Genomic DNA, 54,579 nt, shown 5'->3' with positions numbered 1-54,579 from the left:
ACTTGCGCTTCGTTCGACTTGGCGTCTCACGTCAGCGGGAGGCGAATTCTACAGCGTTACAACCTGCTGTCAACCACCTTTTTCACCGCTGCCGACTCAGTGACCTGAACCGAAGCACTTCCTCGCTATCTTTAACGTCTAACTCATTGATTATCAAGGAGTTTTCAGTTCCGACTGCGCCGGAAGTGGGGCGAATTATAGAGAGATTCGAGGGGGCGTCAAGCACTTATTTAAAGTTTTGTTACAGCTACTGTTTTCCTGGCTTTGCGGCGAGGGATTCGCCCAGCAATTGCTGGAATCCTGAGCGCCAGAAGAAAGCACCCTACCCCTGCATAGATAGCCCACTCTTTAAGGTCGGCCCGCACAATCCACAACATATGTAGCAAACCAAGCCCAAGAACCACGTAGATCAACTTGTGCAACTTCCTCCAACGCGTACCCAAGCGACGCTGACTGTAACGATTCGACGTCACCGCCATTGCAAGAAGACAGAGAAAACCAAGGCTGCCCACAATGATGTAAGGGCGCTTGACCAGTTCGACACCCAATTGCGCCCAGTCAAACCCCAGAATGAAGAAGCCATAGGCGAGCATGTGCACCACCACGCTGGCAAAGCACCATAGCCCCAACTGCCTGCGAACGGCGATCCACCCTGCCCAACCGGTCACCCGCTGAAACGGCGTCATCGCCAGGGTGACCAGTAAAAGCACCAGCGTGCCCAAGCCGAATCGGTCGACCAGCGTCTTGCCAGGGTCCGGCCCCAGATCGAGAATCCACGCCTGATGCAGCCAGGCCACCGGCACGGCACAGATCGCCAGGAAAACCGCCAGGCGCCACCACAGATATCGCATCAATAGTTTTTCCGCAGATCCATACCCGTATAGAGAGCCGCCACCTGCTCCCCATACCCATTGAACATTTCAGTCTGGCGGATGTTCGGGCTGAACAAGCCGCTGGGCAAGCGCCGCTCATGAGCCTGGGTCCAGCGCGGGTGATCCACCGTCGGGTTCACGTTGGCATAAAAGCCATACTCGTTCGCCGCGATGCTCTGCCAGGTCGTTTTGGGTTGCTCACTGACCAGGCTGATCCGCACGATGGACTTTACGCTCTTGAAGCCGTACTTCCACGGCACCACCAGGCGTAGCGGCGCGCCATTCTGATTCGGCAACGCTCGCCCGTACATGCCCACCGCCAGGATGGCCAGAGGATTCATCGCCTCGTCCAGCCGCAGCCCCTCGACATAGGGCCAGTCAATCAATGCAAAGCCGGAACGCTGTCCCGGCATGACCTTGGGATCCTGCAGGGTTTCGAAACGAATGTATTTCGCTTTGGAAGTCGGCTCGACCTGCTTGAGCAGTTCGGAAATCGGGAAGCCCATCCAGGGAATGACCATCGACCACGCCTCTACGCAGCGCAAACGGTAGATCCGCTCCTCCAGCTGATAAGGCTTCATGAAGTCTTCCAGCGCGTAGCGGCCGGGCTTGGCCACTTCGCCATCGATCACCACACTCCAGGGCTCGGTCTTCAAGGAGCCTGCATTCTGCGCAGGGTCGCCCTTGTCAGTGCCGAACTCATAGAAGTTGTTGTAGTGCGTGGCGTCCTTGAACGGCGTGACGGACTCGTTCTGGACCGTCACCGCCTGCCACTTGGTCGAAGGCAGCTTGTCCTTGAACCAGGCAGGTGCCTCTGCGGCTTCGACGCCGTCATATTGCGAAGCATCGCCAGCCTGCGCCCAGGAAGGCAAGGCGCTGACAGCCAGGCCGGCCAATGAGGCGCCCAGCACCGCACGGCGTGAGAGGTAGATGGATTCGGGCGTGACATCCGACTCGTTGCAAGCGGATGCGCAAGGGATCTTGATGAGCATGGCGCCTCCGCAGCCAAGGTGTATGAATCAACCTTATAGGCTGCGCAGCGCCATGTGAAATGAATCTGTATGGCTATTTACGACGACGCGGGCCCAACAGGTACTGAATCGGGCCCGAGGCTGCGTAACCGAGGAAGATCAGCAGCAGGACACGCGGCGGATCGCTGAATACCACGGCGAAGACCAGCACCACGGCCAGGATTGCCACAAAAGGCACGCGCCCCTTGAGGTCCAGTTCCTTGAAGCTGTTGTACTTGATGTTGCTGACCATCAGCATGCCAGCGGCGGCCACCAGCAACGCGACCAGGAAGGCCCAACCCGAGCCGTCGATGCCGTGGTCACTGAATGCCCACACCGTGCCGGCGATCACACCCGCCGCGGCAGGACTTGCCAGACCGATGAAGTAGCGTTTGTCAGCGGTGCCCACCTGGGTATTGAAGCGGGCCAGGCGCAGTGCAGCCCCTGCCACATAGATGAAGGCGACCATCCAGCCCACCTTGCCCAGACCACCCAAGGCCCAGCCAAAGGCCAGCAACGCAGGTGCCACACCAAAGGCGACCATGTCGGACAGGGAATCGTACTCGGCGCCGAACGCGCTTTGCGTATTGGTCATGCGGGCCACGCGCCCGTCCAGGCCGTCGAGCACCATGGCGATGAAAATGGCGGCTGCGGCAAACCCGAAGTATTTGCTGGCACCCACCAGGTCACCGGCACTCATCGCACTTTGCGCGCTCATGGAGCTGATGATCGAGTAGAAACCGGCAAACAGGTTGGCGGTGGTGAAGAGGTTCGGCAGCAGATAGATGCCGCGATGACGGACCTTGCGCCCTTCGGCGTCGTGGCCCTCTTCTATATGTTCGTCGATCGGTAGCAGGCTTTCGGCGTCAGAGGCCTTGTTCGGCTCGTCGGGACGTTCGCTCATGGACAATACCTTGCAGCTGGGAATTTTCGATAATGCTCGCGGCGGCTTCGCGCCGGCAAACGATGCAGCTTTATACCAGATGAGCCCCCCAGAACGAAAAAACGCGACCCGAGGGCCGCGTTTTTCGTAAACCTGAACGCGCTTTAGAAAAGTTTAGTTCTTGGTTTGGTCAACGATTTTGTTCTTGGCGATCCAAGGCATCATCGAGCGCAGTTGCTCGCCGATGATTTCGATGCCGTGAGCCTTGTTGTTGCGGCGCTTGGCGGTCATCGATGGGTAGTTGCTCGCGCCTTCGGCGATGAACATCTTCGCGTATTCGCCGTCCTGGATGCGCTTCAGAGCGTTGCGCATGGCCTGACGGGATTCGGCGTTGATGACTTCAGGACCAGTCACGTACTCACCGTATTCGGCGTTGTTGGAGATCGAGTAGTTCATGTTGGCGATACCGCCTTCGTACATGAGGTCAACGATCAGCTTCAGTTCGTGCAGGCACTCGAAGTAGGCCATTTCTGGCGCGTAGCCAGCTTCGACCAGAGTTTCGAAACCGGCTTTGACCAGCTCGACGGTACCGCCGCACAGAACGGCCTGCTCGCCGAACAGGTCGGTTTCAGTCTCGTCCTTGAAGGTGGTTTCGATGATGCCGGTACGGCCGCCGCCAACGCCCGAAGCGTAGGACAGTGCGACGTTCTTGGCGTTGCCCGAAGCGTCCTGGTAGACAGCGATCAGGTCAGGGATACCGCCGCCTTTGACGAATTCGGTACGTACGGTGTGACCTGGCGCTTTTGGCGCGATCATGATCACGTCCAGGTCAGCGCGTGGCACGACCTGGTTGTAGTGAATCGCGAAGCCGTGGGAGAAGGCCAGGGTGGCGCCTTTCTTGATGTTCGGCTCGATTTCGTTCTTGTACAGCTGGGACTGGAACTCGTCCGGGGTCAGGATCATGACCAGGTCGGCAGCGGCAACGGCGGAAGCGACGTCAGTCACTTTCAGGCCATGGGCTTCAGCCTTGGCGACAGTAGCCGAACCTTTACGCAGGCCAACGGTGACATCAACGCCGGAGTCTTTCAGGTTGCACGCTTGAGCGTGGCCTTGGGAACCGTAACCGATGATGGCAACTTTCTTGCCCTGGATGATGGAAAGGTCGCAGTCTTTGTCGTAATAAACTTTCATGAAATTCCCCTGTTATCTCGGCCGCAAGGCCATTCGCTAAATGTGTAAGGTTAGATGCTCAGCACTTTGTCGCCGCGGGCAATGCCCGTGACGCCGCTGCGTACGGTTTCCAGGATGGCGGTGGTGCCGATGGCCTGGATAAAGCTATCCAGTTTGTCGCTCGTCCCTGTCAGCTGCACGGTGTAGACACTGCTGGAAACATCAACGATCTGGCCGCGGAAAATGTCCGTGGTACGCTTGATTTCGGCGCGCTGGGCGCCAGTGGCCTTGACCTTGATCAGCATCAGTTCGCGCTCGATGTGAGCACTTTCCGACAGATCGACCAGCTTGACCACTTCAACCAGCTTGTTGAGGTTCTTGGTGATCTGCTCGATCACCTCATCATGACCGACGGTGGTCAACGTCAGACGCGACAGGGTCGGGTCTTCGGTCGGCGCCACGGTCAGGCTTTCGATGTTGTAGTTACGCTGCGAGAACAGACCGACGACGCGAGAAAGAGCACCTGGTTCGTTTTCCAGCAACAAGGAAATGATGTGCCGCATATTAGGTACGCTCCGTCTTGCTCAGCCACATGTCGCGCATCGCGCCGTCTTTGATCTGCATCGGGTAGACGTGCTCGCTGGCGTCGACCTGAATGTCGATCAGCACCAGGCGGTCCTTCATGGCGAAGGCCTGCTCCATCATCGGTTTCAGATCTTTGAGGTCAGTGATGCGCATGCCGACGTGACCATAGGCTTCGGCCAGCTTGACGAAGTCAGGCAGCGATTCCATGTACGAATGGGCATGACGCGAGCCATAGCTCATGTCCTGCCACTGACGGACCATGCCCAGTACGCCGTTGTTGAGCAGAACGATCTTCACCGGCAGGTTGTGCTGCAGGCAGGTCGACAGCTCCTGAATGTTCATCTGGATGCTGCCTTCGCCCGTCACGCAGGCAACGTCCGCATCCGGGAAGCTCAGCTTGACGCCCATGGCCGCCGGGAAACCGAAGCCCATGGTGCCCAGGCCACCGGAGTTGATCCAGCGGTTGGGTTTGTCGAAACGGTAGTACTGCGCCGCGAACATCTGGTGCTGACCGACGTCGGAGGCGACATAGGCATCGCCCTTGGTGACTTCGCTCAGGGTCTCGATCACGGTCTGAGGCTTGATGACGCTGCCATCGCCTTCGTTGTACGGGTACATCTTGCGATCGCCGCGCCACTCTTCGATCTGCTTCCACCAGGTAGCGACCGCCGCCTTGTCAGGCGTCTGGCCGATTTCCTTGAAGGTCGCGACCATTTCGGTCAGCACGCTTTCCACAGGCCCGACGATTGGCACGTCGGCCTTGATGGTCTTGGAAATGGACGCAGGGTCGATGTCGACGTGAATGATCTTGGCGCCAGGGCAGAAACGCGAAGCGCCGTTGATCACGCGGTCGTCGAAACGGGCACCGACGCACAGGATCACGTCCGAATGGTGCATGGTCATGTTGGCGGTGTAGGCGCCGTGCATGCCCAGCATGCCGACGAACTGACGATCAGTGCCAGGGTAGGCACCCAGGCCCATCAGCGTGTTGGTCACCGGAGCGTTGAGCAAGCGGGCCAGTTCAGTCAGTTGCGCCGAACCGTGACCCAGGATGACGCCACCACCGGCGTAGATGACCGGACGCTTGGCCGCCAGCAGCATTTCCACGGCCTTGCGGATCTGGCCGGAGTGGCCACGGACCGCCGGGCTGTAGGAACGCAGCTTGGCTTTTTTCGGATAGATGTATTCGAACTTTTCGGCCGGGTTGGTCATATCTTTCGGGATATCGACGACAACCGGACCAGGACGGCCGGACTCTGCCAGGTAGAAGGCCTTTTTCAGGACTTCAGGGATTTCCGATGCGTGCTTGACCATGAAGCTGTGCTTCACGATCGGACGCGAGATCCCGATCATGTCGGTTTCCTGGAACGCATCGGTACCGACCATGAAGCTCGGGACCTGGGCGGTCAGGATGACCATCGGAATGGAGTCCATGTACGCGGTAGCGATACCGGTAATGACGTTGGTCGCGCCGGGACCCGAAGTCACCAGTACGACACCGGCCTTGCCGGTCGCACGCGCATAGCCGTCGGCCATGTGGGTGGCAGCCTGCTCATGACGGACAAGAATATGTTGAACAGTCGTTTCTTTGAAAAGCGCGTCGTAGATATGCAGTGCGGCACCACCTGGGTACCCATAGATATACTTGACGCCTTCGTCGCGCAAAAAGCGGACGATCATTTCCCCGCCAGATAAAAGCTCCACGTTGTCCACCTCTAAAACGCCAGAAAACCGTCCGCTCCAAGCGGGACGGGTCTAATAGGTTTACTGCCAAGCAGAGCATGAGCGACGGTGGTCGCCGACTACGTCAGCACTGACTGAGCAAGTATTGGGAGTCTCCCCATTAATGTTTCGGGGTCTTCCCACCCAGCGCGAGGTAACGCGTTGCGGGTGTAACAGGTCGGCGCGGGTGTGCGCCTCATGATCTGCCGAGACGGTCTGCTTCTGGCAGTCCCTCTACAGCGGACTTTGGATTGTTCTGATTCAACCCTCTCAAGTCAAGTCATCGATGCGCTTTCTTCACCCATCCCGGACGAAAAAGCACCGAATGAGGTCGTGACTGCATGCTTGTGATAGGTTGCACCTGTACAGCAAACGAAGTTAAGGAAGCAGTATGCGCTGGATGATGCTTGCCGCCACGCTGACGCTGGCTACAGGTTCGGTCGCCACCCAGGCCGCCCAGATCTACAAGTGGGTTGACGCTCAGGGGATCACTCACTTCGATGCCCAGCCGCCTGCCGGGCAATCGGCGCAGGAAATCGACGTGCAAAAGCCGGTTGCGCCGCCTGCGCCCGCGCCCGCCAAACCCTCAGAGGATTCGGCACAGCAGGCCGTTGACGCGAAAGTGAAACGGCAAGTGGCGGCGCAGGAGGCCAAGCGCAAGGAGTACTGCGAGACTCAGCGCACCAATCTTGCGCAGTTGCAGAACAACCCGCGGGTTCGGGAAGAGGTGAACGGAGAGTTCAGGCGCTTCACTGAAGAGGAGCGCCAGGCGCGTATCGCCGAGGTCAAGAAGTCCATCGACGACACGTGCAACTGACTTTCAGACCGACTCGGTGATCAGCCGGTCGAATTGCGCCAGCAGTTCCTGCAAGCGACGAGTTTGCACGGCGCGGTCGACATAGACCATCTGCGCCATTTCCAGAATGCCCGATGCGTTGGGCAACTCCAGATCCTGCTCCAGGATGGTTTTCATCCGGGGCAGGAATATCCATTGCAGCCACTGATCGAAATCCAGCGTATCGACGCAGAAAGGTTCACGGCTGGCCAGGTCGTCATCGCTGGGTGGCACAGCCTTCCACCAGCCCAAGGTGCGCAGTTCACGCTCGATCAGCAGCAGTTGATCGGCGATCTGTGGAAAACGCTTATCCATTGGCCTTCTGCCGGGCCAGCGCCGCACCGGCCGCATCACCCTGCTTTTCCCGTGCCTGGGCGATCAGCCCCCACAGGCTTGCCTGAAGGCTGGCACGACCGTTGGCGTAGGTCAGGCCGCGACGGGCCAGTTGCTCGGCCTGTGGCGCATCGCCCTGGGCCAGACGCACCTGGGCCAGTTTGTACAGCACCTGAGGTTCGCGAGGAGCCACACGCTGTGCGCGTTCCAGGCTCGACGATGCGCCGTTGAGGTCACCGCTGCTCTGCTGTTGCTGAGCGGTGGTCAGCAGCGCCAGCACAGGGCCATCGAGCTGCTCATCGGCCGACAGACCGCCGCTGGAGGCCGACGGGATGCCGGTCGGCGCCGATGACGGCATGTTGTAGGTGCTACCGGTTGCCGCGGGCGGCGTGTAGGTGTTGTTGATCGGCGCCTGATTGACCGGCGCGGTGCTGATCGGTGCCTGCGAGGTACTGATCGGCGGGGTAAAGGTCGAAATAGGCGCGGCGCTGGCGTTGGCCCCGCCCGGCACCATGACCGTCACGCCGGAGTCTTCCTGAATCGACTGAGCCTGGGCAGGCGTCTGGGCCTGCACCGGCGCCCGGTAGGTGTTGCTGCGATTGGCCGACACCCGCTCGCCGTTGGAGACGCGAGAACCTGAATCCACCACCGGAATGTTGCCACGCGTCTGTGTCGCGCAGCCATTGAGCAAAGCCAGAGCCGCTAAAGCCGGAATCAACCACTTGTTCACTTCACACCCTCTTCGCTTAATTCAACCAGCCCTTGACCCAATCCATGACCGACTCGGCAGGCGCTGTCGGCCCACCGCACGTTGGCCCTGGTTGTGGCTCACTGCCGCGAATATACGGCATCTGCACGGCATTCGGGCAGTTGGCATCGGAGCCCTGCCCTGTTGACGCATTGACCCACGCCTGCACGACATTGTCAGGCATGGCCATGTCCAGCGGCAGCGGGTCGGCCTTTTTCATGAAACTGGTCCAGATCTGCAGCGAACCGGTCGCGCCAGTGAATGGCGTCTTGCCGTTGTCGTCGCGGCCCATCCAGACAACCGCCAGCAGGTCCTGGCTGAAACCGGCGAACCAGCTGTCACGGGAATCGTTGGTGGTGCCCGATTTACCCGCCAGATTCAGGGAGCTTGGCAATACGTTGTACACCGATTTGCCCGTACCTTCGCGCATCACGCGCTGCATGGCGTTCTGCAGCAGATAGATGGAGCCTGGATCGAAGCGCTGCTGGATCTGGAACGGATAACGCTTGAGCGGTTCGCCCTCGGCGGTCAGCACGCTGCGGATCCCGCGCAGTGGCGTGTTGAACCCGCCACTGGCAATGGTCTGGTACATGGTGGCCACTTCAATCGGGGTCAGTGCGCCAGCACCCAGCAACATCGACGGAAACGCTGGCCAGTCACGGGTCACGCCCAGCTTGGTCAGGGTCTTGAAGACATTCGGCACGCCCAGGTCCAGCCCCAGCTTGGCGCTGGAAAGGTTGTAGGAATGCGCCAGGCCTTGATACAGGAAAATGTTGCCGTGGGCCTTGTGATCGAAGTTCTGTGGCTTCCAGATCTGGCCATCGGCGCCTTTGACCTGGAACGGCTCGTCCGGCACCCAACTGGTCAGCGTATATTGCTGCGGACGCTCCAGGGCAGTCAGGTAGATGGCCGGCTTGACCAGCGAGCCGATCGGCCGCACGGCATCCAGCGCGCGGTTGAAGCCGGCGAAACCGGCCTGACGACTGCCGATCAGCGCCTGCACTTCACCGGTCTCCGGGTTGGTCACGACCATCGCCGTTTCCATCTCGTCTGAGCCCTTGCGACCGGCCATCTTGGCAAAGCTTTCACGCACCGCTGCTTCGGACTTCATCTGCAGGATCGGGTCGAAACTGGTGAAGATGCGCAGGCCTTCTTCGGTCAAGTCTTCGTCGCGGTAGTCCTGACGCAGCTGGCGTTTGACCAGGTCCAGGAAGTCGGGGAAGGAGCTGTCGGCCAGCGAACCCATTTTGGTAACGCCCAGTGGCATTTTCTTCGCCGCGGCCACCGCTTCCGCCGAAGCCACGCCCTGCTGTTCCAGCAGATCGAGCACCAGGTTGCGACGCTCAAGGGCACGCTCCGGGTTGCGACGCGGGTTGTAATAGGACGGCCCCTTGACCAGCCCCACCAGCAACGCCACTTGATGCAGCTTCAATTCCGACAGCGGCTGGCTGAAGAAATACTGACTGGCCAGGCCAAAACCGTGCACCGCACGCTGACCGTCCTGACCGACGAACACTTCGTTGAGGTACGCCTCGAGGATTTCCTGCTTGCTGTAGTGGATCTCCAGCAGGATCGCCATCATGGCTTCGGTCAGTTTGCGCGACAGGCTGCGCTCGTTGGTCAGGTAGAAGTTCTTGACCAGCTGTTGCGTCAGCGTCGAACCGCCCTGGCGCATCTGGCCCGCCGAAGCGTTGACCCAGAAGGCGCGGGCAATCGACTTGGGCGATACGCCGAAGTGATGGTAGAAGTCGCGGTCTTCAACGGTGACCAAGGTGTCGAGCAGGTACGGCGGCGCCTGATCGAGCTTGATCAGGATGCGGTCTTCGAGGTTCTTCGGATACAGGCCGCCGATCATCAGCGGTTCAAGCCGCGCCACGGCCAGCTTGGAGCCGTTGGCGGCGGTCAGGTCGGCCACGTAGTCGCCGGAGAAACGCACATGGATCTGCTGCGCAGGGTCCGCGCCTTCATAAAACTGAAAACCGCGTGTATTCAGATCGACGTTATTGCCGTTCACCGAAGCTGCGCCGGGGCCGTTGGCCACGCTTTCGCGGCGGTAGCCCAGGGCGTCGAGCTCGATCAGAAAGTCATCGCGCGAAAGCTTCTGGCCGACGAACAGCTCCAGCGGCCGCGCATACACCTTGGCCGGAATGGTCCAGCGCTTGCCGGAAAATTTTTCCTGGACGATGGAGTCCAGGTAAACGGCGAAGCAGGCCAGGATCACCAGCCCCACGAGACTGAGCTTCAGGGCCCAGCCCAACAGGCTGCGAAGGCGGCTATTGGCGGGTTTGGGGGATTTTTTCGAGGTACGGGATCGAGTCATGGCGGCGGATTATACGCACTTTCAAGGTCATCGGCAGACCACCCTCACAGCGGTTTGCAGCGCGGCGCCGAGCGGCCATAATGGCCACCTTTAGACACTCAAAATATCGACTTGTCACTTTCAAGGACCGTCCGTGAGCCAGACACTGATTGCAGCTCTGCAAAACCCTGCCCTGTTTCCCCATCCCGTGGAGCAGTTCCAGGTCATCGAGACCCATATTTCCTGGGTTTTGCTCACTGGCCCCTATGTGTACAAGATCAAGAAACCGATGAACTTCGGCTTCCTGGATTTCACCACGCTCGAGTCCCGCGCGCACTTCTGCCAGCAGGAACTGATCCTCAATCAGCGCCTGACCGAGAATTTATATCTTGAAGTGTTGCCTGTCACCGGCACCGCCGAAGCACCTCAATTGGGCGGCACCGGCGAGGCCATCGAATACGTGCTGAAAATGCGTCAGTTCCCACAGGACGGCCTGCTCAGCGCCCTGCAGGCGAAGGGCGAACTGACCACCGCGCACATCGACGACATGGCCCGGCAAATCGCCGAGTTTCACCTGAGCGCGCCCCGGGTCCTGGCCGAGAACGTGCTGGGCTCGCCAGAAAGCGTGATGGCGCCGGTGACGCAGAACTTCGAACAGATTCTGCCATTCCTCAGCGAAAAGTCTGACCTGATCCAGCTCCAGGCGCTGGAAGCCTGGGCCAACGCCAGCTTCGAACGCCTCAAGCCCCTGCTGGCACAGCGCAAGGCCGACGGTTTCATCCGCGAATGCCACGGCGACATCCACCTGGGCAACATCACCCTGATCGACGGCAAGGTGGTGATCTTCGACTGCATCGAGTTCAACGAACCGTTCCGCATGACCGACGTCTACGCCGACCTCGGCTTCCTGGCCATGGACCTTGAAGACCGCGGCCTCAAGAGCCTGTCGCGACGCCTGGTCAGCCAGTATCTGGAGCGCACCGGTGATTACGCAGGCCTGGAACTGCTGAATTTCTACAAGGCCTACCGCGCCCTGGTACGTGCCAAGGTCGCACTGTTCAGCCTGCAACCGGACACCGACAACATCCAGCGCGCCGCCACCCTGCGTCAGTACCGCAACTACGCCAACCTGGCCGAAAGCTACAGCGCCATCCCTTCCAGCTTCCTGGCCATCACCCATGGCGTATCCGCCGTTGGCAAAAGCCACGTCGCGATGCGCCTGGTCGAGGCGCTCGGCGCCGTTCGCCTGCGCTCGGACGTCGAACGCAAGCGTCTGTTCGGTGACAGCAAAGACCTCTACGCGGCCGATGTCAGCGCGGCGACCTACAAGCGCCTGAACGAACTGGCGGCAGTGGTCCTGCATGCAGGCCTGCCGGTGGTCATCGATGCCACCTACCTCAAGCACGAGCAGCGCCTTGCGACGGCGCAGGTGGCCGAGGCGACCGGCGCGCCGTTCCTGATTCTCGACTGCGCAGCGCCCAAGGCAGTCATCCAGGGCTGGCTGGCCCAGCGCCAGGCCACCAACGAAGACCCCTCCGACGCCACGATGGAAGTGATCGAAGCCCAACTGGCCAACCGCGAGCCGCTGACCGCAGACGAAACACTGCGCAGCCGCCGCGTGGAAACCAATATCAGCGGCGATCTGGACAAGCTGGTCACTGACATCCGCCAGTGCCTGCCAGGCCTGTAAACAGCTTCGGCGAACCAATCATCGAGACGTGAAGCGTGCCCCTTCACGGCTCGATGGTAGTGGCATTATAATGGCGTCAGAATTCCAACAAGGTGACGCCAAGATGACCCAGCCCAAGCAGCTCGACTCGCCGCTCTTCGCCTTGCTGCGAAAAGATGACGTCAACGCGTTCAATCTCCAGCGCCCGAGAACCGGCCCTATCGACCTCGCCGGCGGAGATTTCCGTGGTCTGGACCTGCGGGAGCTGAACGCTGAGGATATCGACTTCACCGACGCCTACTTCCGCTCCGCCGATCTGCGCGGCGTGGACTTCCGCACGGCCTCCCTGGAAGGCGCGAGCATTGCCCATGCGCAGATCTCGGGCGCCTACTTCCCGCCTGAGCTGAGCGCCGACGAGATCCTGATGTCGGTCAATTTCGGCACCCGCCTGCGTTACCGCACCCGATAACAGGTTCAAAGCCCCGTACCCTAGGAGCGCGCTTGCCCGCGATGGCGCTGGGTCAGGCGGAAAATCGCCCCGGCCAGATCGCAATCGCGGGCAAGCGCGCTCCTACAGGGAACGTGTTCAATCCATACCAAGGGTTTCAATCTGCCCACAGCGCCGCCGCCCTGCATGCACGGACAGGCCGCGGCCGCGTCGTCTGTCGGCTTTTCCTTGCGCGAACTACCGTCCGGCGCCTGCCCACCTCCGCTTGCCCAACCCCTCCTCGCAGCCAACTACACTCACTCCATGGCTTGCGCCCGCAGTTTGTCCAAGTCCAGGGAGGTCACTACATACGGAGCAACATGCTGCAAGGAGGCGTCATCATGGAAGACGAACTGCTGTCGATGAGAAATCTGGGCAAGACATCCGCCCAATGGCTACATGCTTCCGGCATCCACAATGCCGCCGACCTGCGCCGCATCGGCGCCATCCACGCCTATCGCGCAGTCAAGACCCGCGGCTTTCGCACATCCAAGGTGCTGCTCTACGCCATCGAAGGCGCCTTGCTCGACCAGCACTGGTATGACTTGTCCACGGAGCTCAAGGATTCGCTGAATCGACAGCTCATCAAGCTCGATGTGGAGGCACTGGAGTGCAGCAAAACCGGGTCAGGAAAATAGTTTGAAATTGCCTGTTGACTTACAAATGAGAATCACTATGATTATCACATCCAGTCGCGAGACTGGCTGGTAACCTGAAAGGCTCCTTGGTTCGGACTCTCAGATTATCTCCTCATCAGGCTAATCACGGTTTTTGACCCGGCTTTTTGCCGGGTCTTTTTTTGCCCGCGATTTTTCACTGCGATCAGGGGCACACACCCAGGCGCATCAAGGCGTCGTCCAGCAGGCTTGAAGTGCCCAGGCGCATCCTTCCAGGCTCGATCCATTGCGGCCCGAAACGGTTACACGCCATGTCTATGTAGGTTTTGGCCTGCTCCAGGGTCCGAACATTCCCCGGTGCCTTGATACCCACCAGGTAACTGCGCTCGGAAATGGCCTCGAGCAGGATGCGTACGGCCTGTGCGGTCGCGCCTTCGACCTGCCTTCCCGTGCCAGGCTTGAGAAACGACGCCCCTTCGGCAATCGCGGTCCGGCAGACGCTATGAATGATCTGCGGATCAGCCAGCACCCCGGTTTCCAGGGAAACCGTCAACTGCCCGCGGCTGCCGCACTTGGCCTTGCACGCCGCGATCATCCTGGCACCCATCAGCCTGTCGCCCATCAGATGGGCATTGAAGGGATAGACCAGATCGATTTCATCAGCCCCCATCAGCATCGCGGCGTGGGTCTCTGACTCCACGGTGGAAATCGGCGCGCGTCCGTTGGGAAAATTCACCGCGGCGACGACTTTCACCTCCCGTGCCTGCAAGGTATCGAGCGTGCGCCGCGCAATTCCCGCGAACCTGGGCAGCACGCAGACCGCAGCGACATTGCCAAGGGGCGTCAGTGCCCGGTGACACAGCGCGACGATGCGCTCTGCGGTGTCATCGGTGTTGAGTGAGGTCAACTCCATCAGCCTGATTGCCGTCTGCGCCACTGCTTCTTCGAAGTCATCCTGCTGTTTCATTTCGCTCTCCTGCGTTTGGGGGGAGCGACGATAATCCAGCGGGAGGGTCAGTGGATGGCCGTGGGAACGCTAAAGAACGCGCCTACGCAACTATCAGAAAGGTCTTAAGGACATTGCCTTCAAAAAAACGTAACTGCTCAGCGCGAAGGCGGCCGCATCTGGGCGCAGTAATCCTGATCGGGCAGCGCAGCGGTGAACCAGACGTAGTCCGCGCTCGTCGGCTGAACCTCACTGCCGACCTGGGCAAGCATGAGCACCACCGGGTGTTCGTCACTGCCCAGATCAGCCATGTGCAACGGGATGCCGAGGTCCTTGCGCACGTGGTAGCCGCCAGCGAACAACAACGCCGGAGCGGGGGCGTCCATCAGGCGCTGCGCCATGCGCCTGTCGCGCTGCTGTTGAACGGCGAGCATGGCGGGCAAGGCGTCTTCCGGCAACATGCCGCAATGGGATTCGCGCACCTGGGCAAGCAAAGTATTGCGCACGCCCTTGGTGGTGGAATGAACGCCGCTCAACACAGGGCGTTGATGGTAGATCGCGCCGACCTCCACCGCAGAAAGGTTGGCTGAAAGGATTGGATACGGCTGCATCAGGGCGAAGCGCATCACAGGGCCGTAAAGGGTCCAGTCCCAGCCTTTCTGCCAGCCCAGTGCCGCAGGCAAATCTGCAGGGGGCTTGCCCTGGCGAAGGTCACGCTGCGCGAAGTCCACACGGCCTTGCTGGTCCGGGGTGAGCATTTCCAGCAACAGGCTGCCTTGCGGGCGCTGGTCGCCAAGGGCTTGCAGCAGCCACAGTTGCAGCGCGTGATGATCGGGGTTGTCGTGCTGCTCACCGACCAGCACCCGCGTGGCGCCGGCCAGTCGATGGACCAGTTGCTGCGGCGTCAGTACCTGCCCGTTGTTCAGATCCTTTATCACACCCAGCTCCGCATGCTCGCGCCCCTCGGGGCTCTGCCAGGAAGGTAGGGGTGGCAACGTTGGCGACGACTGGCATGCGCTCGCCAAGGACAGCACCAGCAGCAACAGGTAACGACGCACAGGACCTCCTTGTTCCACGCACCTTGCGCGCCAATCAGCGCGCGATGATCAACGGATGGCCCCGCTCCGGATGAGGCTGCACCAGAACCTCCAGCCCGAAGACACTCTTGAGTGCATCGGGCACCAGCACCGCCTCGGGCGTGCCCAGCGCATACGGGCGACCCGCCTGGAGCAGCATCAGGCGGTCACAATAACGCGCCGCCAGGTTGAGGTCGTGGAGGATCACCAGCACCGCGCCACCACGACTGGCAAATTCACGCACGGCCTGCAACGTCGTGTGTTGATGCAGCGGGTCAAGCATCGACGTTGGCTCGTCCAGCAGCAAAGTCTGTCCGCCCTCGCCCGGCCACAACTGCGCCAGCACCCTGGCCAGATGCACCCGCTGGCGCTCGCCGCCCGACAGCGCGAGGTAACTGCGATCCTGCAGATGTGCAGCATCGGCGGCCTTGAGCGCCTGCTCGATGATTTCGCCATCGCGCTGCTGGCCGCTGTCGTGAGGCAGGCGCCCCATCGCCACCACATCACGCACGCTGAAGGCGAAGCTCAATGTGGAGGTCTGCGGCAACACCGCCAGGCGCCGGGCCCGTTGTTGCCCCGTCCAGTGCGCCAGCGGCTGCTCATCGAGCCAGACCTCCCCGCCGGTGGTTTTCAACTCCCCACACAATGCGCCCAGCAGCGTGCTCTTGCCAGCACCATTTGGCCCCAACACCCCGAGCATCTGGCCGGGGTGCAGGGTCAGGTCGACATCGGCGAGCACCGGCTTGCCATCGCGATGAACCGACAGGTTCTGGACCTTCAACATCACGTACGCCCCCGCACCAGCATGAACAGGAAAACCGGCGCACCGATAAACGCAGTGACAATACCGATGGGAAGCTCGGCAGGCGCAAGCACCAGGCGCGCGAAAACGTCGGCAAACAGCAACAGGCTCGCGCCCGCCAGTGCCGAGGCCGGCAACAGCACGCGATGGTCGGGGCCGACGATCAGGCGAACCAGGTGCGGCACGATCAGGCCGACGAAGCCGATCAGTCCCGCCGCCGCCACTGCCGCGCCGACGCCCAGGGCGATACACACCACCAGTTCGCGCTTGAGCCGCTCGACTTCGATCCCCAGGTGACGGGCTTCGGATTCCCCCAGCAGCAAGGCATTCAGCGCCTTGGCCCGCCTCGGCAGCCAGACGATCACCGCCGCGCACACCAGCAGCAGCGGCCAGAGCCTTGCGTAACTGGCGCCGTTGAGCGTGCCCAGGTTCCAGAAGGTCAGGGTCCGCAATGCCGCGTCGTCAGCCAGATAGGAGAACAAACCGATGATCGAACCGGCCAGCGCAGTCATCGCCACCCCGGCCAGCAGCATGATGCCGACGCTGGTCTGCCCTTCCCGACGCCCCAGGCGATAAACGATGCCGGTCACCGTCAAGCCTCCGGCAAAGGCAAAAATCGATAACACATAAGGAGCGAATGCTTCGGAAAGGCCACCCAGTGACGCACCCGTGACAATCGCAATCGCAGCACCCAGCGCCGCGCCGCTGGACACGCCGACCAGCCCCGGATCGGCCAGCGGATTACGAAACAGGCCCTGCATCGCCACACCGGACAGCGCCAGTACGGCACCCACCGCAAGGCCAAGCAAGGTCCGAGGCACACGGATCTGCCCGAGAATCAGTTCGGCCTGTTGCAGATCATCCCCGGACACCGGCACGCCCAGCAGGCGCAAGCCGGCGCGCAGGGTGTCCATCAACGGCAGGCTGACCGGGCCAAGGGCCAGCGACAACCAGACTGCCAGCAGGCAGGCCAGGGCCAGCAATACGAACAAGGTGCGTGGCTTGAGCATGAGCCTCATTGAGCTGGCGTTACCTTGGCGTTGAGCGATGAGTCAGCCGGGTAGAAGGCCCTGGACAGCGCCTGCATGGCCTCGGGCAGCCGCGGGCCCAGGCCGCCGACCAGCAGCGTCGGGTCGACTTCCAGCACGCGCTTGTTGCGCACTGCCTGGGTCGCGGCGAGCAACGGGTTTTCGCGCATCAAGGCATCGCGTGACGAGGCGCCGTTCTGTGCGCGATCGGTGAACACCAGCACCTCAGGATTGAGCCCTGCCATCGCCTCGGCAGAAAAAATCTTGTAACCATTATGGGTCGCCAGATTGCGGCCACCGGCCTGTTTGATCAGCCAGTCCCCCACCGTCCCGGCACCGGCGACCATCGGCGCCGCACCCGCATGGCTGACCAGCAACAGAACGCCCGGCGCCGTCTGGTGCTGTTGTGCGCGGGCTACCCAGTCATGCTGGCTGTCCAGTTGGCGCACGTATTGATCGGCAACCTGACGCGCCTGACCCTCGTCACCCAGCAATTTACCGAGCTTTTGCAGATTGTCCTGCAGCGCGCTCAGCTCGGCGGCTGCAGAAAACACTTCGACCTTCACACCGGCAGCGCGCAGTTGTTCGAGCACAGGCGGCGGCCCCATTTCTTCGGTGCCAATCAGAACATTCGGACGTAGGCTCAGGATGCCTTCCGACGACAACTGCCGCTGATAGCCGATGTTGGGCAAGGATTTGATGGATTCCGGATGCTGGCTGGTGGTGTCGATGCCCACCAGATGCGATTGCCCGCCGAGGGTCACGACCCACTCGGTCAGCGCCCCGCCGGCACTGACCCAGCGCTGGGGCTGCTGCGAATCGGCCAGTCCCAGATGAGTGATGAGAAACCCGGTCAGAATGGCAGTCAGCCTGGCAACGAAGCGCATGGGGGAAAGTCCTTTGAAGGGAGGGAACACGGCAGTTCACGTCGTGACAGGGCAGGCCCGAAGACCGACGGAATCGACGCGCCGTTTGCAGAGCTGTCAGACTAGGCGGCTCCCGACAGCCGGGCAATTTGATAATTATTTGCATTTGCGCGTCAAGCGCGAAGGAGTTTCAGCTGAAGTACATGTGTAACAGCGTTGATCTGGCCGAGGGTAAAAGCCGGGGCTTCGACATCGACGGCGTCAGGCTGCTTGCAGTCCGCCGTGGCGGGCAGGTTTACGTGTACGAAAACCAGTGCCCGCATCGCCGCGTTCCTCTGGAATGGCAGCCGGATCAGTTCCTCGACGACAGCGCCAGCCTGATCCAGTGCGCAACCCACGGCGCGCTGTTCCTCATCGAAAACGGTGAATGCATCGCCGGGCCATGCGAGGGCAAGCACCTGAACGTGATCGCGGCGAACGAAGACGCCCAGGGCATCTGGATCAATCTGCCAGCGCAGGCTTGAACTGATGCAGATGGACGTCCAGTCGACGATCCACCCGCACCTCTTCGGGCGTCAGTTGCACACCATAGGCCAAGACCTGCACGCCTGCGGCAACCGCCTCCCTTAGCGCCGCGGCGTAGGCGGGGTCTATTTCCTCGGCCGGTCGCACCCCTTCGATACCGGTGAGGTTCACGCAATACAACAGCACGGCGCGCACACCTTCGCGAGCCAGGGCGGCCAGTTCGCGCAGGTGTTTGGCGCCGCGCTGGGTGACGGCATCCGGAAAGGCCGCCACGGCACTGTCGTCAAAGCCCAGGGTGACGCTCTTGACCTCAAGAAACAGCGAGCCGTCGGGGTAATCCAGGCGGAAATCCACCCGGCTGTTTTCCTGCCCATAGGCCACTTCGCGCTTCAGCCCCGTGAAGCCGTTCAGTTCGGTGATGACACCCGCCAGCAGCGCCTCTTCAACGAGTTTATTGGCCCGCCCGGTGTTGACGCAGGCAAAGCGCCCCTGCGGGGTTTCGCTGATTTCCCAGGTGCCGGGCAGCTTGCGCTTGGGGTCGTTGGAGCGGCTGAACCAGACCTTGCCGCCCGGCATCATGCAATTGAACATGGAGCCGGTGTTGGGGCAGTGGATGGTCAAACGCTCGCCACTGGCCGTTTCGACGTCTGCCAGAAAGCGTTTGTAGCGTTGCAGCAGGCGTGCTTCTTCGAGTTCGGGAAAAAAACGCATCAGCCTTGCCAACTCCGCAGCCCGCGCCCGATCCGCTCGACTGCTTCTTGCAGGCGCGGCAGGCTCTGGGTATAGGCGAACCGCACGTGATGGCCCGCCTGATGGCGACCGAAGTCCAGGCCCGGGGTGAAGGCGACGTGTTCGGTTTCCAGGAAATGCCGACAGAACGCGAAGGCATCGCCGCCGAATGCGCTGATATCTGCATAAAGATAGAAGGCGCCTTCGGGCTTCACCGCAATGTTGAAACCCAGTTCACGCAATGCAGGCAGCAGAAAGTCTCGACGCTTGCCGAACTCGGCCCGGCGTTGTTCGAGAATTTCCAGGGTCTGCGGCTCGAAGCAGGCCAGCGCCGCGCTCTGCGCCATGCTCGGCGCGCTGATGTAGAGGTTCTGCGCCAGTTTTTCCAGATCGCCGACCGCAGCCTGGGGTGCAACCAGCCAGCCAAGACGCCAGCCGGTCATGCCGAAATACTTTGAAAAGCTATTTAATACGAACGCATCGTTATCCACTTCCAGCACGCTGGCCGCATCCATGCCGTAGGTCAGCCCGTGGTAGATCTCGTCCACCACCAGATGCCCGTGGCGCTGCTTGAGTGAAGCGGACAACGCGGCCAGTTCGTCGCGGTGCAGCAGAGTGCCCGTCGGATTGGCAGGGGACGCGACCAGCGCGCCGACGCTGTCTTGGTCCCAATGCCGGGCCACCAGATCCGGCGTCAGTTGATAGCGTACATCGGGCCCCACTGGCACCAATTGCGCCGCGCCTTCCACCAGACGCAGGAAATGCCGGTTGCAAGGGTAGCCAGGATCGGCCAGCAACCAGTGCTTGCCGGGATCGACCAGGAGACTGGCCGCCAGCAGCAAGGCCCCCGAGCCACCGGGGGTGATCAGGATCCGCTCGGGATCGATGTCCACGCCATAGCGCTGGGCGTAGAACCCGGAAATCGCCTGGCGCAGTTCAGGCAGGCCGCGCGCTGCGGTGTACCGGGTTTTCCCCGCGGCCAGTGCGGCCTGGCCGGCCTTGATGATGGGTTCGGCGGTGGTGAAGTCCGGCTCGCCGATCTCCAGGTGGATGACATCGTGCCCCGCTGCCTGCAATTCATTGGCACGGGCCAGCAGCGCCATGACATGAAAGGGTTCGATGGCGCGGCTGCGCGCACTGTAGGGCTGGGGCATGGTCCTTCCTTTTACTGGCAGGTGTCGAAAACTGTCGCCTGATTCTACCCAACCGCTTGCGCCGCTACAGGATTATCGGAGAAGACTCGCCTCATGCGCTGCCGATGATCCGCAAAAACCGGTGTAGTTGCACAAGGGGGCTAGACTGATGGCACTGCAAAATAATATAAAACCGGGCGCTTTGGCCGTGGTCATAGTTCACGGGCGCGTTGTAGAGCCATGCTCGACAACCGGGAGTAGCGCGCTCCGATTCGATCTGGTAAGTTCGCCCGCTTGCAGCCGCAGGGCCGGCAGGCGTCGGCGATGGATCTTTACCCTGCGCAATGGCTTAGAAGAGTGAGAGGCTGTCCGTTCATGCCCACCGAAGAAAAGCAAAAAAGCAACCAAACGATTAGCGGTTTCGAGCCTTACGTCACGACGAAGGACGAGGAATACATGGGCAAGCCCATGCGCGCTCACTTCACCAAGATCCTGAACAAGTGGAAACAGGACTTGATGCAGGAAGTTGATCGCACCGTTGATCATATGAAGGACGAAGCGGCCAACTTTCCTGACCCGGCAGACCGTGCAAGTCAGGAAGAGGAATTCGCCCTTGAACTGCGTGCTCGTGATCGTGAGCGCAAGTTGATCAAGAAGATCGACAAGACGCTGCAATTGATCGAAGACGAAGAGTACGGCTGGTGTGAATCCTGCGGCATCGAGATCGGCCTGCGCCGCCTGGAAGCCCGTCCGACCGCCGACCTGTGCATCGACTGCAAGACCCTGGCTGAAATCAAGGAAAAACAGATCGGTAAATGATCGTGTTTTCTTTCAGGACAAAAGACGCTTCGGCGTCTTTTGTTGTTTCTGGAGCAAAGTGATTTCCTCGTAGCAGTCCGGCTTGCCGGCGATGGCGCCCGCAAGATCGCTGTCGCGGGCAAGCGCGCTCCTACAGCCTTCGGCCAGAAGCCAGATCTTCGTCGCACATCGGCCCCGTAGCAGTCCGGCTTGCCGGCGTCGGTGCCCGCAAGATCGCTGTCGCGGGCAAGCGCGCTCCTACAGGGTCTGATGATTCGTCCGGTTCTTCGGCCATCCGATTTCCAGTACCATCTGCGTCCATGAAATCCCTTCCTTATATAGGGCGCTTTGCGCCAACCCCCAGCGGTTATCTGCACTTCGGCTCACTGGTCGCGGCGCTTGCTTCCTATCTGGATGCGCGCGCTGTTGGCGGCAAGTGGCTGATGCGCATGGAAGACCTCGATCCGCCCCGGGAAGAACCCGGCGCGCAAGCGGCCATCCTCGGTGCCCTGGAAACCTACGGCTTCGAGTGGGACGGCGAACTGGTCAGACAAAGCGACCGTCACGACGCCTACCAGGACATCATCAACCGCTGGTTCAGCCATGGCCTGGCCTACGCCTGCACCTGTTCGCGCAAGCAACTGGAAGACTTCCAGGGTATTTACCCAGGCTTCTGCCGCAACGCAGGGCATTCGCCTGACAACGCCGCGATCCGCAGTCGCGTGCCGGAACTGCAATACCGCTTCGAAGACCGGGTACAGGGCTCATTCGCCCAGCACTTGGGCCGCGACGTCGGCGATTTTGTGATCCGCCGCCGTGACGGTTTCTACGCCTACCAACTGGCGGTGGTGCTCGACGATGGCTGGCAAGGGGTCACCGACATCGTGCGCGGCGCCGACCTGCTGGACTCCACGCCGCGCCAGCTTTACCTGCAGGAACTACTGGGCCTGCCGCACCCGCGCTACCTGCATGTGCCGCTGATTACCCAGCCCAACGGCAACAAGCTGGGCAAGACCTACCGTTCCCCGCCCCTGCCGGCCGATCAGGCGACCCCGCTACTGATGCGGGCCCTGCGTGCGCTCGGGCAGCCCGCGCCAGCGGACCTGTCGTTCGCCACCCCGCGCGAGGTGCTGGACTGGGGAATCGCACACTGGAATGCCGATTTGATTCCGCGGGTCGCCACGATCGAAGAAGCTCGAATAGACTGAACTAGAGCGGTTGCTCCAAACTGCCGTAGAAAGGTGGCCGAAACGTCGCTTGCGGCCTGATAGCCATCCGTTACCATGCCGCTCCTCATCTGTCGGTCAGTCAACTTGGGAGGCCAAATGTACATCTACCGATTGGTCCTGCTCCTGGTGGTAGGCATTTATCTATTTTCCCCGGCCATCATGGATTGGTGGATCGACGCGACGGGGGCCTGGTACCGGCCCTACATGCTGTGGCTGATCCTGATCGTGGTGACTTTCATTCTGCAGAGCCAACGAGATGCCGATGAGCTTTAGCCTGACCCAGATGATTCTGGTCAGTGCCGCCTACCTGCTGGCGCTGTTCAGCGTTGCCTGGATCAGTGAGCGCGGCCTGATTCCGCGCTGGATCATTCGCCACCCGCTGACCTACACCCTGTCGCTGGGGGTTTACGCCAGCGCCTGGGCGTTCTATGGCACGGTGGGGCTGGCCTACGAGTACGGCTATGGCTTCCTGTCCAGCTACCTCGGGGTGTCGGGCGCGTTTCTGCTGGCGCCGGTGCTGCTTTACCCGATCCTCAAGATCACCCGCACTTACCAGCTGTCGTCGCTGGCCGACCTGTTCGCCTTCCGCTTTCGCAGCACCTGGGCAGGGGCACTGACGACGATCTTCATGCTGATCGGCGTGCTACCGCTGCTGGCCCTGCAGATTCAGGCGGTGGCCGACTCCATCGGCATTCTGACCCGCGAGCCGGTGCGCAACTACGTCGCCCTGGCGTTCTGCGTGCTGATCACCCTGTTCACCATCTTCTTTGGCTCGCGCCACATCGCCACCCGGGAAAAACACGAAGGGCTGGTGTTTGCCATCGCCTTTGAATCGGTCATCAAGCTGGTGGCCATCGGCGGCGTGGGCTTGTATGCGCTGTACGGTGTCTTCGACGGCCCGCAAAGCCTCGAACAGTGGCTGCTGCAAAACCAGAGCGCCCTCGCCGCCCTGCATACCCCGTTACAGGAAGGTCCGTGGCGCACATTGCTGCTGGTATTCTTCGCCTCGGCCATCGTGATGCCGCACATGTATCACATGACCTTCACCGAAAACCTCAACCCCCGCGCGCTGGTCAGTGCCAGCTGGGGCTTGCCGCTGTTCCTGCTGTTGATGAGCCTGGCAGTGCCGCTGGTGCTGTGGGCCGGGCTGAAACTGGGCGCCACCACCAGCCCGGAATACTTCACGCTGGGCATCGGTATCGCTGCCCATAACCCGGCCCTGGCCCTGCTCGCCTATGTCGGAGGGCTGTCGGCGGCCAGCGGGCTGATTATCGTGACCACCCTGGCGTTGTCCGGCATGGCGCTGAACCATCTGGTGCTGCCGCTCTATCAACCGCCTGCCGAAGGCAATATCTACCGCTGGCTGAAGTGGACCCGCCGCGGGCTGATCGTGGCCATCATCATGGCGGGCTACGGCTTCTACCTGCTGCTGGGCGCCAAGCAGGACCTGGCCAACCTGGGCATCGTCGCCTTCGTCGCCACCCTGCAATTCCTGCCGGGCGTGCTGTCGGTGCTGTACTGGCCCGCCGCCAACCGTCGAGGTTTCATGGCCGGGCTGATCGCCGGCATCGTGGTGTGGCTGGTCAGCATGCTGTTGCCGTTGATCGGCAACTTCCAGGGTTTCTACATCCCGCTGCTGAACATGATCTACGTGCTCGACGACACCAGTTGGCACATGGCGGCCATCGCCTCGCTCGCGGCCAACGTGCTGGTGTTCACCCTGATCTCCCTGTTCAGCAACCCCAGCGCCGAGGAAGCCAGCGCCGCCGAGGCCTGCGCGGTGGACAACGTGCGCCGCCCGCAGCGTCGGGAACTGCACGCCGTATCGCCCCAGGAATTTGCCACGCAACTGGCCAAGCCGCTGGGCGCCAAGGCCGCGCAGAAAGAAGTCGAACAGGCGCTACGCGATCTCTACCTGCCCTTCGACGAGCGCAGGCCCTATGCCCTGCGCCGCCTGCGGGACCGGATCGAGGCCAACCTGTCCGGCCTGATGGGCCCCAGTGTCGCCCAGGATATGGTGGAAACCTTCCTGCCGTACAAATCCGGCAGCGAAAACTACGTCACCGAAGACATCCATTTCATCGAAAGCCGCCTCGAGGATTACCACTCGCGCCTCACAGGGCTTGCCGCCGAACTCGACGCCCTGCGCCGCTACCACCGCCAGACCTTGCAGGAGCTGCCGATGGGCGTCTGTTCCCTGGCCAAGGATCAGGAAATCCTGATGTGGAACAAGGCCATGGAAGAACTCACCGGCATCGGTGCACAGCGGGTGGTCGGCTCTCGGCTGGAAACCATCGCCGATCCGTGGCGCCAGTTGCTGCTGGGGTTCATCAACGTCCCGGACGAGCACTTGCACAAGCAGCGCCTGGGGCTGGACGGGCAGACCCGCTGGCTCAACCTGCACAAGGCCGCCATCGACGAGCCCCTGGCGCCGGGTAACAGCGGCCTGGTGATCCTGGTGGAAGACCTGACCGACACCCAGATGCTCGAAGACAAACTGGTGCACTCCGAGCGCCTGGCCAGCATTGGCCGGCTGGCGGCGGGCGTGGCCCACGAGATCGGCAACCCGATCACCGGCATCGCCTGCCTTGCGCAAAACCTGCGCGAAGAGCGTGAAGAAGACGGCGAACTGACCGAAATCAGCAGCCAGATCATCGAGCAGACCAAACGTGTTTCGCGCATCGTGCAGTCGCTGATGAGCTTCGCCCATGCCGGTGGCCATCAACAATCCGACGAAGCGGTGTGCCTGGCCGAAGTGGCGCAGGATGCCATTGGTCTGCTGGCCCTGAACCGGCGCAATTTCGAAGTGCAGTTCTACAACCTGTGCAACCCGAACCACTGGGTCGACGGCGACCCGCAACGCCTGGCGCAGGTGCTGATCAACCTGCTCTCCAACGCCCGTGACGCCTCGCCTGCCGGCAGCGCGATCCGGGTCAAGAGCGAGGCGTCTGAACATACGGTGGATCTGATCGTCGAAGACGAAGGCACCGGTATTCCAAAAGCGATCATGGACCGCTTGTTCGAGCCGTTCTTCACCACCAAGGATCCGGGTGAAGGGACAGGCCTTGGGCTCGCACTGGTCTATTCCATCGTTGAAGAGCATTATGGACAAATCACCATCGACAGCCCGGCTGACCCCGAGCAACAACGCGGAACCCGTATTCGGGTGACATTACCGCGACATGTCGAAGCGACGTCCGCTGTGAACTGAGACCGTCGAGAGAATCGAATCAATGCCGCACATTTTGATCGTCGAAGACGAAACCATTATCCGCTCTGCCTTGCGTCGCCTGCTGGAACGTAATCAGTACCAGGTCAGTGAAGCCGGATCCGTGCAGGAAGCTCAGGAACGTTTCAGCATCCCCTCGTTCGACCTGATCGTCAGCGACCTGCGCCTTCCCGGCGCTCCGGGCACTGAACTGATCAAGCTGGGCCAGGGCAAGCCCGTCCTGATCATGACCAGCTATGCCAGCCTGCGCTCGGCCGTGGACTCGATGAAAATGGGCGCGGTGGATTACATCGCCAAGCCCTTCGACCACGACGAAATGCTCCAGGCGGTCTCGCGCATCCTGCGTGACCGACAAACGGTGCAGAGCATCCAGGCAGAACGCGCCGCCACTGCCGGCAAGCCTTCGGCTGACAAGCCGGGCCCTGACAACAGCAACGGCGAGATCGGCATCATCGGCTCCTGCCCGCCGATGCAGGACCTCTACGGCAAGATTCGCAAGGTGGCGCCGACCGACTCCAACGTGCTGATCCAGGGCGAATCCGGGACCGGCAAGGAACTGGTCGCCCGCGCCCTGCACAACCTGTCGCGCCGCGCCAAGGCACCGATGATTTCGGTGAACTGCGCAGCCATCCCGGAAACCCTGATCGAGTCCGAACTGTTCGGCCACGAGAAAGGCGCATTCACCGGTGCCAGCGCAGGTCGCGCGGGCCTGGTGGAAGCAGCGGACGGCGGTACGCTGTTCCTCGACGAAATCGGTGAATTGCCCCTCGAAGCCCAGGCGCGCCTGCTGCGTGTGCTTCAGGAAGGCGAGATTCGCCGCGTGGGCTCGGTGCAGTCGCAAAAGGTCGATGTGCGCCTGATCGCCGCGACCCACCGCGACCTCAAGAGCCTGGCCAAGGTCGGCCAGTTCCGTGAAGACCTTTACTATCGCCTGCACGTGATCGCGCTGAAACTGCCCGCACTGCGCGAGCGTGGCGCCGACGTCAACGAGATCGCCAACGCGTTCCTGGCCCGCCAGAGCGCCAAGGCTGGCCGTTCCGACCTGAAATTCGGCCCCGATGCCGAGCAGGCGATTCGCCATTATTCCTGGCCGGGTAACGTGCGCGAACTGGAAAACGCTGTCGAGCGCGCGGTGATCCTCTGCGAGAGCCCTGAAATCTCGGCCGACCTGCTCGGCATCGACATCGAGCTGAGCGATCTGGACGTGGACGAGTTCATTGGCCTGGCGCCTCAGGCGGCCAGCGCCAGTTCCACCGCCCATGAGCCGACCGAGGACCTGTCCCTGGAAGATTATTTCCAGCACTTCGTGCTCGAACATCAGGACCACATGACCGAGACTGAACTGGCACGCAAGCTGGGCGTCAGCCGCAAGTGCCTGTGGGAACGTCGCCAGCGCCTGGGCATTCCACGGCGCAAGACCGGCGTGGCCAGCGAGACCTGAGGCGCGCGAAGGCTCTGGCACAGGGCCTTCAGCAAGTTCAAAAAGAACTGTTACCTCAAAAGCGGAACGTAACAAAAGCCGGGGCGTACGGTAACGCAGCCCCGGCTTTTTTTGGCCTGCGTAAAACTGCGCGCGATAGCGTCGTTTTGCCACACCCCCGGTTTTAAAGGGCTGCAGCGACTTTGCCAAAAGTTGGCACGGGTTCTGCTATATGTATTCGTACAAGAACAACAAAAATCAGTCACCCGCAAAAAAAACACAATAAAAACAAGACGTATCGACTCACGCATAACAAGAACAAAACGGCGGAGGCGCAGCTAACTGATTCTTTTGGAGAGGCGTTGCATTTGGGACTTGTCCCGCAACCAGGCCGAGAACAACAAAAAACTACCCCAAGGTAGAGCCTGAACTGGTTGGATCGAACGATTACTGCAGCACAGCGACCAAAGCAATCCGTTTGCTCTTGACTCCCGATTGGGAGGTTTCACAGGCGAAATGCCGTGAATTGGGCGCTCAACAAAAACAAAAAGCCCAACAGACAATAAAAATAAGAGCACGCACTTTGGGGGAGCTTCGGCTCCCCCAGTAGCTTCCAGAGCAAAATCCTTGCCCTGCAACCACCGTTCAACCCCTGTATTTCCTGCCTCCCGGCGGCGTTCGCGCAGCTTCCTACACCATTGATCGACTAAATGCTAGAATCCCCGCCCATCATGCGGTCATTCTTTGTCAATGGCCGAATATTCCTTCAAACAGTGCATCCCATGCTGAAGAAGCTGTTCCAGTCATTCCGTACCCCTCTGCGCACCAAGCCGCAGCAACACATGCGCACAACGCCTGAAGTGCTCAACAGCAGCCAGCATTCGTTGCAACGCAACCAATTCAGCCGCTATGCGGTGAACATCGTCGAGCGTCTGCAAAATGCCGGCTACCAGGCATATCTGGTTGGCGGCTGCGTGCGGGACATGATGCTGGGCATTACGCCAAAGGATTTCGACGTCGCCACCAGCGCCACGCCTGAACAGGTGCGCGCCGAGTTCCGCAACGCGCGGATCATTGGCCGGCGTTTCAAGCTGGTTCATATCCATTTCGGTCGTGAAATCATCGAAGTGGCGACTTTCCGCGCCAACCACCCTCAGGATGAAGAGGACGAAGACAGCAACCAGTCGTCCCGCAACGAGAGTGGGCGGATCCTGCGCGACAACGTCTACGGCACCCTGGAAGAAGACGCCCAGCGCCGCGACTTCACCATCAACGCCCTGTACTACGATCCGGTCACCGAGCGGGTGCTCGACTACGCCAACGGCGTACACGACATCCGCAATCGCTTGATCCGCCTGATTGGCGACCCGCAACAGCGCTATAAGGAAGACCCGGTGCGGATGCTGCGCGCCGTGCGTTTCGCCGCCAAGCTGGACTTCGGCATCGAGAAGCACAGTGCCACGCCGATTCGCCCGCTGGCCTCGATGCTGCGCGACATTCCGGCTGCGCGTCTGTTCGAGGAAGTGCTCAAGCTGTTCCTGTCGGGCCATGCCGAGCCGACCTTCGAGATGCTGGTGGATCTGGAGTTGTTCGATCCGCTGTTCCCGGCCAGCTCCCACGCGCTGGAGCACAACCCGACCTACACCCACACGCTCATCAGCGATGCCCTGGCCAACACCGACCTGCGGGTGAAACAGAACAAGCCGGTCACCCCGGCCTTCCTGTTCGCCGCATTGCTGTGGCCGGCCCTGCCTGCGCTGGTGCTGCGCCTGCAAGAGCGCGGCATGCCCCCGATCCCGGCCATGCAGGAAGCGGCGCACTTGCTGATTTCCGAGCAATGCCAGCGCATCGCGATCCCCAAGCGCTTCACCATGCCGATCCGCGAGATCTGGGACATGCAGGAGCGTCTGCCCCGCCGTTCCGGCAAGCGCGCCGACCTGCTGCTGGAGAACCCGCGTTTCCGCGCCGGCTACGACTTCCTGCTGCTGCGTGAAGGCGCAGGCGAGGAAACCGATGGCCTGGGCGATTGGTGGACGGAGTATCAGGATGCCAATGAGGCCGGGCGCCGCGACATGATTCGCGAGCTGGGCAGCAAGCCCGACGCCGCAGGCCAGGGCCCGCGCAAACGCCGTCGCAGCGGTGGCGGCAAGCGCAAGCGTGCTGGCGCCGACGCAGGGGAATAAGCGCGTACGATGAACATGGAACATGTCTACATCGGCCTGGGCAGTAACCTGGCCGAGCCCGCCGAGCAATTGCGCGAAGCCCTCAAGGCGCTGGCGCAATTGCCGCAGACTGCCCTGTCAGGCGTTTCTTCTTTCTATGTCAGTGACTCGTTGCTCCCAGGCCAGCCGCGTTACACCAACGCCGTTGCCGCGCTGGACACGGGCCTTGCGCCACTGGCGTTGCTCGATGCCCTGCAAGGCGTGGAGAACGGCCAGGGTCGCGAGCGCCTTGAGCGCTGGGGGCCGCGTACGCTGGACCTGGACATCCTGTTGTTCGGTGACCGCCTGATCGACGAGCCGCGCCTGAAGGTCCCGCACTATCACATGCACGCCCGGGCGTTCGTGCTGTACCCGCTGGCCGAGCTTGCGCCGGGCCTGATCCTGGCCGATGGGCGCGCACTGGACGACCTGCTGGCCGCCTGCCCGTTTGAAGGGCTGGAACGGCTGCCAGGCTGACTCCATCCTGTAGGAGCGCGCTTGCCCGCGATGGGGGTATGCCTGGCGCCTTATTCGTCACAGGTACACCGCATTCGCGGGCAAGCGCGCTCCTACAGGCATAAATCGCGCTTGCCCGTTACCCGCCCGGTAACAACCCGACCAAACCGGTAACACCCGGAATTGACTTCCCGCCCCCTCCTCACGAAGATAAGCGTCCCAACGCCGGACTACCGGCCAAAAGGCGCAGAACAGGCTTTTTCAAACACCGCGAAACGACGGTGTGCCTGTGTCTTACGAATGAATCACGCGTTGCTCGCCGTAGTGTTCACAGCGCCTGAACGAGGACTTTTTTCATGCCAGATATCACCGTTACGTCCCTGCTGGGCCTGAAGCAAAAAGGTGAAAAAATCACCATGCTGACCTGCTACGACGCAACCTTCGCCCACACCGCAAGCCAGGCGGGTGTAGAAGTGCTGCTGGTCGGCGACTCGCTGGGCATGGTCCTGCAGGGGCACGACAGCACGCTGCCGGTCACCACCGCCGAAATGGCGTACCACGTCGCCTGCGTCAAGCGCGGCAACCAGGGTGCGCTGATTCTCGCCGACCTGCCGTTCATGTCCTACGCCACTGCCGAGCAGACCTTCGCCAACAGCGCCGCGCTGATGCAGGCCGGTGCACACATGCTCAAGGTCGAAGGCGCGGCGTGGCTCGCCGACTCGATCCGCCTGCTGGCCGAGCGCGGCATCCCGGTGTGCGCGCACATGGGCCTGACGCCGCAGGCGGTCAATGTGCTGGGCGGCTACAAGGTGCAGGGGCGTCACGAGGCGCAGGCGCGGCAGATGCGCGCCGACGCAATCACCCTTGAACAAGCGGGTGCGGCGATGATTCTGCTGGAATGCGTACCCAGCGAACTGGCTCAGGAAATCACCCATGCAGTGAAGATTCCGGTGATCGGCATCGGCGCAGGCAGCGCGGTGGATGGCCAGGTGCTGGTGCTGCACGACATGCTCGGCCTGTCGATCAGCGGCCGCGTGCCCAAGTTCGTGAAGAACTTCATGACCGGCCAGCCGGATATTCAGTCGGCCATCACGGCCTATGTCAGCGCCGTCAAAAGCGTCAGCTTCCCTGCACCAGAACACGGATTCTCGGCATGAACACTGTCAAAACCGTTCGCGAACTGCGCGCCGCCGTTGCCCGCGCCCGCAGCGAAGGCAAACGTATCGCACTGGTCCCGACCATGGGCAACCTGCACAGCGGCCACACGGCGCTGGTCACCAAGGCGACCCAGCGCGCCGACTTCGTGGTGGCGAGCATCTTCGTCAACCCGTTGCAGTTCGGCCCCAACGAAGACCTGGCCACCTACCCGCGCACCCTGGCGGCGGATCAGGAAAAACTGCTGCAAGCCGGTTGCCACCTGTTGTTCACACCGACGGTCGAGGAAATGTACCCCCACGGCATGGCCGACCAGACCATCGTCCGCGTGCCCGTGGTCTCCGAAGGCCTGTGCGGCGGCAGCCGTCCTGGGCACTTCGACGGTGTTTCCACGGTGGTCAGCAAGCTGTTCAACATGGTCCAGCCTGACATCGCCATCTTTGGCCAGAAAGACTTCCAGCAACTGGCCGTCGTCAGCGCACTGGCCCGTGACCTGAACATGCCGATCCAGATCATTGGCGAGCCCACCGTACGCGCCGCCGACGGCTTGGCGCTGTCCTCGCGCAACGGTTACCTGACCGAAGCCGAACGCGCGACGGCACCGGCGCTTTACCGTGTCATCAAACAGATCGCAGACGCCCTTCACAATGGCGAGCAGAACCACACGCAGTTGCTCGCCGATGGCTGGAAAGCCCTCGAAGCCGCAGGCTTTCGCCCCGACTACCTGGAAATCCGCAATGCCGTGACCCTGCGTCCGGCAACGCCAGACGACCACGACCTGGTAGTGCTGGGCGCGGCATTCCTGGGCAAGACGCGGCTGATCGACAACCTGCACCTGGCCAAGGAATAAACACCACGTCTGCAATGGCGACTATGCTCAGTACCCGGCGGCCAGGTTTACCAGACCCATGCAGACCGGGTAATGAACTTAGCCACACGAGCAATGCCATACCGGTACAGCTCGCCTGAGAAAGGCGGCCATGCATCAGATTGTGAGAAAAAGTACCGAGCAAAGGTAAAGTCAGGCGCAGACATAAGCGCGTCCGGGGATTAGGCTTCGGACAGTCTGGCTTTCAATGTCCAAAGGCAGTTCAAGTTTAAGGAACCCCGTAGCGATGGCGTACTACCGCACTCCTCATGACGTCACCACCCTGCCCGCCTGGCAGGCGCTCAACGACCACCGCAAGGCCATGCAGAATTTCAGCATGCGCGATGCGTTCAACGAAGACCCGCAGCGCTTCAACAACTTCACCCTCAGCAGCAGCGGGCTGTTCCTCGACTACTCGAAAAACCTGATCACCGCCGAGACCCGCCAGTTGCTGGTCAACCTGGCCAACGAAGTGGGCCTCAAGGACGCCATCAAGGCGCAGTACGACGGCGAACTGGTCAACTCCTCCGAAGGTCGCCCGGCGCTGCACACCGCGCTGCGCCGTCCGGTGGGTGACAAGCTGATGGTCAACGGCGTCAACGTGATGCCCGAAGTGCACAAGGTGCTGAACCAGATCACCGATCTGGTGGGCCGCATTCACGACGGTCTGTGGCGCGGCTACACCGAAAAGCCGATCACTGACGTGGTCAACATCGGCATCGGTGGCTCGTTCCTTGGCCCTGAGCTGGTGTCCGAAGCGCTGTTGTCCTACGCGCAGAAAGGCGTTCGCTGTCATTACCTGGCGAACATCGACGGCACCGAGCTGCACGAACTGACCAGCAAGCTGCGCGCCGAAACCACGCTGTTCATCGTCTCGTCCAAGACTTTCTCGACCCTGGAAACCCTGAAGAACGCCACCGCCGCGCGCGCCTGGTACCTGGCCCAGGGCGGTTCGGAAGCCGAGCTGTATCGCCACTTTATCGCGGTATCGAGCAACAACGCCGCCGCTGTGGCCTTCGGTATCCGCGAAGAGAACATCTTCCCGATGTGGGACTGGGTCGGCGGTCGTTACTCGCTGTGGTCGGCCATCGGCCTGCCTATCGCGCTGGCGGTCGGCATGTCCAACTTCAAGGAATTGCTGTCCGGTGCCTACACCATGGACCAGCACTTCCAGAACGCGCCGTTCGAGCAGAACATGCCGACGCTGCTGGCGCTGCTGGGCGTCTGGTACGGCAATTTCTGGGGCGCACAGAGCCACGCGATCCTGCCGTACGACCATTACCTGCGTAACATCACCAAGCACTTGCAACAACTGGACATGGAATCCAACGGCAAGAGCGTTCGCCAGGACGGCGTGCCGGTCAAGACCGACACCGGCCCTGTGATCTGGGGTGGCGTGGGTTGCAACGGCCAGCATGCGTATCACCAGTTGCTGCACCAGGGCACCCAGTTGATCCCGGCCGATTTCATCGTGCCGATTGTCAGCTTCAACCCGGTCTCCGACCACCATCAGTGGCTGTACGCCAACTGCCTGTCCCAGAGCCAGGCGCTGATGCTGGGCAAGACCCGCGAAGAAGCCGAGGCCGAACTGCGCGCCAAGGGCATGTCCGAGGAAGAAGTGCAGCGCGTGGCGCCGCACAAGGTGATTCCGGGCAACCGTCCGAGCAACACCATCGTCGTTGAACGTATCAGCCCTCGCCGTCTCGGCGCGCTGGTGGCGATGTATGAGCACAAGGTATTCGTGCAGAGCGTGATCTGGGGCACCAACGCCTTCGACCAGTGGGGCGTGGAACTGGGCAAGGAACTGGGCAAAGGTGTCTACAGCCGCCTTGTCGGCACTGAAGAAACCGCCGCTGAAGATGCCTCGACCCAAGGGCTCATCAACTACTTCCGCGGTCGTCACCGCGGCTGATCGAGCCTGATCGCTGTATCCGAAACCCGCCCCCTCGCAAGAGGCGGCGGGTTTTTATTTGCCTGCGCCACGCTCCCGTAGCAGTCCGGCTTGCCGGCGACAGCGATTTCAAAGACGCCGACGCCGGCAAGCCGGACTGCTACGGGATGTGTACCCAGGCTGAACCCATGGGTTTTCGAACTACTCTGATGAGATGTCGCGGCTACACAACGCCACAAGAAAAGGAGACGCCATGTTCAATCTCAGCGATTTCCCCCACGCCGACGCCACGCGCAAGGCCGCTCAACTGAGCGCCGAGGACTACCAGCGCATGTACCGGCAGTCGGTCGAGCAGCCCGATGCATTCTGGGCCGAGCAGGCCAGCCAGTTTCTCGACTGGTCCCGCCCCTGGGATCAGGTGCAGCAATGCGACCTCAAGACCGGCGCCGCCAACTGGTTCAAGGGCGGCCAATTGAATGTCAGTTACAACTGCATTGATCGTCATCTGGAAAAGCGCGGCGATCAGGTGGCCATTCTTTGGGAAGGCGATAATCCTGCCGAATCCGCTGAAATCACCTACAAAAAGTTGCACCACAACGTCGCCCGCCTGGCGAATGTGCTCAAGCAGCGCGGGGTGAAGAAAGGTGACCGGGTGTGTATCTACATGCCGATGGTCCCGGAAGCGGCCTACGCGATGCTGGCCTGTACGCGCATCGGCGCGGTGCATTCGGTGGTGTTCGGCGGATTTTCCCCGGACGCCCTGCGCGACCGGATTCTCGACGCCGATTGCCACACCGTGATCACCGCCGATGAAGGCGTGCGCGGCGGCAAATACATCCCGCTGAAACAGAACGTCGACAAGGCCCTGCAAAGCTGTCCGAACGTCAGCACCGTGCTGGTGGTCCAGCGTACCGAGGGTGAGGTCGACTGGGTCGAAGGCCGCGACATCTGGTACCACGAAGCCCTGCACGGCATCAGCGACGATTGCCCGCCCGAACCGATGGACGCCGAAGACCCGCTGTTCATCCTCTACACCTCAGGCAGCACCGGCAAACCCAAGGGCGTGCTGCACACTACCGGCGGCTATCTGTTGCAGGCCGCACTGACCCACAAGTACGTGTTCGACTACCGCGACGGGGAAATCTACTGGTGTACCGCTGACGTGGGCTGGGTCACCGGGCACAGCTATATCGTCTACGGCCCCTTGGCAAACGGGGCGACCACGCTGATTTTCGAGGGCGTGCCCAATTACCCCGACACCTCGCGGTTCTGGCAGGTGATCGACAAGCACCATGTGAACATCTTCTACACCGCGCCGACCGCTTTGCGTGCACTGATGCGCGAAGGTCCGAAACCCTTGCAGGGCACCAGCCGGGAAAGCCTTCGCGTGCTGGGCACCGTGGGTGAGCCGATAAACCCCGAGGCGTGGGAATGGTATTTCCACCAGGTAGGAAAAGAACGCTGCCCTATCGTCGACACCTGGTGGCAGACCGAGACCGGCGGCATCATGCTCACCCCATTGGTCAGCACCACGCCGCTCAAACCCGGCTGCGCGACCCAGCCCATGTTCGGGGTGCAACCGGTGTTGCTCGACGACAAGGGCAAGGAGTTGCAAGGCGCGACAAGCGGTTTGCTGGCGATCAAGGCCAGTTGGCCAGGGCAGATTCGCGGTGTCTATGGCGACCAGAAGCGCATGGTCGAAACCTACTTCAAGCCCTACCCCGGTTACTACTTCACCGGCGATGGCGCGCGGCGCGACCAGGACGGCCATTACTGGATCACCGGGCGCGTGGACGATGTCATCAACGTGTCCGGCCACCGCATCGGCACCGCGGAGGTGGAGAGCGCGCTGGTGCTGCATGACAGCGTCGCCGAAGCCGCCGTGGTCGGCTACCCCCACGACGTCAAGGGCATGGGCATTTATGCGTTCGTCACCACCATGGCCGGGGTCGAGCCCGATGAAGCCCTGCAGAAGGAATTGCTGGCGCTGGTCAGCAAGGAAATCGGCAGCTTCGCCAAGCCTGAATTGATCCAGTGGGCACCGGCCTTGCCGAAAACCCGTTCCGGGAAGATCATGCGTCGCATCCTGCGCAAGATCGCCTGTAACGAGCTGGACAGCCTGGGGGATATTTCGACCCTGGCCGATTCGAGTGTCGTGGAAGGCTTGATCGAAAAGCGCTTGAACAGATAGCCCCCACCCCCAATTCGCGAGCAAGCACAGACCCTGTGGGAGCGAGCTTGCTCGCGAAGGGGCCGTAACGTCCGAACCTCCTCAAGCGGCTGCACGTCAGTCTTCGCGAGCAAGCTCGCTCCCACAGGTAATATTGCGATCACGCCCCATGGAATTCATCCGCACACGCATCGAAACCCAGGTCATGAGCATGACCGGCCTGGCCCTTGGGCAGCTGGACATCGAGAATCCCAAGGGCGATCCCGGGCTGTTCGGGCCGCAGGCGGTGTGCTGGCAAGTGCATGGGGACTTTGCCAGCATGCTGGTCGGCGGCATCTGCGCCCTGATGCTGCAGATGCTCCACCCGCGAGTGCTGGCCGGGGTCTGGGACCACTCCAATTTTCGTGAAGACATGCTCGGCCGGCTGCGGCGTACCGGGCAATTCGTCTCGGGCACCACCTTCGGCTCAACCCACGACGCCAACTGGCTGATCGACAAGGTGCGCGGCATTCATGCACAGATCAGCGGCACGGCGCCGGACGGCAGCCATTACAAGGCCGACGATCCGGAGCTGCTGACGTGGGTGCATGTGGCCGAGGTCAGCAGCTTCATGGCGGCTCATCTGCGGTATCTGAATCCTGACCTTTCCCTTGATGAACAGGACAGGTACTACGCCGAGACCGCGCTGGTGGCCGAGCGTCTGGGTGCCCGGGATGTGCCGCGATCCGCCCAAGCCATTGCCGATTACCTTGAACAGATGCGTGGGCAATTGCTGTGCGACGAACGAACCCTTGAGGTGCTGCACGTGCTGCGCCACGCCCCGGCCCCCAGCCGAATGGCCAAGCCCATGGGCAAGCTGATGATGCAGGCCGGCATCGAACTGCTGCCTAATTGGGCGAGCGCGATGTTCGGTATCGAGTTCGGGGCTTTCAGGCGCAGAATGATTCGAACGGGCATCAACCGCACGGCACCGGTATTGCGATGGGCCGTACGCAACGCATCGGTGCACCGTGCCAGGCGCAGGATGGGCGTGGTTTGAATTTCCGTTGATGCCCATTCATGCCACCATAATCGTCTTCGCTTCAATCGGCCCAGCGCTCGAAACCTACAACAATGAGGATCCGCATCATGCAAGACGTCGTTATCGTTGCCGCTACCCGCACTGCCGTCGGCAGTTTCCAGGGTTCGCTGGCGAATATTCCTGCGGTTGATCTGGGTGCTGCGGTCATTCGCCAATTGCTGGCGCAGACCGGCCTGGATCCTGCGCAAGTCGACGAAGTCATCATGGGCCAGGTCCTCACTGCGGGTGCCGGGCAGAACCCTGCGCGCCAGGCGTCGATCAAGGCCGGCCTGCCGTTCGCGGTGCCAGCGATGACCCTGAACAAGGTCTGCGGTTCAGGCCTCAAGGCGCTGCACCTGGGCACCCAGGCCATTCGTTGCGGCGACGCCGACGTCATCATCGCCGGCGGTCAGGAGAGCATGAGCCTGGCCAACTACGTCATGCCGGGCGCGCGTACCGGCCTGCGCATGGGCCACGCGACCATGGTCGACACCATGATCAGCGACGGCCTGTGGGATGCCTTCAACGACTACCACATGGGCATCACTGCCGAAAATCTCTCGGACAAGTACGAGATCAGCCGCGAGGCGCAAGACGCGTTCGCTGCCGCCTCGCAGCAGAAAGCCGCTGCGGCCATCGCAGCCGGGCGCTTCGTCGATGAAATTACGCCGATCCTGATTCCACAGCGCAAGGGTGACCCGGTCCCCTTCGCCACTGACGAACAACCGCGTGCAGGCACTACCGCCGCGTCGCTCGCCAAACTCAAGCCCGCATTCAAGAAGGATGGCACCGTGACCGCCGGTAACGCCTCGTCGCTGAACGACGGTGCCGCGGCAGTGATCCTGATGAGCGCAAAAAAGGCTGAAGAACTGGGCCTGCCGGTGCTGGCACGCATCGCCGCCTACGCCAATGCTGGCGTGGACCCGGCGATCATGGGTATCGGCCCGGTCAGCGCCACCCGCCGCTGCCTGGACAAGGCCGGCTGGTCTCTGGACGAGCTGGACCTGATCGAAGCCAACGAAGCGTTTGCCGCGCAGTCGCTGTCGGTGGGCAAGGAGTTGGGCTGGGACATGGACAAGGTCAACGTCAACGGCGGCGCCATCGCCATCGGCCACCCGATCGGTGCATCGGGCTGCCGTGTGCTGGTGACCTTGTTGCATGAAATGATCAAGCGCGATGCGAAGAAGGGTCTGGCGACGCTGTGCATCGGTGGTGGCCAGGGAGTTGCGCTGGCTCTCGCGCGGTGAATCCAATCCGCGAGGATTAAAGACCTGTGGGAGTGAGCTTGCTCACGAAGAGGCCGGTACATCCACAACACTTCCGTGGCTGATACTCCGCCTTCGTGAGCAAGCTCACTCCCACAGGGTTCCTCATCTGCAGTTCGCCCAAGGCATGGGAATCAGCTCACTGCCACCCAAACTTCCTGACGTAGAATCCCTTCACCGCCTGAGTCAGCCCCACATACGCCAGCAGAATCACCGGCAGGATGACGAAGTACAGCGGTGGCAATGCCTGCAACTTGAAGTAGTGCGCCAGCGGCCCCATCGGCAGGAAGATCCCGACGGCCATGATCACCCCTGTCATCACCATCAACGGCATCGCGGCCCGGCTTTGCAGGAACGGGATTTTCGGGGTGCGGATCATGTGCACGATCAGCGTCTGGGTCAGCAGTCCCACCACGAACCAGCCCGACTGGAACAGGGTTTGATGCTCCGGTGTATTGGCGCCGAACACGTACCACATCACCGCAAAGGTGGTGATGTCGAAGATCGAGCTGATCGGCCCGAAGAACATCATGAAACGCCCCACGTCCGCAGGCTGCCAGCGTTGCGGTTTTTTCAGCAGTTCCTCGTCCACGTTATCGAACGGAATGGCGATCTGCGAAATGTCGTACAGCAGGTTCTGCACCAGCAGATGCATCGGCAGCATTGGCAGGAACGGGATGAACGCACTGGCCACCAGCACCGAGAAGACGTTGCCGAAGTTGGAACTGGCGGTCATCTTGATGTACTTGAGCATGTTGGCGAAGGTGCGGCGCCCTTCCAGCACGCCCTCCTCCAGCACCATCAGGCTTTTTTCCAGCAGGATGATATCCGCCGCTTCCTTGGCGATGTCCACCGCGCTGTCCACTGAAATCCCGATATCGGCGGTGCGCAGCGCTGGCGCGTCGTTGATGCCATCACCCATGAAGCCCACCACGTGGCCGTTGGCCTTGAGCAGCCGCACGATGCGTTCCTTGTGGGAAGGCGTCAGCTTGGCGAACACGTTGGTGGTTTCCACGGCCACAGCCAGCTCGGCATCGCTCATGCGTTCAACATCGCCCCCCAGCAACAGGCCCTGACGTTCCAGGCCCACTTCGCGGCAGATCTTGGCGGTGACGCGCTCGTTGTCGCCAGTCAGCACCTTGACCGCCACACCATGTTCGGCCAGTGCCTTGAGCGCAGGCGCGGTGCTTTCCTTGGGCGGATCGAGAAACGCCACGTAACCGATCAGGTTCAGGTCGCTTTCGTCGGCCAGACCATAGGTGTCCCGCCCGGCTTCCATTGCACGAGCGGCGACAGCGACGACACGCAAGCCTTCGTCGTTGAACTCGGCCGTGACCTGCACAATGCGCTCCAGCAGTTCAGGGGTCAGCGCTTCATCGACCTCGCCATGGCGCACGCGATTGCAGGCGCCAAGCACCTCTTCCAGGGCGCCCTTGCAGATCAGCAGATGCGGCTGGCCTTGCTCCTGAACCACCACCGACATGCGCCGACGGGTGAAGTCGAACGGTACTTCATCGACCTTGCTGAACGCCGTACCGACTTGCAGCTCGCGATGAATTTCAACGTGTTCCAGCACCGCCACATCCAGCAGGTTTTTCAGGCCGGTCTGGTAGTAGCTGTTCAGGTAGGCCATTTCCAGCACGTCATCGGACTCATCGCCCCACACATCGACGTGGCGCGCCAGAAAGATCTTGTCCTGGGTCAGGGTGCCGGTCTTGTCGGTGCACAGCACGTCCATGGCGCCGAAGTTCTGAATCGCGTCCAGGCGTTTGACGATGACTTTCTTGCGCGACAGGAACACCGCGCCCTTGGCCAGCGTCGAGGTGACGATCATCGGCAGCATTTCCGGGGTCAGGCCCACGGCGATGGACAGCGCGAACAGCAGTGCCTCCATCCAGTCCCCCTTGGTGAAGCCATTGATGAACAGCACCAGTGGCGCCATGACGAACATGAAGCGGATCAGCAGCCAGCTGACCTTGTTGACCCCGGCCTGAAACGAAGTCGGCGCGCGGTCGGTGGCGCTGACACGCTGGGCCAGGGCGCCGAAGTACGTCTGGTTGCCGGTGGCCAGGATCACCCCGGTGGCGGCACCCGACACCACGTTGGTGCCCATAAACAGGATGTTTTCCAGGTCCAGCGGGTTGCCGGTGTCGACCTCCTGACGGCGGGCGAATTTTTCCACCGGCATCGACTCACCGGTCATGGCTGCCTGGCTGACGAACAGGTCCTTGGCGCTGAGCACACGGCAGTCGGCGGGGATCATGTCACCAGCCGAGAGCACGATCAGATCGCCCGGCACCAGTTGCTTGATCGGCAGCTCGACGCGGTGCTGTTTGCCGTTGGTGTGAGCGTCGCCCTGGGATGGTTCGTGATGACGCAGCACGGTCGCGGTGTTGCTGACCATGGCCTTGAGCGCATCGGCCGCCTGGTTGGAGCGGGTTTCCTGCCAGAAACGCAGCAGGGTCGAGAGCACCACCATGGAGAAAATCACGGTGGCGGCCTTCATGTCCTCGGTCAGCCAGGAAATGAACGCGAGCAGGGTCAGCAGCAGGTTGAACGGGTTTTTGTAGCAGTGCCACAGGTGCACCCACCATGGCAGCGGCTGCTCGTGTTCGACTTCGTTGAGGCCGTGCTGTTGACGCAGCTCAAGAGCCTGCTCTTCGGTCAGGCCGTCAGGATGGCTGCCCAGGCGGGAAAGCAATTCGGGCACTTCGCTGCCGGCGCCACGGGTCAGGGTCTGCGCCAGGGTTGGCGGCACTTCGCGGCTGACCGTGGCATCGGTCAGGCTGTCGAGCATCGCCAGGCGGCGGAAATGCCGGGCAATGTGGCGAGTGCGCAGAAAGCCTGCGAAGAACTCTTTAAGGAGGGCGAACTTCAAATCGAAGAGTTTCATGGTGTTGTCCCCTGGTCTAAAGGGCTACTACTCAAGAGACTCAGGCAGGCACGGCCTACCGCTCGCGCGCAGTTCACAAGGAACGGCGCACGACAGGCTGACCCGCACGGCCAGTAAGACCGCGCGCGTTCGTCACGCTATGAGGCGTCAGGGAAAGGACAGAAGCCCGGTCCGGTCGGACGGGGCGGCACTGCCGTTTCTCGCGTTTGTCGGCGAGATAACGGCAGTGAAAAGACTGCGCGTTATCTTGCCGAGGATTGGCCGGTCATCGAAACCGGCTGACGTCTGTCACTCGAACAAGTACCCACTGTGGGTCTCCGCATCTGTTGAAAACGGGCGAAGAATACGCCCGGCTTTTTAGAGAGTAAACCGCTGTTACAGGTCTGCCAGGACAATCGCGCAGGGCTTCAGGGAAGGTTCAGGAATGGCGCCAGGACCCGTAGGAGCGCGCTTGCCCGCGACGGTGTTGTGTCTGGCAACATTGTCGTCACAGGCACACCGCAATCGTCCGAATGCGGCCCAGAGCAAGCGCGCTCCTACAGAGACTGGGGCTGGTCTGCCTGCTAGAATGGCGCGCCTTATTCCTGCCCCAAGGCGCCGAGCATGTCTTCCTTGAATCAGGCGCTCAGCGTCGCCCTAGACAACCGTCAATCCCTGCTCGCCGAGCTGCACGCCCAGGGCACCGACTGCTACCGCCTGTTTCACGGCAGCCAGGAAGGCGCAGGCGGGCTGACCATCGACCGTTACGGCCCTCAGTTGCTGGTGCAGACCTTCCACAGCACCCTGGACCGCGAATCGCTGCTGGCCGCCCACGCTGCGATCAATGCCCGGCTGGGGCTGGACTTGATGCTGGTCTACAACGACCGCTCCCAGGGCAATTCGCGGATCGATCGTACAGACCCTGTCTATCAAGCCGACGATGCCGCGCTGGTCGATCTGGTCGGCCATGAGTGGGGCCTGAATTATCGCGTGCGCGGCCGCCATGCCGGGCAGGATCCGCTGTTGTTTCTGGACCTGCGCAACGCGCGCGGCTGGGTCAAGGACCACGCCAAAGGCAAGAGTGTGCTCAACCTGTTCGCCTACACCTGTGGCGTGGGCCTGAGCGCTGCAGCCGGTGGCGCCCGGGAGGTGTGCAACCTGGACTTCGCCGAGGGCAACCTGGCGGTGGGTCGGGAAAACGGCGAACTGAACCCGCAACTGCCAACCATGCAATTCATCCAGTCGGATTACTTCCCGGCGATTCGCCAATTGGCCGGCTTGCCCATTGCGTCCCGTCGCGGCCAGAAACTGCCCAGCTACACGCGCCTTGAGCAACGCCAGTTCGACCTGGTGCTGCTCGATCCGCCCGCCTGGGCCAAGAGTGCATTCGGCACGGTGGACCTGCTGCGCGACTATCAGAGCCTGCTCAAGCCGGCGTTGCTGGCCACAGCCGAGAACGGCGTGCTGATCTGCTGCAATAACCTGGCAAAGGTTTCCATGGACGACTGGCGCGACCAGGTCCTGCGCTGCGCCAGCAAGATTGGCCGGCCGGTCCGCGATTGCCAGGTGCTTACGCCGGGCGCCGACTTTCCGTCGCAGGACCAACAGCCGCCGCTCAAGACCTTGATCTTGCAACTCTGAGCACTCACAAGTCGCGAGGAAATTTCCCACAAGGTTTGAGGGTGTAGCGTCTGGAACCAGATTGGCGTGCCATACTCAAAGGCACCTCATATCGAGAGAGTTGGCGACTACATGCCCAAAGGATTGAAACGCGCCATTGGCGCCTTGCTGGCCGTCTTCGCCATCTACAGCATGCTGGGCTTCTTCATTTTGCCCGGCATCGCCCTGCGGGTGATCAATCAGCAACTGGCGATCTATTCCACCGAGCCTGCAAAACTCGAGCGTCTGGAGCTCAACCCCTACACGCTGGAGGTGACGCTCTGGGGCCTGAACATCGGCGCGCCGGGCAAGGAGCAGATCGGTTTCGAACGGCTCTACGCCAACCTGCAGATCGACAGCCTGTGGACCAAGGCGCTGCATCTGGCCGCCGTTCATCTGGACAAGCCCAAGACCGAGGTGTTGTTCTCCAAAGACGGCAAACTCAACCTTGCCGGCCTGTTCAAACTGCCTGCGAGCGAACCGGCCAAGCCTGACGAGCCGCCTGCCAAACCCTTCCCGCTACGCATCGACGCCATCAGGCTGGCCGACGGTTACGTGCACTTCCAGGACCTGCGCCCAAGCGAGCCCATCGAGTTTCTGTACGACGCGCTGAATTTCGACCTGAAGAACCTCAGCACCCTGCCTGAAGACAACGCCGACATGACCCTGGTAGCCGCAGGCCCTGCGGGGGGGCAGATCGACTGGGTGGGCCGTATCAGCCTGGTGCCGATCTCCTCGGAGGGCACGCTGAAAATCACCGACGGCAAGATGAAAGCCTGGTGGCCTTACGTGCGCGACGCCCTGCCCCTTGTGCTCAAGGATGGCGTGCTGAGCCTCGAAACCCATTACAAGCTCAACCTGGCCAAGGAAACCGAGCTGCTGCTGGACAAGACGTCACTGAAGGTCGCGCCCTTCGCCATCGACGCGCCGGACGGCCGCCCGTTGGCGCGCCTGAAGAATCTTGAAGTCAGCGACACCTCGATCGACCTCGCCAGGCAGTTGGTCACTGTCGGCAAGATTCGCAGCCAGGGCCTGGAAACCTGGGCCGCGCGGGAAGCCGATGGCGAACTGGACTGGCAGAAACTGTTTGCCAGCCAGCCGTCGAAATCCGAGCAGAAAAAAGCCGAGACCGAGAAGAAGCAGCCAGCCACCGCCAGCGGTGCCGAAACGACTGCCAGCCAGCCGGCAGCGCCGAGCAAGCCCTGGCAGGTGCTGTTGCGCGACATCCAACTGCGCGATTACCGCATTCATCTGGCAGACAAGGCGCCCAAGGAGCCGGTGGCATTGGAGGTCGGCCCGCTCAACCTGGACATGACCGGCTTCGACAGCCTCAACAAGTCACCCTTCAACATCAAGCTCGACACGGGCCTGGGCAAGCAGGGCAAGGTCACCGCAGAAGGCCAGGTCAACCTTGCGCCGGTGTGGACCAAACTCAATGTCACCACCCGCGACATCGACCTGCGGGTGGCGCAATCCTATGTCACGCCGTTCATTCGCCTTGAAGTGCGCAGCGGCATGCTCAATTCCGATCTGGCCGTTGACCTGAAAAGCACCGAGCCGCTGGCACTGGGGATCACCGGCAAGGCGCAGGTCGATCAGTTGCACACGCTCGATACCCTCAAGTCCCGGGACTTCGTCAAATGGCAGCGCCTGAATGTCGATGGCCTGAACTTCCAGCTCGGCGACAGTCTGAGCATTGCGACGATCAACCTCGACCAGCCCTACGCCCGCTTCATGATCGCCGAAGACCGCACCACCAACATCGACGACCTGCTGATTCCGCAACCGGCCGATGGTGCGCCGGCCCCCGCGACGAAAGTGAAACCGGCTGCGCAGACCAAGACGGCACAAACTGCGGACAAACCGATGGGCATACACATCGGTCAGGTCAACATCAACAACGGCTCGGCCAATTTCGCCGACTTCAGTCTCACCCCCAACTTCGCCACGGCGGTGCAACAGCTCAACGGTACCATCGGCACCCTGGATAACCGCCAGGACAAACCGGCGCCTGTGGATATCAAGGGCAAGGTCGACCGCTATGCGCCTGTCACCATCAAGGGCGCGCTCAACCCGTTCAACCCGCTGGCCAGCCTGGACATCGCCACCAGCTTCAAGCGCGTCGAACTGACCACACTCACCCCCTACTCCGGCAAGTTTGCGGGGTATCGCATTCGCAAGGGCCGGTTGAACCTGGACCTGCATTACCTGATCACCAAAGGTCAGCTCAAGGCCGAGAACAAGGTGGTGGTCGAGCAACTGCAACTCGGTGAGAAAGTCGACAGCCCCGACGCGGTGAACCTGCCGCTGAAACTGGCGATTGCCCTGCTCAAGGACGTTGATGGCAAGATTTCCATCGAGCTGCCTGTGACCGGGGACCTGAACAATCCGCAATTCAGCGTGATGCCCATTGTCTGGCAGACGCTGCGCAACCTGATCGTCAAGGCGGCGGCCGCACCCTTCAAGCTGATTGGCGGGCTCATCAGTGGCGGTGGCTCGGAAGACCTGGGCACGGTGGCCTTCGCGGCGGGCTCCGATGAGCTGAGCCCGGAGGCGCAGGCGTCGCTGGACAAACTCGCCCAGGCCCTGCAAAAACGCCCGACCCTGCGGCTGGAAATCGAAGGCACCAGCGCCGAGGCCAGCGATGGTCCGCTGATTGCCCAGCAGCGGCTGGAGCGTGAGTACCAGAGCACGTATTACAAGATCCTGCAGCGTCGTGGCGACAAGGTTCCGGCCCAGGCGGCGGACCTGAAGGTGCCTGACGATGAAAAGGCGCCAATGCTGGACGGCATCTATCGTACCCGGCTCAAGCAGCAGCCACCGGCCGAGTGGGTCGATCTTGGCAAGGAAGAGCGCCAGAACAAACTGCGCGAGGCGGTGCTCAAATCCTGGAGCTCCAGCGCCCTGCTGCTGCGCCAGCTCGGCCAGGCCCGTGCCGGCAGCATCAAGGATTATCTGGTGGACAAGGGACAATTGGCCGATGACCGGGTCTATTTCGTCGATGCAGCCCTCGGCCAACCGGAAAAAGACGGCCGCGTCATCAGCCCCCTGCATCTGGACAGCGAGTAACGACACTTGAAAAGCGTTTTGACAAGATGCATCGCGATGATCGGCCTCGCCGCACTGAGCGGCCTGAGCCAGGCGGACACCTTGCGTTGTGGCAGCCAGCTGATCAGCGCTGGCGACCGAATGTTCGAAGTGCAGCAGAAATGCGGCCAGCCGATCAGCCAGGACATCATCGGCTACAAAGAGACGGTGAACCACTTCCGCCAGGTCGATCAGGTGCAGGTTCAGGAATGGATCTACGGCCCGAACAACGGGATGTATCAGTATCTGCGGTTCGAGGGTGGACGGTTGATAAGGATCGACAGCAAGCGCGGTAAGTGATCCGGGAGGCGCGACCGACACCGGATATCGGATCACCTATAAAACCGTAGCAGTCCGGCTTGCCGGCGATGGCGATCTCGAAGGCGCCCCCGCCGGCAAGCCGTGCTGCTACGGGGCACTACACCAGCCTCTGAAATCGGATCACCCGCGGAACCGTAGCAGCACGGCTTGCCGGCGGGGCGATTTCTGGGGCGCCGCCGGCGGGTCTGACGATCAGCGCTCGTGCAGGGCTTCGGCGCGGGCCTTGAGGACGGGCTTGAGCAGGTAGCTGAGGATGCTCTTCTTGCCGGTGATGATGTCCACCGAGGCAACCATGCCCGGGATGATCAGCAACGGATGATCGTCAGTACCCAGGTGGCTACGGTCGGTGCGCAGCTTGATGACGTAGAACGTGTTCTTCTTCTCTTCATCCTGAATGGTGTCAGCGCCGATCTGTTCCAGCTTGCCTTTGAGGCCACCGTAAATGGTGTAGTCATAGGCGGTGAACTTGATCATCGCTTCCTGGCCCGGATGCAGGAAAGCAATGTCCTGCGGACGAATGCGTGCTTCCACCAGCAGCGTGTCATCCAGCGGCACGATTTCGGCGATGTCGCTGCCCGGCTGGATCACACCACCCACGGTGTTGACCAGCATCTGCTTGACGATACCGCGCACCGGCGAGGTGACCATGGTGCGGTTGACCCGGTCTTCCAGGCCCTTGGCCGTGGACTGCGCCTTGGACAGGTTGGTACGGGCTTCGTTGAGCTGAGTCAGAGCGTCACTGCGGAACTTGCCGCGAGTCTCGTCGATCTTGCGCTGGACCTCGGCGATCGCCGCCTGGGCCCGAGGGATCGCCAGGGTAGTGCCGTCCAGCTGGCCGCGAGTTTCAACTTCGGAGCGCTTGAGCCGCAGGATATCCACCGGCGATACCGCACCCTGAGCCACCAGTGGCTCGGACATGCCGATCTCCTGACGCAACAGGTTCAGGCTGTTGCGGTACTGCTCCTGCTTGGAGCCGAACTCGCGCAGTTCCTGCTGGCGCTGAATCAGTTGCTGTTGCAGGCCGCCCACTTCGTCCACCAGTTGCTGACGACGGCTCTGATACAGCGACTCTTCGTTGGCCGCCTGCTTGGGCGCGGACTTGCGAGCCTCAGGGCTGATGTTCAGCGGACGGTCATCGACCTCGGCGCTCAGACGCTCGACGCGCAGCTCCATGGCCACGCGATCAGCTTCGGTTTCGCCGACGTTGGATGCAAAGCGCGTGTCGTCCAGGCGAATCAAAGGTGCGCCAGCTTCCACGATCTCGCCGTCCCGGGCGTAGATCTGCGCGACGATGCCGCCCTCAAGGTTCTGGATTTTCTGGATCTTGGTCGAAGGAATCGCCTTGCCTTCACCCTTGGTCACTTCGTCGATCACCGCGAAGTTGGCCCACAGTACCAGGAACACGAAAAACAGGATGACCGACCAGATGGTGATACGCACGATACGCGGTGCGTCGTCGACCAGGGCTTTCTTGACTTCGGGCATCGGCTGGCCGTCGAGCGATGGCGAGCCCTTGAAGTAGCCGAAGATACCGCCGCCGGAGTTTGGACCCGATTTAAGCAACACTGATCTGCCCCTTCTTCAACGCTTCCATCACGGCGGCTTTCGGACCGTCGGCAAGAATCTGGCCACGGTCGATCACCAACAGGCGGTCCACCAGAGAGAGCAACGAGGCCCGGTGTGTCACAAGAATCACGGTCTTTTTCTCGATAACGGCTTGCAGACGCTGCTTGAGGCGCTCTTCACCGGTGTTGTCCATGGCGCTGGTCGGTTCGTCCAGCAGCAGAATCGGCGGGTTGAGCAACAGCGCACGGGCCAGGGCGACGTTCTGACGCTGGCCACCGGACAGGTTCTGGCCACGCTCGCCCACTTGCAGGTCGTAACCGAGCGGATGCAGACGGGCAAATTCGTGCACGCCGGCAAGTTCGGCGGCTTGCAGGACCATCTCGTCATCGACGTAACGGGCGCCCGAAACCAGGTTGTCGCGCAGGGTACCCGCCAGCAGCTGGATGTCCTGAGCGACGTAACCGACGTTGTGGCGCAGTTCGCTGACGTCGATCTGGCGGATGTCCACACCGTCGACCAGCAGCGAGCCTTCATCCTGTTGATACAGGCCGACCAGCAGCTTGGCCAGGGAGCTTTTGCCTGAACCGCTGCGGCCGATGATGCCGACCTTCTCGCCCGGACGAATCACCAGGTTGATGTTCTTGAGGGCCAGTTGTTCCTGGTTCGGGTAGGTGAAATCGACCCCGCGGAATTCCATCGCGCCCTGCAGGACCTGACGGCTGAGTGGACGCTCCTCGAAATTGCGCTCTTGCGGCAGCTCCATCATCTGGTCCACCGAAACCATGGTCACCTTGGCTTGCTGGTAACGGGTCAGCAGACCGGACAACTGTGCCAGCGGGCCCAGCGCGCGGCCACTGAGCATGTAGCACGCCACCAGACCGCCCATGCTGAGGTTGCCGTCGATGATCATGTAGACGCCGAAGCAGATCATCGCCACGCCAGCCAGTTGCTGGATCAGCAGGGTCAGGTTCATGGCCAGGCCAGACAGAATCTTGACTCGCAGCTCAAGACGGCTGAGGGTGCCGATGGTCTGTTCCCAGTGGTACTGACGCTCGCTCTCGGCGTTGTTGACCTTGACCGCATCGAGCCCGGCGAGGGTTTCGATCAGGCTCGACTGGCGCTCGGCGCCCAGCGCCATGGTGCGCTCCAGGGTTGCGGTCAACGGCTTTTGCAGGAAATGGCCAATGCCCAGCGCCAGCGGGAACGCGACGATGGGAATCCACACCAGATGCCCGCCCAGCAGCGCGATCACCAGCAGGATGATCAGGGTGAACGGCAGATCGATGAGGCTGGTCAGGGTCAGCGACGTCAAGAAGTCGCGCATGCCCTGGAACTCATGAATGTTCTGGGCATAGCTGCCGACCCGCGCCGGACGGAACTTCATCGCCATGCCGACGATACGTTCGAACAGGGTCGCGGAAATGATCAGGTCGGTCTTCTTGCCGGCAAGGTCCAGGCACAGGCTGCGCAGGCCCTTGAGCAAGAGGTCGAACAGGTAGGCGCCACAGATACCGGCCGCCAGCACCCACAGGGTTGCGGTGGCCTGGTTGGGCACCACGCGGTCGTAGACGTTCATCACGAACAGCGGTGCAGCCAGCGCGATCAGGTTGATCACGAAGCTGGCAGCGATCGCATCGGCGTACAGCCAGCGCGACAGCTTGAGGGTGTCTTTGAACCAGGAACGCGCGCGAGGAATCAGCGAGCCCATGGTCACGTCAAATTTGTGTTGCGGTTGGGCAAAGAACACTTTGCCACTGTAATCCTTGGCCAGCGCTTCACGCTCGACCGTCACTTCGCCGCCGTCGCTTTCGCTGATCAGCAGCCGTGCAACATCACCATTCCATCCCAGCAGAACGGCGCAGCGACCTTCTTTAAGGAGAAGCATGGCGGGCAAGGCGATTTCAGGGATCTGTTCCAGCTTGCGGACCAGAAGACGCCCCTGCAAACCGGCGCGAGCCGCAGCACGGGGCAGCAGCTCGGCGCTCAGGCGCTGGTCGGGCAACGGCAGGCCGGTGCTCAACATCGCCCGGCTCGCCGGTTTTTGATGCAAGGCGCAGAGTGTCAGCAGACCATCGAGCAACGGATCATCATGCTGACTACGCGGATCATGACCTAGTAGGGCAGAAGGTAATTCCAAGTCCACGCTGACACTCTCTTTAAGCAATTAAAAGAATCTGGCGCCTGACGCGAGCGCGTCAAGAATCAGTTCATACCCGGCAGTTTGACTGTCGGCTTTATATCATTCTGCACAACCGATGCCAGCGGAGCCACTACGCCCTGACTTTTCAGCAGGGTGCCGATGTCAGCCTGAATGCGGTACTGGGTGTAGGTCTTCAGGCTCTGCAGCTGCACCAGACGCTGTTGCGCGGTGAACAGCTCGTTCTCGCTGTCCAGCAGGTCGAGCAGGGTACGCTCTCCGAGGCTGAATTGCTGCTGATACGACGTACGGACGCTGGTAGCCCGATCAACGTACTGCTGAGCGATAGGTACTTGCTGGGAAGCGTTGTTGTAGGCGTTCCAGGCCAGGCCCAGTTCTTCGTTCAACTGACGCAGTGCGTTGTTGCGGATATCCAGTGCCTGGCTGGCCAGGTAGGACTTGGACGACAGGTCGGCCTTGTTGCTGCCACCGGCATACAGGTTGAACTGCATGCGCACCATCGCTTCCCAGCCATTGTTGTGGCCTTCATCGCCACCGACGTTGTTGTCGGCGTTGCGACCCAGGTCGAAGTCGAAACGTGGGTAGAAGGAGGACTTGGCAGCGTCGTACTGCTTCTCGGCAGCAGCGATGTCAGATTCGGCCGAACGCAGCACAGGGCTGTTCTCGAGCATCTGGCGGCGAGCTTCTTCCAGATCCGCCGGCATCAGGGCGAACGGCGCCGGCTTTTCCAGTTGATCAGGCAGCTGACCGATGGCGCTCAGGTAGTTGGTCTGGGCGTCGGCCAGGTTGGTCTGCTCGGTGATCAGGTTGTTCTGGGCCTGAGCCAGACGGGCATCGGCCTGATCCATATCTGCCATTCGTCCGACACCGCGGCTGGTGCGCAACTTGATCTGGTCGTAGATACGTTCGTGACTTTTAAGGTTTTCCTGCGCCAGGCGAACCATCTCGCGCTGGGTAAGAACATCGATATAGACCTGCGCAACTGTCAGCGCAGTACGCTCGGATGTGTTGAGCAAAGAGTAACCGCGCGAGTTTGCGGTGGCTTGTTGACGCCCAACTTCGTTACTTGTCGCAAACCCGTCGAATAGCATTTGACGCAAACGGATGGCAGACTCGCCGCGGTTCAGCGTCTGCCAATGATTGTTGTCATTCTGCGCACGCGTCGTTGGCGTGTCCGAACCCGCTCTGCCGTACCCCGCCGTGACATCCACACGAGGCAGGTAACCACCCTTGGCCGCACGGACTGCATAGTCCTGGGCAATGCGGGCGTTGACGCCTGCCTGCACCTCGGGATGAACGTCCATGGCCTTCTGCATGGCTTCTGGCAAGGTTTGTGCCTGCGCAAAGCCGACGGAGAGAACGAAAGGTACAGCGGTGAGGAGTTGCACTCGCATTTTGTTTACTTCCCGAGAACGTACTTGTTCGAAAACGCAGCATTCACTGCTGCATTGCATGAGAGTCATGAAGGAGATCGGCGGAGTCACGTTGTTCTGAAGGGCGTCTGGGAGCGAACAACCGAAATACACGATCTCAGAAAATATCAATGTGACATTACGGAAGCGATTGTTTAGGATGGCGCGGAATAGGTCAATAGTTTGGCATAAAGTTAATGTCTGACCTTGAAAATAGCAGTTAATAAATTGACGTCAAATAATTAACAATAACTAAATCAAATACTTATTTAATTGACGCCAAAGTTTTGTAGTTACTGAACACCCCAATACGAATCGGCATCCCTTAGTGACCAGTCGGCATGACGGATACCAACTGAACGGTAAACTCGGAGAGTCACCCCCATGAGCAGTGTTGTTGCCATCGTCAAAAGCATTGTTGGCCAAGTAGTCGCAGTTTCCCCGGAAGGGATTCGCCGTGTACTCATCGAGGGTGATCGGCTGCTAGCCGGCGAGCAGGTGCTGACGGGCCCGGAAGGCTCTGTCACGCTGCAATTGCCGGACGGCCGTCAGTTGGACATGGGCCGTGACAGCCAGTGGAGCTCGGAAACCCCGACGTCCACCACCAACATCGCCGAAGCCACCGCACAGGCCGCACCTTCGGTTGCCGAGCTGCAGCAAGCCATCGCCGCGGGCGCCGACCCGACCAAAGACCTGGAAGCGACCGCAGCGGGCCAGACCACCGGCACCTCGGCCGACGGCGGCAACGCAGGCGGCGGCCACAGCGTGGTGATGCTGACCGAAACCGCAGACGTGGTGAACCCGAACATCGGCTTCAACACCGCAGGCCTGAGCAACAACGCCGTGGCCGGCATTCAGGAAGACGCCGCGGTTCCCCAGCGCGAATCGACCCTGAGCCTGAGCGCCACGTCGACCCTGACCGAAGAAGGCGGCGCGCTGGTATACACCGCCACCGTGACCCAGGCGCCGCTGAGCGACCTGACCATCACGCTGTCCAACGGCTCGCAGATCACCATTGCCGCCGGCCAGACCACCGGTTCCGTCACTGTGCAGATCCCCAACGGCAACACGCCGTACCTGGACGCCCATGACATCACCACCACCATCACCGGCACCACCGGCGGTGCTGGCCTGGTCCTGACCACCAACCCGGCGCCAGCGACGACCACCATCACTGACACCATCGACACCACCGTTGCCACCATCACCGGCAGCACCCAGGTGACCGAAGGCCAGTCGGCGACCTACACCATCAGCCTGAGCAACCCGGCGCAGACCGAAGTCACCATCAACCTGACCTACAGCGGCACCGCTGCCAACGGCACCGATTACACCCAGGTGGTCAGCGTCAAGATTCCGGCCGGTTCGAGCAGCGTCACCTTTGACCTGGCGACCATCAACGACACCATTCCCGAAGGCGTCGAAAACGTCACCGTATCGATTGGCGCCATCACCGGCGGCAACTTCGAAAACGTCGTGGTCAGCGGCACCAACGGCAGCGTGACCACCACCATCATCGACAACGATGCCCTGCCAGTGGTCGACCTCAACGGTGCGGCGGCAGGCACCGACAACCAGGCCACTTTCACCGAAGGCGACAAGGGCGTGGCGATTGCGCCTGACCTCAAAGTCACCGACGTCGACAGCCCGCTGCTGCAAGGCGCCAAGGTCACCCTGACCAACGCCCAGGCAGACGACAGCCTGGTAGTCGGCAGCCCGAACGCGAAAATCACCGTCACCACGACCACCGTCAACGGCCAGATCGTGCTGACCCTGAGCGGCGCAGCCACGTCTGCCGAATACGAAGCCGTGATCAAGTCGATCACCTTCGGCAACAGCAGCGAAAACCCGAGCGCCATCGACCGCAACATCACCGTGACCGTCAACGACGGTCAGAATGATTCGGTTGCAGTCACCAGCACCGTTCACGTCGTACCGGTCAATGATGCCCCGGTCGTGACCGCGCCAACCCAGGTGACGACTGCTGAAGACACCCCGCTGACGTTCTCGGCGGCCAACGGCAATGCCATTTCCATCAAGGACGTCGATGCCAACCCGACTGACGTTCTGAAGATCACTGTCACCGTGACCGGCGGCACGCTGGTCCTGACTGGCGGCGCAACCAGCGATGCCCAGGGCCACCTGACCCTGTCCGGCACGCAGGCACAGATCAACGCCGCACTGGAAGGCGCGACCTTCACGCCGGTACAGGACTCGAACAACACCACCGGCACCGCCGGCCTGTCGATCACCGTCGACGACCAGGGCAACACCGGCACCGGCGGCGCTCTGACCGGCTCGCAGTCCATCAATATCGACGTGACGCCGGTGAACGACGCTCCAGTAGCGGGCATCAGCAACGGCACCGGGGTTGAAGACACCGTCACCACTGGCCAACTGGTCGCCAGCGACGTCGACAAGGGCGACGTGCTGACCTACACCATTGCAGCCAAGGACACTCCGGCCGGCCTGACCCTGAACAGCGCGACCGGCCAGTGGACGCTGGACGCCAGCAATGCCGCTTACCAGCACCTGGCCGCTGGCCAGACCACGACCCTGAACGTACCGTTCACGGTCACCGATGCTGCAGGCGCGACCAGCACCTCGACCTTGACCATCGTCGTTACCGGCACCAACGATGCCCCTGTGGCCAAAGCCAGCACCGGCACCGGCGTGGAAGACACCACCGCCACTGGCCAGTTGCAGGCCAGCGATGTGGACGACAACGACGTCCTGACCTACAGCGTCAAGGATGCCGACAAGCCAGCCGGTTTCACCGTTGACGCCACTGGCAAGTGGACCCTGGATGCCAGCAACGCGGCATACCAGCACCTGGCCGCCGGCCAGACTGCGACCCTGGACATCCCGTTCACTGTCACTGACAAATCGGGCGCAACCAGCACCTCGACTCTTACCATCACCGTTACCGGCACCAACGACGCGCCTGTGGCGACCGTCAGCACCGCTGCCGTGGACGAAGACAAATCCGTCAGCGGCCAGCTGCAAGCGACCGATATCGACGACAACGATGTCCTGACCTACACCGTCACCGACGCCAACAAGCCAGCCGGCTTCACCGTTGACGCCACTGGCAAGTGGACTCTGGACGCCAGCAACGCGGCATACCAGCACCTGGCCGCCGGACAGACTGCGACCCTGGACATCCCGTTCACTGTCACTGACAAGTCGGGCGCCACCAGCACCTCGACCCTGACCATTACCGTCACTGGCACCAACGACGCGCCTGTGGCGACCGTCAGCACCGCTGCCGCGGACGAAGACAAATCCGTCAGCGGCCAACTGCAAGCCACTGACATCGACGACAACGACGTCCTGACCTACACCGTCACCGACGCCAACAAGCCAGCCGGCTTCACCGTTGACGCCACTGGCAAGTGGACTCTGGACGCCAGCAACGCGGCATACC

The 54,579-nt window shown here is 61.5% G+C and carries 42 protein-coding genes; 22 read left to right on the top strand and 20 right to left on the bottom strand.

The features are described from left to right. Nucleotides 1-230: 230 nt before the first annotated feature. The 6 genes from msrQ to ACIPOO_RS19775 all read right to left on the bottom strand — a co-directional run bounded on the left by msrQ (nt 231) and on the right by ACIPOO_RS19775 (nt 6,224). Nucleotides 231-851 (bottom strand): protein-methionine-sulfoxide reductase heme-binding subunit MsrQ, encoded by a 621-nt coding sequence (gene msrQ / locus ACIPOO_RS19800; RefSeq protein ID WP_400609217.1) that lies wholly within the window; start codon nt 849-851, stop codon nt 231-233. Further along, nucleotides 851-1,864: a protein-methionine-sulfoxide reductase catalytic subunit MsrP gene (gene msrP / locus ACIPOO_RS19795; RefSeq protein ID WP_400609215.1), complete on the bottom strand. Its 1,014-nt coding sequence runs from the start codon at nt 1,862-1,864 to the stop codon at nt 851-853. The genes msrQ and msrP overlap by 1 nt, the downstream gene beginning before the upstream one ends. 73 nt (nt 1,865-1,937) lie before the next feature. Next, a complete protein-coding gene (pssA, locus tag ACIPOO_RS19790) occupies nt 1,938-2,786 on the bottom strand; it encodes a CDP-diacylglycerol--serine O-phosphatidyltransferase (RefSeq protein ID WP_400609212.1) in 849 nt (282 codons plus the stop codon). A 153-nt stretch (nt 2,787-2,939) separates the two neighbouring features. After that, complete coding sequence (gene ilvC / locus ACIPOO_RS19785; protein WP_062385125.1) at nt 2,940-3,956, bottom strand: ketol-acid reductoisomerase; 1,017 nt, start codon at nt 3,954-3,956, stop codon at nt 2,940-2,942. 50 nt (nt 3,957-4,006) lie between these two features. Next, nucleotides 4,007-4,498 (bottom strand): acetolactate synthase small subunit, encoded by a 492-nt coding sequence (gene ilvN, locus ACIPOO_RS19780; protein WP_093469284.1) that lies wholly within the window; start codon nt 4,496-4,498, stop codon nt 4,007-4,009. 1 nt (nt 4,499) lies between these two features. Then, nucleotides 4,500-6,224, bottom strand: coding sequence for an acetolactate synthase 3 large subunit (locus ACIPOO_RS19775; protein WP_274134805.1), 1,725 nt, complete (start codon nt 6,222-6,224; stop codon nt 4,500-4,502). Nucleotides 6,225-6,633: 409 nt separating this feature from the next. Between ACIPOO_RS19775 and ACIPOO_RS19770 the strand changes: the two genes are divergently transcribed. Next, nucleotides 6,634-7,059: a DUF4124 domain-containing protein gene (locus ACIPOO_RS19770; RefSeq protein WP_274134806.1), complete on the top strand. Its 426-nt coding sequence runs from the start codon at nt 6,634-6,636 to the stop codon at nt 7,057-7,059. A gap of 3 nt (nt 7,060-7,062) precedes the next feature. Here the strand turns inward: ACIPOO_RS19770 and ACIPOO_RS19765 are convergent, their stop codons facing one another. Genes ACIPOO_RS19765 through mrcB form a run of 3 tightly spaced genes read right to left on the bottom strand, consistent with a single transcriptional unit; the run spans nt 7,063 to nt 10,478 of the window. After that, nucleotides 7,063-7,392, bottom strand: a complete 330-nt coding sequence (locus ACIPOO_RS19765; RefSeq protein WP_400609208.1) for a YqcC family protein — start codon at nt 7,390-7,392, stop codon at nt 7,063-7,065. Beyond that, nucleotides 7,385-8,140: a M48 family metallopeptidase gene (locus ACIPOO_RS19760; protein WP_274134808.1), complete on the bottom strand. Its 756-nt coding sequence runs from the start codon at nt 8,138-8,140 to the stop codon at nt 7,385-7,387. Before ACIPOO_RS19760 ends, ACIPOO_RS19765 begins: the two co-directional genes overlap by 8 nt. A 16-nt stretch (nt 8,141-8,156) precedes the next feature. Next, entirely contained in the window at nt 8,157-10,478 is a 2,322-nt protein-coding gene (mrcB, locus tag ACIPOO_RS19755; RefSeq protein WP_400609206.1) for a penicillin-binding protein 1B, read from the bottom strand. Between the two features lie 133 nt (nt 10,479-10,611). Between mrcB and ACIPOO_RS19750 the strand changes: the two genes are divergently transcribed. The 3 genes from ACIPOO_RS19750 (at nt 10,612) to ACIPOO_RS19740 (ending at nt 13,251) form a co-directional block, all read left to right on the top strand. Then, entirely contained in the window at nt 10,612-12,147 is a 1,536-nt protein-coding gene (locus tag ACIPOO_RS19750; RefSeq protein ID WP_400609204.1) for an AAA family ATPase, read from the top strand. Nucleotides 12,148-12,250: 103 nt separating this feature from the next. Continuing rightward, a complete protein-coding gene (locus ACIPOO_RS19745) occupies nt 12,251-12,595 on the top strand; it encodes a pentapeptide repeat-containing protein (protein ID WP_274134811.1) in 345 nt (114 codons plus the stop codon). 359 nt (nt 12,596-12,954) lie between these two features. Further along, on the top strand, nt 12,955-13,251 hold the full coding sequence (locus ACIPOO_RS19740; protein ID WP_274134812.1) for a TfoX/Sxy family protein: 297 nt from the start codon (nt 12,955-12,957) through the stop codon (nt 13,249-13,251). A gap of 184 nt (nt 13,252-13,435) precedes the next feature. Here ACIPOO_RS19740 and deoC read toward each other — a convergent pair whose 3' ends face one another. The 5 genes from deoC to ACIPOO_RS19715 all read right to left on the bottom strand — a co-directional run bounded on the left by deoC (nt 13,436) and on the right by ACIPOO_RS19715 (nt 17,969). Next, the gene (gene deoC, locus ACIPOO_RS19735; RefSeq protein WP_400609201.1) at nt 13,436-14,197 is read right to left on the bottom strand and encodes a deoxyribose-phosphate aldolase; all 762 of its coding nucleotides are present in this window, start codon (nt 14,195-14,197) and stop codon (nt 13,436-13,438) included. Nucleotides 14,198-14,334: 137 nt separating this feature from the next. Then, on the bottom strand, nt 14,335-15,234 hold the full coding sequence (locus ACIPOO_RS19730; protein ID WP_400609199.1) for a ChaN family lipoprotein: 900 nt from the start codon (nt 15,232-15,234) through the stop codon (nt 14,335-14,337). Between the two features lie 34 nt (nt 15,235-15,268). Continuing rightward, nucleotides 15,269-16,036 (bottom strand): heme ABC transporter ATP-binding protein, encoded by a 768-nt coding sequence (locus ACIPOO_RS19725; protein ID WP_400609197.1) that lies wholly within the window; start codon nt 16,034-16,036, stop codon nt 15,269-15,271. Then, on the bottom strand, nt 16,036-17,019 hold the full coding sequence (locus tag ACIPOO_RS19720) for an iron ABC transporter permease (RefSeq protein ID WP_274134881.1): 984 nt from the start codon (nt 17,017-17,019) through the stop codon (nt 16,036-16,038). The genes ACIPOO_RS19725 and ACIPOO_RS19720 overlap by 1 nt, the downstream gene beginning before the upstream one ends. Before the next feature lie 50 nt (nt 17,020-17,069). Then, nucleotides 17,070-17,969, bottom strand: coding sequence for a hemin ABC transporter substrate-binding protein (locus ACIPOO_RS19715; RefSeq protein ID WP_400609195.1), 900 nt, complete (start codon nt 17,967-17,969; stop codon nt 17,070-17,072). Between the two features lie 182 nt (nt 17,970-18,151). Between ACIPOO_RS19715 and ACIPOO_RS19710 the strand changes: the two genes are divergently transcribed. Continuing rightward, complete coding sequence (locus ACIPOO_RS19710) at nt 18,152-18,472, top strand: Rieske (2Fe-2S) protein (protein ID WP_400609192.1); 321 nt, start codon at nt 18,152-18,154, stop codon at nt 18,470-18,472. Here the strand turns inward: ACIPOO_RS19710 and sfsA are convergent. Both sfsA and ACIPOO_RS19700 read right to left on the bottom strand, forming a co-directional pair. Further along, entirely contained in the window at nt 18,450-19,184 is a 735-nt protein-coding gene (sfsA, locus tag ACIPOO_RS19705) for a DNA/RNA nuclease SfsA (protein ID WP_400609190.1), read from the bottom strand. The two genes, ACIPOO_RS19710 and sfsA, sit on opposite strands and share 23 nt — an antisense overlap. Beyond that, the gene (locus ACIPOO_RS19700; protein WP_400609187.1) at nt 19,184-20,356 is read right to left on the bottom strand and encodes a pyridoxal phosphate-dependent aminotransferase; all 1,173 of its coding nucleotides are present in this window, start codon (nt 20,354-20,356) and stop codon (nt 19,184-19,186) included. Before ACIPOO_RS19700 ends, sfsA begins: the two co-directional genes overlap by 1 nt. A 354-nt stretch (nt 20,357-20,710) precedes the next feature. On the opposite strand from ACIPOO_RS19700, the gene dksA reads away from it, so the two are divergent. The 13 genes from dksA to ACIPOO_RS19635 all read left to right on the top strand — a co-directional run bounded on the left by dksA (nt 20,711) and on the right by ACIPOO_RS19635 (nt 38,059). Further along, entirely contained in the window at nt 20,711-21,154 is a 444-nt protein-coding gene (gene dksA, locus ACIPOO_RS19695) for an RNA polymerase-binding protein DksA (protein ID WP_274134884.1), read from the top strand. Nucleotides 21,155-21,453: 299 nt separating this feature from the next. Continuing rightward, nucleotides 21,454-22,341, top strand: a complete 888-nt coding sequence (gene gluQRS / locus ACIPOO_RS19690; protein WP_400609185.1) for a tRNA glutamyl-Q(34) synthetase GluQRS — start codon at nt 21,454-21,456, stop codon at nt 22,339-22,341. Nucleotides 22,342-22,458: 117 nt separating this feature from the next. Further along, nucleotides 22,459-22,635 (top strand): hypothetical protein, encoded by a 177-nt coding sequence (locus tag ACIPOO_RS19685; protein ID WP_002552060.1) that lies wholly within the window; start codon nt 22,459-22,461, stop codon nt 22,633-22,635. After that, nucleotides 22,619-25,573 (top strand): sensor histidine kinase, encoded by a 2,955-nt coding sequence (locus tag ACIPOO_RS19680; RefSeq protein ID WP_274134859.1) that lies wholly within the window; start codon nt 22,619-22,621, stop codon nt 25,571-25,573. Before ACIPOO_RS19685 ends, ACIPOO_RS19680 begins: the two co-directional genes overlap by 17 nt. Nucleotides 25,574-25,595: 22 nt before the next feature. After that, complete coding sequence (locus ACIPOO_RS19675; protein ID WP_400609183.1) at nt 25,596-27,032, top strand: sigma-54-dependent transcriptional regulator; 1,437 nt, start codon at nt 25,596-25,598, stop codon at nt 27,030-27,032. 761 nt (nt 27,033-27,793) lie between these two features. Beyond that, the gene (locus ACIPOO_RS19670) at nt 27,794-29,194 is read left to right on the top strand and encodes a polynucleotide adenylyltransferase PcnB (RefSeq protein ID WP_400609181.1); all 1,401 of its coding nucleotides are present in this window, start codon (nt 27,794-27,796) and stop codon (nt 29,192-29,194) included. Between the two features lie 15 nt (nt 29,195-29,209). Beyond that, entirely contained in the window at nt 29,210-29,689 is a 480-nt protein-coding gene (gene folK, locus ACIPOO_RS19665; protein ID WP_400609230.1) for a 2-amino-4-hydroxy-6-hydroxymethyldihydropteridine diphosphokinase, read from the top strand. Between the two features lie 335 nt (nt 29,690-30,024). Beyond that, nucleotides 30,025-30,825, top strand: coding sequence for a 3-methyl-2-oxobutanoate hydroxymethyltransferase (panB, locus tag ACIPOO_RS19660; protein ID WP_400609178.1), 801 nt, complete (start codon nt 30,025-30,027; stop codon nt 30,823-30,825). Then, on the top strand, nt 30,822-31,673 hold the full coding sequence (panC, locus tag ACIPOO_RS19655; RefSeq protein ID WP_400609175.1) for a pantoate--beta-alanine ligase: 852 nt from the start codon (nt 30,822-30,824) through the stop codon (nt 31,671-31,673). Before panB ends, panC begins: the two co-directional genes overlap by 4 nt. A 265-nt stretch (nt 31,674-31,938) precedes the next feature. Then, entirely contained in the window at nt 31,939-33,603 is a 1,665-nt protein-coding gene (pgi, locus tag ACIPOO_RS19650) for a glucose-6-phosphate isomerase (protein ID WP_274134865.1), read from the top strand. Nucleotides 33,604-33,835: 232 nt separating this feature from the next. After that, a complete protein-coding gene (gene acs, locus ACIPOO_RS19645) occupies nt 33,836-35,773 on the top strand; it encodes an acetate--CoA ligase (protein ID WP_400609173.1) in 1,938 nt (645 codons plus the stop codon). A gap of 148 nt (nt 35,774-35,921) precedes the next feature. Further along, on the top strand, nt 35,922-36,791 hold the full coding sequence (locus ACIPOO_RS19640) for an oxygenase MpaB family protein (protein ID WP_400609171.1): 870 nt from the start codon (nt 35,922-35,924) through the stop codon (nt 36,789-36,791). A gap of 89 nt (nt 36,792-36,880) precedes the next feature. Next, nucleotides 36,881-38,059: an acetyl-CoA C-acetyltransferase gene (locus ACIPOO_RS19635; protein WP_400609169.1), complete on the top strand. Its 1,179-nt coding sequence runs from the start codon at nt 36,881-36,883 to the stop codon at nt 38,057-38,059. A 157-nt stretch (nt 38,060-38,216) separates the two neighbouring features. Here the strand turns inward: ACIPOO_RS19635 and mgtA are convergent, their stop codons facing one another. Continuing rightward, nucleotides 38,217-40,955 (bottom strand): magnesium-translocating P-type ATPase, encoded by a 2,739-nt coding sequence (mgtA, locus tag ACIPOO_RS19630; RefSeq protein ID WP_400609228.1) that lies wholly within the window; start codon nt 40,953-40,955, stop codon nt 38,217-38,219. Nucleotides 40,956-41,573: 618 nt separating this feature from the next. On the opposite strand from mgtA, the gene ACIPOO_RS19625 reads away from it, so the two are divergent. The 3 genes from ACIPOO_RS19625 (at nt 41,574) to ACIPOO_RS19615 (ending at nt 45,995) form a co-directional block, all read left to right on the top strand. Beyond that, on the top strand, nt 41,574-42,590 hold the full coding sequence (locus ACIPOO_RS19625; protein ID WP_400609167.1) for a class I SAM-dependent rRNA methyltransferase: 1,017 nt from the start codon (nt 41,574-41,576) through the stop codon (nt 42,588-42,590). 111 nt (nt 42,591-42,701) lie between these two features. Next, nucleotides 42,702-45,677: a DUF748 domain-containing protein gene (locus ACIPOO_RS19620; RefSeq protein ID WP_400609165.1), complete on the top strand. Its 2,976-nt coding sequence runs from the start codon at nt 42,702-42,704 to the stop codon at nt 45,675-45,677. 36 nt (nt 45,678-45,713) lie between these two features. After that, nucleotides 45,714-45,995: a DUF2845 domain-containing protein gene (locus ACIPOO_RS19615; protein WP_400609163.1), complete on the top strand. Its 282-nt coding sequence runs from the start codon at nt 45,714-45,716 to the stop codon at nt 45,993-45,995. Nucleotides 45,996-46,208: 213 nt separating this feature from the next. Here the strand turns inward: ACIPOO_RS19615 and ACIPOO_RS19610 are convergent, their stop codons facing one another. The 3 genes from ACIPOO_RS19610 to ACIPOO_RS19600 are packed head-to-tail and all read right to left on the bottom strand — an operon-like array spanning nt 46,209 to nt 51,134. Further along, entirely contained in the window at nt 46,209-47,582 is a 1,374-nt protein-coding gene (locus ACIPOO_RS19610) for an HlyD family type I secretion periplasmic adaptor subunit (RefSeq protein ID WP_400609161.1), read from the bottom strand. Further along, a complete protein-coding gene (locus ACIPOO_RS19605; protein ID WP_274134876.1) occupies nt 47,572-49,725 on the bottom strand; it encodes a type I secretion system permease/ATPase in 2,154 nt (717 codons plus the stop codon). The genes ACIPOO_RS19610 and ACIPOO_RS19605 overlap by 11 nt, the downstream gene beginning before the upstream one ends. Before the next feature lie 59 nt (nt 49,726-49,784). After that, nucleotides 49,785-51,134, bottom strand: a complete 1,350-nt coding sequence (locus ACIPOO_RS19600; protein WP_274134878.1) for a TolC family outer membrane protein — start codon at nt 51,132-51,134, stop codon at nt 49,785-49,787. A gap of 402 nt (nt 51,135-51,536) precedes the next feature. Here ACIPOO_RS19600 and ACIPOO_RS19595 point away from each other — a divergent pair. Continuing rightward, the coding region (locus tag ACIPOO_RS19595; protein ID WP_400609158.1) for a retention module-containing protein at nt 51,537-54,579 on the top strand (3,043 nt) is incomplete at its 3' end.

This window comes from Pseudomonas sp. NPDC090201 (assembly GCF_044746825.1).
GTDB lineage: Bacteria > Pseudomonadota > Gammaproteobacteria > Pseudomonadales > Pseudomonadaceae > Aquipseudomonas > Aquipseudomonas putida_AD.
This window is presented reverse-complemented; position numbering and strand designations above follow the sequence as displayed.

Excerpts from the sequence above, each read along its gene's own strand:
- ACIPOO_RS19715 (WP_400609195.1), bottom strand. The coding sequence starts at position 17,969 with ATGCGCTTCGTTGCCAGGCTGACTGCCATTCTGACCGGGTTTCTCATC.
- ACIPOO_RS19765 (WP_400609208.1), bottom strand. The coding sequence starts at position 7,392 with ATGGATAAGCGTTTTCCACAGATCGCCGATCAACTGCTGCTGATCGAG.
- mrcB (WP_400609206.1), bottom strand. The coding sequence starts at position 10,478 with ATGACTCGATCCCGTACCTCGAAAAAATCCCCCAAACCCGCCAATAGC.
- ACIPOO_RS19710 (WP_400609192.1), top strand. The coding sequence starts at position 18,152 with ATGTGTAACAGCGTTGATCTGGCCGAGGGTAAAAGCCGGGGCTTCGAC.
- ACIPOO_RS19670 (WP_400609181.1), top strand. The coding sequence starts at position 27,794 with ATGCTGAAGAAGCTGTTCCAGTCATTCCGTACCCCTCTGCGCACCAAG.
- ACIPOO_RS19740 (WP_274134812.1), top strand. The coding sequence starts at position 12,955 with ATGGAAGACGAACTGCTGTCGATGAGAAATCTGGGCAAGACATCCGCC.
- ilvC (WP_062385125.1), bottom strand. The coding sequence starts at position 3,956 with ATGAAAGTTTATTACGACAAAGACTGCGACCTTTCCATCATCCAGGGC.
- gluQRS (WP_400609185.1), top strand. The coding sequence starts at position 21,454 with ATGAAATCCCTTCCTTATATAGGGCGCTTTGCGCCAACCCCCAGCGGT.
- dksA (WP_274134884.1), top strand. The coding sequence starts at position 20,711 with ATGCCCACCGAAGAAAAGCAAAAAAGCAACCAAACGATTAGCGGTTTC.
- msrP (WP_400609215.1), bottom strand. The coding sequence starts at position 1,864 with ATGCTCATCAAGATCCCTTGCGCATCCGCTTGCAACGAGTCGGATGTC.
- sfsA (WP_400609190.1), bottom strand. The coding sequence starts at position 19,184 with ATGCGTTTTTTTCCCGAACTCGAAGAAGCACGCCTGCTGCAACGCTAC.
- pgi (WP_274134865.1), top strand. The coding sequence starts at position 31,939 with ATGGCGTACTACCGCACTCCTCATGACGTCACCACCCTGCCCGCCTGG.
- ACIPOO_RS19700 (WP_400609187.1), bottom strand. The coding sequence starts at position 20,356 with ATGCCCCAGCCCTACAGTGCGCGCAGCCGCGCCATCGAACCCTTTCAT.
- ACIPOO_RS19625 (WP_400609167.1), top strand. The coding sequence starts at position 41,574 with ATGTCTTCCTTGAATCAGGCGCTCAGCGTCGCCCTAGACAACCGTCAA.
- msrQ (WP_400609217.1), bottom strand. The coding sequence starts at position 851 with ATGCGATATCTGTGGTGGCGCCTGGCGGTTTTCCTGGCGATCTGTGCC.
- ACIPOO_RS19640 (WP_400609171.1), top strand. The coding sequence starts at position 35,922 with ATGGAATTCATCCGCACACGCATCGAAACCCAGGTCATGAGCATGACC.
- panB (WP_400609178.1), top strand. The coding sequence starts at position 30,025 with ATGCCAGATATCACCGTTACGTCCCTGCTGGGCCTGAAGCAAAAAGGT.
- ACIPOO_RS19675 (WP_400609183.1), top strand. The coding sequence starts at position 25,596 with ATGCCGCACATTTTGATCGTCGAAGACGAAACCATTATCCGCTCTGCC.
- ACIPOO_RS19615 (WP_400609163.1), top strand. The coding sequence starts at position 45,714 with ATGATCGGCCTCGCCGCACTGAGCGGCCTGAGCCAGGCGGACACCTTG.
- acs (WP_400609173.1), top strand. The coding sequence starts at position 33,836 with ATGTTCAATCTCAGCGATTTCCCCCACGCCGACGCCACGCGCAAGGCC.
- ACIPOO_RS19725 (WP_400609197.1), bottom strand. The coding sequence starts at position 16,036 with ATGTTGAAGGTCCAGAACCTGTCGGTTCATCGCGATGGCAAGCCGGTG.
- folK (WP_400609230.1), top strand. The coding sequence starts at position 29,210 with ATGGAACATGTCTACATCGGCCTGGGCAGTAACCTGGCCGAGCCCGCC.
- ACIPOO_RS19600 (WP_274134878.1), bottom strand. The coding sequence starts at position 51,134 with ATGCGAGTGCAACTCCTCACCGCTGTACCTTTCGTTCTCTCCGTCGGC.
- pssA (WP_400609212.1), bottom strand. The coding sequence starts at position 2,786 with ATGAGCGAACGTCCCGACGAGCCGAACAAGGCCTCTGACGCCGAAAGC.
- ACIPOO_RS19620 (WP_400609165.1), top strand. The coding sequence starts at position 42,702 with ATGCCCAAAGGATTGAAACGCGCCATTGGCGCCTTGCTGGCCGTCTTC.
- deoC (WP_400609201.1), bottom strand. The coding sequence starts at position 14,197 with ATGAAACAGCAGGATGACTTCGAAGAAGCAGTGGCGCAGACGGCAATC.
- ACIPOO_RS19745 (WP_274134811.1), top strand. The coding sequence starts at position 12,251 with ATGACCCAGCCCAAGCAGCTCGACTCGCCGCTCTTCGCCTTGCTGCGA.
- ACIPOO_RS19685 (WP_002552060.1), top strand. The coding sequence starts at position 22,459 with ATGTACATCTACCGATTGGTCCTGCTCCTGGTGGTAGGCATTTATCTA.
- ACIPOO_RS19680 (WP_274134859.1), top strand. The coding sequence starts at position 22,619 with ATGCCGATGAGCTTTAGCCTGACCCAGATGATTCTGGTCAGTGCCGCC.
- panC (WP_400609175.1), top strand. The coding sequence starts at position 30,822 with ATGAACACTGTCAAAACCGTTCGCGAACTGCGCGCCGCCGTTGCCCGC.
- ACIPOO_RS19770 (WP_274134806.1), top strand. The coding sequence starts at position 6,634 with ATGCGCTGGATGATGCTTGCCGCCACGCTGACGCTGGCTACAGGTTCG.
- ACIPOO_RS19635 (WP_400609169.1), top strand. The coding sequence starts at position 36,881 with ATGCAAGACGTCGTTATCGTTGCCGCTACCCGCACTGCCGTCGGCAGT.
- ilvN (WP_093469284.1), bottom strand. The coding sequence starts at position 4,498 with ATGCGGCACATCATTTCCTTGTTGCTGGAAAACGAACCAGGTGCTCTT.